Genomic DNA, 56951 nt, shown 5'->3' with positions numbered 1-56951 from the left:
GGCCGGGCATCCGCCGCGGTGGTCGCCATCAGAACTCCAGCAGGTTCTGCCGCAGACCCCCACCGCAGAAGCCGGTGCGGATGAGACCGCGGCGGCGCAGGGCCGGCACCAGGGCATCCAGAGTGCGATGCACGTGCGCCGGATGCACCTGGCCGGTAAACAGGAAGCCGTCGCCCCCCACGGCCCCGCCCAGCTCGCCCAGGTGGTCGGCGACCTCGTCGGCCGTGCCGACGATGGCGAGGCCGTCCTTGCGGGCGCGCGCCTGCAGGATCTCGCGGAGCGTCGAGCCGGCCGGCGCCGACTTCACGAAGTTGTCGAGCGTTCCCTGGTTGCTGTTCGTGGTCAGCTCGGGCAAGGGCTCATCGAGGTCGAACGTCTTGAAATCGACGCCGCTGAGGTAGGAGATGGACTGCAACTGCTCGTCGATCGCCGCCTGCGTCAGCTCGGCCCGCGCCGCTCTGACGCTCGCGGTCTCCTCGGCGTTCGCGGTGATCACCGGATTGACGACGAACAGCACCTTCACCGAATCGGGGTCGCGGCCGTTCGCGAGCGCGACCTGACGGATGGAGTCGCGGTACTCGCGCATCCGCTCGGCCGTCGAAGCCAGGGCGAGGACGACATCCGAGTTCTTGCCCGCGAAATCACGCCCGCGACCGGAGGCGCCGGCCTGCACCATGACCGGCTCATCGGCTGCCGGCACGGTGTTCAGCGGACCCCGCACCCGGAAGAACCGGCCATCGTGGTCGATCGTGTGCACCTTGGTGAAGTCGGCGTAGACGCCCCGCTCGACATCTTCGAGCACCGCATCCTGGTCCCAGCTGCGCCAGAGCTTGCGCACCACGTCGACCCACTCGTCCGCGCGGTCATAGCGGAGATCGTGGTCCACCTGCTTGTCGAGACCGTAGTTCTGGGCGGCGAGGTCGGAACCGCTGGTCACCACGTTGAAGCCGAGCCGTCCGTTCGCGAAGTGCTGAAGCGTGGAGAGGAGTCGCGCAGCCGTGAACGGCTCGTAGAAGCTCGCGCTCAGGGTGGGCACGATACCGAGGTTGCTGGTCGCACCGAGCAGGTACGGCACCAACGGCAGCGGGTCGTGCTTCGGCACGAAACGCGCGGCCGAGAGGTTGACCTCCGCGGTACCGCCGTAGGTGTCGGGAACCGCTACACCGTCCTCGATGATGAAGAGGTCGAGTCCGCTCGCCTCGAACAGGCGGGCGGCATCCTGGTACACCGGTGGCTGCTTCCAGTCGTAGCCGATGCCATAGCTGGGGTCGCCCCAGCCCTGCACGCCGAAGCCGGCGCCGAGGAACCATCCGAAATGGAGAAGAGGCATATGCGCTTTCCGACTACTCGTCTTCAGAGTGCGTGGCGCCCGTAAGGCCGGACGTGGCCAGCCAGTCCGCGTCGAACGCCTTGGTGAGATAGTTGATGCCGCCGTCCGGCGCGATCGCCACGACGACCGAACCCGCGGGTGCGCTGCGGGCGGTGCGCAGCGCGACGGCGACCGCGAGGCCCGAAGACGGGCCGAGCAGCAAAGCCTCCTCGGCGGCCAGACGGTGGACGGTCGAGTAGACCTCACGGTCGTCGACCGTGTGCACCTCGTCGACCACGGCGTGGTCGAAGGTCTCGGGCCAGTAGTCGCGCGGCCAGGCGGTGCCGACCCCGTCGACAAGGATCGTCCCTGCAGGACCGCCGTCGTAGGTCGAGCCGACAGGGTTGGCGCCGATGACGCGCACACCGCCACCGCTCACATCCTTCAGGTAGCGACCGGTGCCGCTGACCGTGCCGCCTGTGCCGATGGCGGCGACGAAATGAGTGACCTGCGCGGCCGTCTGCCGCCAGATCTCCGGACCGGTGCCGAGGTAGTGTGCGGCGGGGTTCGCGGCGTTCGAGAACTGGGTGGGACGCCAGGCGCCCGCGGCCTCGGCGGCGATACGGTCGGCGACGGCGCGCGGGTTGGCCGGGTCGCTCGGTGCGGCCTCCCAATCGGCCTCGACGAGTCGGGCTCCGTACGCCGACAGCACCTTGCGCTTCTCAGCGGAGATGTCGGCGCTGTGCACGATGATCACCGGATGCCCGGTCAGCCGGCCGATCAGAGCCAGGCCGATCCCGGTGTTGCCCGAGGTCGCCTCGACGATCGTTCCGCCCGGCGCGAGAGCCCCCGACGCCTCGGCCGTGCGGATCATGTTCAGCGCGATGCGGTCCTTCGACGACCCGCCGGGGTTGCGGCCCTCGAGCTTCACCAGCACCCGGGACTCGAGGCCGCGCGTGAGTGCGCGCAGTTCGACGACCGGTGTGTTCCCGATCAGGGATGCGACCGAGTCGAACACCTCGTCGGCGGGCGCGGGAAGCGCCTCGCTCGGGCGCACATGAACGGCGGTCATGCAGAGACCCTAAACTCCGCGCCCCCTGCCTCGTACCGCTGTTGCCCACTGTTACGCATGCTCGTCGGGCCGACTCGTGCGAAAAGTGCGCTCCTGAGTCCTTCGACCGCACTTTTCGCACGAATCGGTGGGCGATCGGATCAGCTACCGGTGGCGGCAGGGCGGGACGGGTCGTTCGACCAGGCGGACCAGGAGCCGGGGTAGAGTGCGGGCGCGAAACCGGCGACCTCCAGCGCGAGCGCCACGTGGGCGGCGGTCACGCCTGAGCCGCAATACACGCCCACGGGCGCATCCGCCGTCACGCCGAGGGCGGCGAACCGGTCGGCGAGAACGGCCGCGGGCAGCATCCTGCCGTCGGCGTCGAGGTTGTCCGTGGCGGGGGCGCTCACCGCGCCGGGTATGTGTCCGGCGCGCGGATCGACGGGCTCGACCTCGCCACGGAAGCGTTCGGCGGCTCGCGCGTCGAGGAGGGCACCGCGCAGCGCCAGCTCGGCCGACGCATCCGCGTCGAGGGTGCGGAGCGAACCGTAGGAGAGGTGCACGTCACCCGCGCTCGGGATGTTCGATCCGGTCTCGAGGTCGCCGTCGGCGGCGCGCCAGGCGGCCAGCCCGCCGTCGAGCACCCGCACATCGGCGAACCCGGCATGGCGCAGCAGCCACCAGGCTCGGGCCGCGGAGAGGCCGGAGAGATCGTCGTAGACGACCACCGCATCCCCCGCGTTCAGGCCCCAGCCGCGCGCCGCGGACTCGAAGTCGGCGATCTGGGGCAGCGGGTGCCGCCCGTCCGTCGGTTCGCCGTGGCCGGCCAGCTCGGTGTCGAGGTCGACGTATACCGCTCCGGGAATGTGCCCGCGCTCGTATTCGGGCCGGCCGGGAGGCCCGCCCAGCTTCCAGCGCACATCGAGCACTCGTGGAGGTCGGGATGCGGTCAGAGCCTGGGCCAGCTCACGGGCGTCGATCAGGGGTCGCGCGTTCGGAGGAGTCACTCCACCATCCTCACAGACCCGTGCGCGAGCCGACGAAACGAGGGGTCACGACGTGCCGTGCGATCGGATGCGCACACGGCGAGTCGTGACCCCTCGTTCTTGTCGAAGCGGCTCAGTGGCCGGTGGACGCCTTCGCATTCGACTCGTAGGAGGTGTTCGTGGACTCGAAGAAGTTCACGAGCTCCAGCGTGTCGTTTGCCGTCGCCATCCACTTGGCCGGGTTCGCGACCTTGTATTCCGGCTCGAAGCCGAGCTCTTCGAGACGACGGTCGGCCAGATACTTCACGTACTGGTTGATGTAGTTGGCGTTGAGGCCGAGGATGCCGCCGGGCAGCAGATCCCGGTTGTACTGCTCTTCCATCTCGACCGCGTCGAGGATCATCTGGCGGATCTCGTTCGCGAACTCCTCGGTCTGCAGGTCGGGGTTCTCCTCCAGCACGGTGAGGATGAGGTTGATCCCGAACTTGAGGTGCAGCGACTCGTCGCGCACCACCCAGTCGATCAGCGAGCCGAAGTTGCGCAGCAGGTTGCGCTGACGGAACGACAGCGCAACCATGAAGCCCGAATAGAACCAGATGCCCTCGAGGATCACGTTGTACGCCACGAGGTTCCGGATGAAGTCCTGCTTGCCCTGCGTCGTGGTGATGTCGAGGGTCTGTTCGGTCATCCGCTTGATGAACTTGACCTCGAACTCTTCCTTGCGGGCCATCGACGGCACGTCGACGTGGGAGTTGTACGCCTGCTCGCGGTCGATCGGGAACGTCTCGAGGACGTACTCGAACGACATGCAGTGGTTGGCTTCCTCCCACATCTGCTTGGCGAGGTAGAGGTGCGCCTCGGCCGCCTGCAGGTAGGGGTAGACGCCGAACGCCAGCGCCTTGTTCACGAGGAGCTCGTTCGGGTTGAAGTAGCTCATCAGGAAGGTGATGGCGTGCCGCTCTTCGTCGGTCATCCTCTTGAAGTCGGCGATGTCCTCGCCGAGCTGGATCTCGTTCGGGAACCACGTGTTCGCCACGGCCTGGTCGTACAGGTCCATCGCCCACTTGTACTTGACCGGCTTCAGCAGCAGGCCCTCTTCGATTCCCGTTCCCAGAATCCCCATGGTGTCTCTCTTCTCCTCAAAGTCTCGCGGCGCGGCGCGCTGCAGGTGTCGGTCCTACTGGCAGGACTCGCACTGCAGGTCGTCCATCGGGTCGACAGGCACGTAGTACTCCTCGATCTTGGTGTTCATTACTTCTCACCACCCGTCGAGAGTCCTCCGAAGCCGCGGCGAGCCGGGGCGGCGGGAGCGGGAGCGGCATCCGGGGATGCAGCCGACGTGGCGCCGACCGACGCGAAGCCCTTGCGGGCCGCGTCGATCTCGTCGGCCTTGTTGACCTTGACGGTCGACTGCTCGGCCTGGTGGCGCGGCTTCATGTGCAGGTAGTAGGTGGTCTTGACGCCACGCTCCCACGCTGCGTAGTAGATGTCCATCATGTCGCCGATGTCGCGGGTCTCCAGGTACATGTTGCGGCTGATGGCCTGGTCGATCCACTTCTGGGCACGGGCCGCGACCTCGATGAACGAGTACGGCGAGAGCTGGAAGCTCGTCTTGTAGGTCGCCTTGATCTCGTCGGGGATCGCGGCGATGCCCTGGATGTCGCCCTGCGAGCGCAGGATCGCCTCGCGGGTCGACTCCCACAGACCGCGTTCCTGCAGCGCCGAGACCAGGTTGCGGTTCACCTCGAGGAACTTGCCCGACGAGGTGGAGCGGCTGAAGATCTGCGAGAACTGCGGGTCGAAGCCGGGCGTGGTGCCGGCGACGAGGCCGATGGATGCGGTGGGCGCGATGGCCATGAGGGTCGCGTTGCGCATGCCGCCCTTGACCTTGGCGCGCAGCGCATCCCAGTCGAGACGGGTCGTGCGGTTGACCTTGATCGGGAGGCCGCGGTCCTGCTCGGTCAATGCGATCGAGTCGAACGGAACGAGACCCTGCGACCAGCGCGAGCCCTCGAAGTTGTTGTACGCACCGCGCTCCTGGGCCAGGTCGGCGCTCTCGTCGATGGCCGCGTACGAGACGTGCTCCATGATCTCGTCGATCAGGTCGTACGCCTCTTCGCTCTCGTAGCTGAGACCGAGCTTCTCGACGATGTCGGTGAAGCCCATGACGCCGAGGCCGATGGCCCGGTTCTGCTGGTTGGAGAAGTCGGCCTCGTCGACGCTCGACACCGTGATGTCGATCAGGTTGTCGAGCTGGCGGACCGCGAGGCGGGCGCTCTGCTCGATGCGAGCCCAGTCCATCGCGCCGTCGACCAGGTGGCGCGACAGGTTGATCGACGCCAGGTTGCAGACGGAGACGTTGTCGCGGTCCTGCGGGAGCGTGATCTCGGTGCACAGGTTCGACAGGTGGATGGTGCCGGTGTTGTTGTTGAGCGCACGGTTGTTGATCGTGTCCTTCCAGGTCAGCCACGGGTGGCTGGTTGTCTGGAGGCTCATCAGGATGTCCTTGAACTGCGAGCGGGCGCTGATGCGCTTGAACATCGCGATGCGTCCCGCCTCGGCCTCGGCCACGTAGAACGCGTAGCGCTCCGAGAACTCCTTGCCGTACAGCTCGTTGAGGTCGGCGACCTCCAGCGGGTCGAACAGGTACCAGTCCTGGTCGTTCTGAACGCGCTTCATGAACTCGTCGCTGATCCACACGGCGGTGTTCGCGGTGCGGGTGCGGCGGTAGGGGTCTCCCGAGTTCTGGCGGAGGTCGAGGAACTCCGGGAAGTCCATGTGCCAGTTCTCCATGTAGAAGCAGAGGGCACCGAACTTCTTGCCGCCGCGGCTCACCGCGCGCAGCACCGAGTCGATGGTGTGCATGAACGGGATCGGGCCCGTCGATGTGGTGTTGTTGGAGCGGATGGGCGAGCCCTGCGCGCGCAGCTTGGTGACCGCGAGGCCGATTCCGCCGGTTCCCTTGGTGAGCCACATGACGTCGCGAACGCTCTTGGCGATGTGCTCGATGTCGTCTTGCATCTCCATGACGAAGCAGTTGGAGAGCTGCGGGTACGCGGTGCCTGCGTTGACGAGGGTGGAGCCCGCGGCCAGGTACTCGAGGTTCGACATCTTGGCGTAGAACTCGAGAGCGTGGCTGGTCGGGTCGGCCTCGTTGAGCGACAGGCCCATCGCGATGCGCATCCAGAAGTACTGCGGGACCTCGAGCGTCTCGCCGTTGCGGGCCTTGATGCCGTAGCGGTTGTTCAGGGTGACGACGCCGATGTACTTGAGCAGCTCATCCTTCGACGGGTCGAGGTGGCCGGCCAGACGGTCGAGGTCGAAGAGCTGGGTGAAGCGGGAGTCGAGCAGGGTTTCGGAGACGCCGCGCTCGATGTACGCACGGAAGTGGCTCGCGTGCAGCGAGACGAGCTCGTCGGCGGTGGTGTAGTCGCCGAGCACGCGCTTGTAGATGGTCTTGAGGAGGAGCCGGGCGGCGACGGTGTCGAACGCCGGGTCGTCCTTGACGTTCTGGAGGGCGACCTGGATGACGGCCTCGTCGAGCTGCTGCGTCGTGATGCCGTCGAACAGGGTCAACTCGAGCTCACTCGCGATCTGGGTGACCCAGGTGATGTTCTCGTCGAGGCCTTCGGCGGCGTGCTCGATCGCCAAGTTGATCTTGTTCGCGTCGTACGGCTCCCGCTCGCCGTTCCGCTTCACAACAGTGATGGCCACTTTCTCTCCCTCTCAATGTGCCACTCCCGTGAGTGGCGATGCCTAACGTCCGTCAAGCGGACGGCGGGTCGTCCCCGCCGGGTCGGTGCCCGCCCCTTGCTTCAAAAACCCCTTGTCACGGCCGAAAACTGGGGGACCGAGCCCTCGCTGCTTTTCGGCGTGTGACCACTATATAGCGGGGTCCCGACATTTTCCGAACCCCACATCTAGTGGGCGTGTCATCCACAGATGTGTATAAGTTGTCCACTTTTCCACAGGCTGTTCGCTCCCCGGCCGCGCGCCGCTCACCCGATAGACTGAGCATCCCGTGAGCACCTATTCCAGCCTTCTGAAGACGCCGGGCGTCGCGAGGATCATCGCTGCCCAGCTCACGGCGCGCTTCCCGTTCGGCATGCTCTCACTGGCGTTCCTGCTGCACATCGAGCACGTGCACCACTCCTACGGCGCGGCCGGCCTCGTGCTCGGAGCGATGAGCATCGGCCAGGCGATCGCCGGCCCGATGACGAGCCGGCTGATGGGCGTGCTCGGGATGCGCACGGTCCTGTGGACGACACTCGGTCTCTGCACCGTCGCGGTCGCGGCGATCGGCGTGTTCGTCATGCCCATCCCGTTGACGATGGCGGTCGCGTTCTTCGCCGGACTGAGCATGCCGCCCATCCAGCCGGCCGTGCGCACCATCTACCCCAAGATGGTCAACTCGCGTCAGCTCACCCCGCTCTTCTCGCTGGACGCGTCCGCGCAGGAGATCATCTGGATCGCCGGCCCCGTCGCGATCACGTTCGTCTCGACTCAGATCGGCACCGTGGAGGGCATCCTCATGTCGGTGGCGATCATGCTGCTCGGCGGCCTCTGGTTCATCTCCTCGCCCGAGGTCGGGCGGGTGCGCATCCCCCGAAGCAAGCGTCGCTTCGGCGTCGTGCTCGCCCGGCCGCCGGTGCTTCTCGCGACGGTCGTCGGCTTCCTCCTCATCGGGTCCTGCGCGGCGATCGAGGCGGGCGTCGTCGCCAACTTCGGCGAGGGATCGCCCTACGCCGGCATCGTGCTCGCCATCTGGTCGCTCGGCTCCCTCATCGGCGGCCTCGCCTTCGGGCACATTCCGATCGGGCCGTGGGCTACCGCCCGCCGCATGTTCATCGTGTTCGTCGGCGTCACCATCTCCACCTTCATGCTCGGTTCGTGGTGGGGCCTCTCGCTCACCCTCATCGTCGCCGGGCTCGGCATCGCCCCCGCCCTCGCCGTGCTTTTCGCGATCGTCTCCGCCAGCGTCAAGTTCAGCGACACCGCCGAGGCCTACGGCTGGGTCGGCACGGGCCAGCTCATCGGCGCCGCCCTCGGCTCGGCCCTCGCCGGCTTCCTGATCGACGGCTCCGGTCCGGTCGGCGCTTTCTACGCCGCCGGAGCCTTCGCCCTGGTCGGATTCATCGTCCCAGCGCTGGCCTGGCGCATCCACCCCGATCTCCGAGGCCGCGACGCCAGCCCCATCCCCGACACCGAACCGGTCCCGGTCCAGCCGTCGTGAGCCGGGGGGTCAGGGTCGGCAGCTCCGCGTGGCTGCCCGCCGCCGCGCCGTGGTTCGTTCCGCAGGTCGTTCCGCGGGAGAGATCGTGCGCCCCGCGCCCCGATCTCCGTTCTGACGGAGGACACGCCCGGTCGGCCGACGATTCCTCCGACATTCGGGATGCGCGCGCGGGACATTCGGGATGCACGCTCGGGACATTCGAGACGCGCTCGGGAGGCCGGCGTGCACAACGAAGGAGGAAACGCGCGACACTCCGATGAGAACTCCGTCCCGACGGAGAATCGGCTCGATCCGGCCGATTTCACCGACCGTCGGGGGCGGTGGTGTGGCGCGTCGGGGAGCACTGCCACGGTATGCCGGCACCGGCCACCGGCCACCGGCCACCGGCCGCGGGCTACCAGCGGGTGTGGACGGCGGTGCGGAAGTACGTGTCGTAGAGCGCGGGGACGGCCGCGATGAGGGATGCGGGCAGCGTTACCGAACCCGCGGCGGCATTCGCACGCGCCTGGGCCACCGACCGTGCCCCGGGGATGACGCTGCTCACGCCGTCGAGCTGCGCCACCCAGGCGATGGCCGCCTGAGCGGGAGTCAGGTCGTCCGGCACCAGGGCCGCGAACTCCTGTGCGGCGGCCACGCCCGTCTCGAAGTCCACGCCCGAGAAGGTCTCTCCCACGTCGAACGCTTCGCCGTGGCGGTTGTAGTTGCGGTGGTCGTCGGGCGCGAACGTCGTGTCGGTCGTGTACTTTCCGCTGAGCAGTCCAGAAGCGAGCGGCACGCGCGCGATGATTCCGACGCCGGCTTCGCGAGCGGCCGGGAGCACACGGTCGAGCGGCTTCAGCCGGAACGCGTTCAGGATGATCTGCACCGTCGCGGTGCCGGGCCGGGCGATCGCCGCGAGGGCCTCATCCGCGGTCTCCACGCTCACGCCGTAGTTCGCGATCGCGCCCTCGGACACGAGCGTGTCGAGGGCGTCGTAGACGGCATCCGACGAGAACACCGGAGTCGGCGGGCAGTGGAGCTGAACGAGGTCGAGCGTTTCGACGCCGAGATTGCGGCGCGAGCTGTCCGTCCACTCGCGGAACTTCGCGAGCGTGAAGTTGGCCGGGTCCTGCGCCTCCCGGCGGCCCATCTTCGTGGCGACCGTGACACCCGCATCCGGGTTGGCCGCGAGGAAACGACCGATCAGCTGCTCGCTGCGGCCGCCTCCGTAGACGTCGGCCGTGTCGAAGAAGGTGACCCCCGCATCCCGGGACGCCTCGAGCACCGCAAGCGCGTCGCCTTCGCTGACGTCACCCCAGTCCCCTCCGAGCTGCCAGGTTCCGAGACCGACGACTGAGACGTCACGGCCCGTTCGGCCGAGTGTGCGCTGCTGCATCTCTCCAGCGTAACGGCCGGGCCGCCCTACACCGGCTGCGTGACCCGGCCGGACTCGCCCGCCGGCTCACCAGCGGGCTCGCCGGCGCCCTCCGCCGCACCCCGATCGCCGGCACGCTCGGCTTCGTGCCCGGCGGCCCGGACCAGCACCTGGTCGCGGAAATGGCCTGCGAACATCGCAATCACCCCCACCATCGCCCAACCCGCCAGCACCAGCCACGCGAACGTGGCGTTCGCATCCGGGAAGTACGAGAGATCGCGAACGAGGGTTCCGGATGCGCCGGGCACGAACCACTGCCCGATCGCGCCCCACGGCGCGACGGTGAACTGCAACGGCTGGGCTGCCGACGACAGAGGATTGCCGATGAGGATCGTCACGATGGCGCCGACCGCGATTCCCACCCTGCCGAGGACCGCGCTCATCCCGACGATGAATGCGGCGGTGGCGAACATTGCGAGGCTGACGGCGAGACCGTTGATCCAGAAGTCGCCCTGGAGCACCCCGAACCAGCCCTGCATGATGCCGACGACCGCGAATCCGCCGGCCAGGCCGTAGACGGTGACGCTCATGAGCCGGCGCCAGACCCCGGCGACGAGAAGGGAGATGAGGATGCCGCCGACCATCCCCCCGAGCACCAGCGGGAAGGAGGCCGCGGTGAGCCCGAGGCCGCGCGCGTCGGTCGAGGCGAGCGGAACGACATCGGTCACCGTGACCTCGATCGCGGGAGGAGCCGTGCCTGCGGGCAGCTCTCCCCCCGCGACGGCCTGCTGCACCGCCGCAGCTGCGTGGGTGTTCGCCTGAGCCTGCAACCGACCGGCGATCTGCCCGAGGATCTGACTGACCGCCGCACCGTTGGCCGACGCCGTGAGCACCTCGGGACGGTCGCCGAGCACGATCGCGCCGTAGACGTCCCGGGCACGGATGAGCTCGACGGCCTTGTCGCGCGAGGCCACCCCGGTCACGGCGAACGTTCCGCTCCCCTCGGCGTCGAGCGTCTTCGCGACCTGCGCGACCTGCTGGCTCGATCCCGCGATCGCGAGCGGAACGTCTTTCACGGAGGAGGTGATCGTCGGCCAGAGGAAGGCGAGCAGCACCACGACCACGACCGCAGAGGCCGCCAGGGCGAGCCCGATGGCGCGCGGCCACGGCGTGCGCGGCGTATGCGACGGAGTGCTGGCCGGCGGGAGTGCGGCTGCGGACATGATGGCCTCCTAAAAGGAATGTTCGTTCTTTATCGTCCGCGCCCGCGCATCCCTTGTCAAGAACGAACATTCTTTTTTATTGTTGACCTATGCCCAAAGTCAGCGAAGAGCACCGCACCGCCCGCCGCACCGAGATCGCGGGAGCCGCGCTGCGGTGTTTCGCCCGCAAAGGCTTCCAGGCCACCTCCATGGCCGACATCATCGCGGAGTCCGGCCTCTCGGCCGGAGCGATCTACGGCCACTACAAGAGCAAGGAGCAATTGATCGAGCTCGCGATCGCCGACGTTCTCGACGGCCGTTTCCTCGATCTGGCCGACGCACGGCGTCACCAACCGATCCCCGATCCGGGTGCGGTCGTCGGAATGCTCGTCCACGGCATCGAGGGACAGATCGGCACTCTCTCCCTGCTGGTGCAGGTCTGGGGCCAGGTCGTGGTCGACCCCAAGCTCCATCCCCTGATGAGCTCCATCGGCACGCGGGTGCGCACCATGCTCACCGCCTACCTCACCGACTGGTACGCGACGGCGCTCGGTCACGACCCGGAGAAGGCGGCGGAACTCGCCGCCCGGTACGCGCCGCTCTACGTCGGGATCGTGCAGGGTTACGTCGTGCAGTCGACGATCTTCGCCGACTTCGACCGGTCCGCGTACCTCGCGGCCGCCTCGGGCATCCGGCCGAGCTGACCGACTAGCCGATCGCGGCAGAGACGACCCTCGCCAGCCGCTTGCGGATGATGTGGTCGTTCGCCTCCACCCGGTGCATCGAGACGTGGCGCATCGTCTCGATGACGGCGAGACTGCCCGGCGCGATGAAGGCGTCGAGCGATCCGTAGACCACTTCGATCGGCACGCGCACGCGGGCGAGATCGCTCACCACCGTCTGATGCTCGATGCAGTTCTCCAGCGACTTGACGAAAGGGTCCCAGTTCTTCTCGGTGATCTCGAACACGCCCTTGATCGGCAGCAGCCGGGCGAGCACTCTGGCGTTCAGGATCGTGAAGTCCTTGTTCGCCCGCAGGAATTCGTAGGCACGCAGGTAGGCGCTCACCCGGCTGCGCACCCGCCGGTCGCCGATCTCGTCGGGCGATCCGTAGATCGGTGGCCCCACGAGCACGAGCGTCGAGAGCTGTGACGGATGCACGGCGGCGTACCGCGCGACGATCAGGCTCCCGAGGGAGTGCCCCACCAGCACGAACGGTTCCCGCAGCCGGAGCGAGCGGATGGTCGCGTGCAGCGCGGCCACATGCTCCTCCAGGCTGTAGGTCGCATCCTCCGGGGCAGGCGAGCGGCCGAAACCGAGGATGTCGATCGAGATGACCCGGTGCCGTGGCTCGAGCAGGGGAACGAGGTTCTTGAAGGTTACCGACGACGACGCGATCCCGTGCACGAGGACGACGACCGGACCTTCGCCGACGTCGCCGGCGATGTGCAGGACCGGCGCGCCCCAGCCGAACAGCGTGCGGGTTCTGTCGGAAAGCCAGCCCATCTGCCCATTATCGACGAGATCGGATCGTGACCGGATCGTCGCCGGACCGTGACCCGCCGGGGATTCCCCCGACTTTAGGGTGATGCCATGAAGCGCATCCTGTCCGCAGAGGGCACACGAGCGAAACGCCGGGCAGGCGCGGTGGTCGCCGTTCTCGCCGCGGCGATCCTGCTGGCGGGATGCACGAGCTCGGGTAGCGGCAGCAGCGGCGGCAGCGCGGGCAGCGTGGCCGAGAATCCGACGAAACAGGGCGCGGCCGATTCGGCCGCCGATCCGGCGACGAGCGAAACGGTGCTCTCGTCGAACCGCGACATCGTGACGACCGGAACGGTCTCACTGACCGTGGCCGACCCTATTGCCGCTGCCGACGCCGCGACCGGGGCGGTCGAACGGGCAGGCGGACGTGTCGACAGCAGCACCGAACAGCCGGGCACGGCGGGCGAGAAGGCGGGCGCGACCCTCGTGCTGCGCATCCCGGCGGAACGGCTGTCGACAACGCTCAGCACCATCAAGCGCCTGGGAACCGTGAACAGCGTGTCGCTGAAGTCGGACGACGTGACGACCCGGTCGAGGGATGTCGACGCACGCATCACCGCCCTCCAGACCTCCGTCGATCGCCTGCTCGCTCTGATGAGCTCGGCGACGACGACCGCCGACCTGATCACGATCGAGTCGACCCTGTCTGCTCGGCAGGCCGAACTCGACAGCCTCACGGCGCAGAAGGCCGCGCTCGACGATCAGGTGGACATGTCGACCATCACCCTCGAGTTGCACGCGAAGGGCACCGTGGCTGCACCCGCACCGGCGAGCTTCTGGAGCGGTCTCGGAACGGGATGGGACGCGCTCGTCGCCACGCTGGGCGGCGTACTGGTCGCGCTCGGCGTGCTGCTCCCCTGGCTGGCGGTGGTCGGCGTGGTCGGAGGCGCGGTCTGGTTCATCGTGCACCGGATGCGGGCCACAAAGCGGGCGCGACCCCTGCCCGGCGAGACGCCGCTCCCATAGGCTGGGGGCGTGACCGAGGCACGCTTGATCCCGCACGAGGGTCCGCTCCTGACCGACGCCCTGCTGGAGCGCATCCGCTCCCGGGCCGCCGGGTACGACGCAGAGAACGCGTTCTTCCTCGAAGACTTCGAAGAGCTCACTCAGCTCGGCTACCTGAAGGCGCTCGTGCCGGCCGAATACGGCGGCCTGGGCCTCAGCCTCGAACGGGTCGCGCGTGAGCAGGTGAGGCTGGCCGGGGCCGCCCCCGCGACAGCGCTCGCGGTCAACATGCACCTGGTCTGGACCGGAGTCGCCAAGGTGCTGCGCGACCGCGGCGACGATTCCCTCGACTTCCTCCTGCGCGAGGCGGGTGCCGGCGAGGTTTTCGCGTTCGGGCTGAGCGAGGCCGGCAACGACCTCGTGCTGTTCGGCTCGACGACGGATGCGCGACCCGAGCCCGACGGCTCGTACCGGTTCTTCGGCACCAAGATCTTCACCTCCCTCTCGCCGGGCTGGACGCGGCTCGGCACGATGGGACTCGACACGGTCAGCGCCGATGCGCCCAAGATCGTCTACGGGTTCATCAGCCGCGACGGCGATGGGTTCGAGATCCGCGAGGACTGGGACACGATCGGGATGCGCGCCAGTCAGAGCAACACGACCGTGCTCGACGGTGCGTGGTCGCCGGCCGAACAGATCGTGCGCAGGCTCGATCCCGGACCCAACCCCGATCCACTCGTGTTCGCGATCTTCGCCAGCTTCGAGATCCTGCTCGCCGCGGTCTACACCGGGATCGGCGCCCGAGCGCTCGACCTCGCCGTCGCCGCCGCCCACCGGCGTACGAGCCTCAAGAACGACGGCCGCAGCTATGCGAGCGACCCCGACATCCGGTGGCGAGTGGCCGACGCTGCGATCGCTCAGGATGCGCTGCTCCCCCAGCTCGACGCCGTCGCCCGCGACGTGGACACGCTCGTCGATCGGGGCGCCCAGTGGTTCCCGACGCTCGTCGGCCTGAAGGTGCGGGCCACCGAGACGGCCCGTCAGGTGGTCGACCAGGCCATCCGCGTCGCCGGAGGATCGACCTACTTCGCCGGTAATGAGCTGGGGCGGCTCTACCGCGACGTGCTCGCCGGGATCTTCCACCCCTCCGACGACGAATCGGCTCACTCCACGGTCGCGAACGCGTGGCTCGGTGCGCCGGAAGACTGAACCCCCAGCCCTCAGCGATAAGGAGCACGCATGAAGACGATCACGTCGGAGCATTTCGACGAACGACTCGGGCGCGGTGCCGAGCAGGCCAGGGCGGCGGGCTTCGACGGGCTGCTGATCGCCCCGGGTGCCGACCTCGCCTACTTCGCCGACTACCTCCCCATCGCGACGACCGAGCGCATCACGCTCCTCGTCGTCCCTGCCGAGGGCGATCCGACCATGATCGTTCCGATCCTCGAGCACGACAGTGCCGTCGAGACCCGCGCTGCCGGGGCCATCCGCTTCGTCGACTGGTCCGATGGCACCGACGAGTACGTGCCGACAGCGGCTCTGCTGAAGCCATCGGGCCGGTACGCGGTGTCCGACGCCCTGTGGGCCATGCATCTGCTCGGCCTGCAGCAGAGGCTTCCGGATGCGCGCTTCGAGTCGATCTCGCGCGCCCTCCCCATGCTGCGTGCGGTCAAGGGCGACGACGAGATCGACCGGCTCGCCGCGGCGGGAGCTGCGGCGGACGCCACCTTCGAGGACATCCTCGGCGTGCGCTTCGCCGGCCGAACGGAGAACGAGGTCGCGGCCGACCTGGCCAGGCTGCTCCGTGAGCACGGGCACTCGCAGGTCGACTTCACAGTCGTCGGCAGCGGCCCGAACGGCGCGAATCCGCATCACGAGGCGGGTGACCGCACGATCGAACAGGGCGACATGGTCGTGCTCGACTTCGGCGGGATCATGGACGGCTACGGGTCCGACACCACCCGCACGGTGCACGTGGGCGAACCGACCGACGAGGAGCACGAAGTGTTCGAGGTCGTCAAACGCGCCCAGCAGACGGCGTTCGATGCTGTGCGCGTCGGAGTCGCCTGCCAGGAGATCGACCGCGCCGCCCGCGCCGTCATCGACGACGCCGGCTACGGCGAGTACTTCATCCACCGTGTCGGCCACGGCATCGGCATGACCACCCACGAGCCGCCGTACATGGTCGAAGGCGAGCAGCGGCCGATCGAGGCCGGGATGTGCTTCTCCATCGAACCCGGCATCTACCTCCCCGGGCGGTTCGGCGTGCGCATCGAAGACATCGTGGTCGCCACCGACGACGGCGCGCACCGGCTCAACAACAGCAGCCGCGAACTGCACATCGTTCAGTGACCGTCGCCGCCTCGCTCCTCTCGCCCGCCGACCTCGATCGGCGGCGGGCGCTGCGCCGCATGAAGACCCTCGCGGTCGCGTTGCTCGTGTTCATGGCTGCGGTGTTCGCCGTCTCGTTCGCCCTGCAGGACACGTATCCGTGGCTCGGCTACGTGCGGGCGGCGAGCGAGGGCGGAATGGTGGGTGCGCTCGCGGACTGGTTCGCGGTGACGGCTCTGTTCCGGTATCCGCTGGGGTTGCGCATCCCGCACACCGCGATCATCCCGAACCGCAAAGACGAGATCGGCGAGAGCCTCGGCGAATTCGTGGAGACCAACTTCCTGTCGGACGAGGTCGTGTCGAACAGGCTCGCCTCGATCGACATCGCCGGTGCGGTGGGCACGTGGGTCGCGCGACCCGAGAACGCGCGGCGGGTCGTGGCCGAGGCGTCGACCGCGCTGCGAGGCGTCGCATCCCTGCTCGACGACGACGACATGCGTGACGCGATCGAGGCGATCGCGCGCCGGCATCTGATCGAGCCCGAGTGGGCGCCGCCGATCGGCCGGCTCGGCGAACGCATCCTCGCCTCCGGCGGTCACCACGAGGCTGTCGACCTGGCTCTCGACCGGCTCGCCGAGTGGCTCGACGCGCATCCGGATACGTTCCACGCGCTCGTCTCGGCCCGGCTCCCGTCGTGGGTCCCCTCGTTCGTGGACAAGCTGGTGGACGAGCGCGCGTACCTCGAGGTGCGGCGCTTCCTCGCGGACGTGCGTGCGAATCCGCACCACACGCTACGGAGGGCGCTCGACAGCTACCTCGCCGAGCTCGCCGATCGCCTGCAGCACGATCCGGAGACGATCGCCAAGCTGGAGTCGGCGAAGGGGCACGCATTCGACGATCCCCGCGTGCGCGAACTCGCCGGGACGGTCTGGCAGGCAGCACGCACGGCCGCCGTCGCTGCGCTCTCCGATCCGGACAGCGAGTTGCGGCGCCGGGCCGAGGCCGCGCTGTCCGATGCGGGTGCGAGGCTCGCCGCCGACCCCGCACTCGGTGCGAAGGTGAACGGCTGGCTCCAGGATGCGGCGGCCCACCTGGTCACGACCTACCGCCACGACATCGCCGGCGTCATCAGCGACACCGTGAAGGGCTGGGATGCGAGCGAGACCACCGAGAAGATCGAACTGCAGGTGGGCAAAGACCTGCAGTTCATCCGCATCAACGGCACGGTGGTGGGCGCTCTCGCCGGTCTCGCGATCTACACCGTCGCGACGCTGCTCATCCGCTGACCGTCGGTCGCCGGGTCAGGATGCGCGGCGCACGACACGGCGGCGCGTGATCGGCAGCGCGATCAGCCGCCAGCCGATGAGGAAAACACCGAGCACGATCGTCGCGACCACGATGAAGCTCGCTGCGGTGCCCTCTCCGGCGGCGAAGCGCAGAAGCATCCCCACGGCGACGGTCATCAGCCAGATCGGGATGCCGGGCCAGAGGACTGCGAGGGGCCGGCGCCAGGCGAACGTGACGAGCCAGCCCAGCAGCAGCCCGACGAAGAATGGCCACATCGTGTCGAAAACACCCGCGACGGTCTCCGCTTCGCCGTGGCTGCGGCGGCCGATGAGCACGAAGACCAGAACGAGCACGACATCGATCACGAACGCGATCAGCGGTGCCCTCCAGGTCTTCACGGTCCGATGCTACGCGGCGCCAGCCGTGCATTGGCTGGCAGCGATGCGAGCGGGATTCCGCACCTGAGCGCGTGGTCGACTGCTCAGTAGACTGACGCCACCGACCGAGCCACAGGAGTCTTGCGTGCCGAATTCCGACTTCCTCGCCCAGCCGTCGCTCCCACGACCCCTGGTGACGATGGCGGATGCGCAGACGATCGCCGCCGAACGGTACGGACTGACCGGCAGGCTCACCGAACTCGGCAGCCAGCAGGAGCGCAATTTCCGCATCGACACCGGCCACGACCGCTACGTTCTGAAGCTCGCGAACCCCGTCTTCTCGCTGGACGAGCTGAGTGCGCAGAACGCTGCGCTCGCAGCTCTGGCCGGGTCGGGCGTGCGCATCCCCGCCGTCGTTCCGGCCCGCGACGGCAGCGAGATCGTCGCCGTGGACGTACGCGGCCAGACCCTGCACGCCCGCGTCCTGAGCTACCTCGACGGTGAGCCGCTGACCGGCGTCGCCGAGTTGTCGAGCGACCAGCTCGGCACCCTCGGAACACTGGCCGGACGCGTGGCAGCCGGCCTCTCCGGCCTCGCGCACCCTGGGCTGTCGCGCACGACGCAGTGGGATGCGCGCATCGGCGGCGAGGTCGTCGACCTCCTGCTCGCCCACGTCACGAACCCCGCCAAGCGGCGGATCGTGCGCGAGGCGACGGACGCGGCACTCCTCCGGCTCGCACCGCTCCGTTCCCGGCTGCGCACCCAGGCCGTGCACGGCGACGTCACCGACGACAACATCGTGCTGGGCACCGCGACGGATGCGACTCCCGGCGTGATCGACTTCGGCGACGTGGCCACCGGCTGGCTCGTCGCCGAGCTGGCCGCCACCGTCGCCTCGGCGCTGCATCACGTGCCGGCCACGCCGTTGGCGGTGCTGGAGACGATCGTCGCCTTCGCCGGAGAGTGTCCGCTCGACGATGCCGACCTCGCCGCCCTCTGGCCGCTCGTCGTGCTGCGGGGTGCGGTGCTCGTCGTGAGCGGCGAGCACCAGGTGACCATCGACGCCGAGAACGAGTACGCCGACGAGAACCGCGCCCACGAGTGGCTCGCCTTCGATGTCGCCCGGCGTCTCGACGCGGATGAGCTGGAAGCGCTCATCCGGTGGCGCCTAGCCGGGGACGGCACAGCGCAGAGCGCGGAGGACACCGCCGACGCCACCAGCCGTACCGACCGCGTGGTCCACCTCGCCTCCACGCGAGAGCACCTGGCCGACCTCTCCACGACGAGCCACGCCCTCGACGAGGGCCGCTGGCTCGATCCCGAGACCGAGCGCGCAGTGCTCGCCGGAATCGCCGCCACCGCAGGCCATGCGCTGACGCGGTTCGGCGAGTACCGGCTGACGCGTGCATCCGTCGACCGGGCCGACGCATCCGCGACCCTTGCTCTCGGGGTGACGCTGCACGCACCCGCGGGTGTCGAAGTGGTAGCGCCGTTCGCGGGCGGCCTGCGCCCGATCGGCGGCTCGTGGTTGCTCAGCGGACCGGAGGCCGACCTGTGGCTGGACGGCCTCGAGGATGCGGTCGCGGCCTCGTCGGTCACCGCCGGCGAGCGTCTCGGCACGGCGACCACGCTCACTGTCCAGCTCTCGCTCCTGCGCGGCCACCGTCCTCCCGCGTTCGTGACCCCGACGATCGATCGGGAACTCTGGCTGCGACTGTGCCCCGACCCGTCCGCCCTCTTCGGCATCGACCTGGTCGCCCCCGACGTCGACCCCGCCGCCGTGCTCGATCGCCGGGACGGTGCGTTCGCGCACGTGCAGGAGCACTACTTCGCGCATCCGCCGCTCATCGAACGAGGCTGGCGCCATCACCTCGTCGACACGCGCGCTCAGAGCTACCTCGATGTCGTCAACAATGTGACGCAGGTCGGGCACGCCCACCCACGGCTGGTGTCGGCCGTGCGTGACCAATGGGCGCTGCTGAACACCAACTCACGGTTCCACTACGAGGAGCTCGTGCGGTTCACCGAGCGGTTGGCCGGGCTGGCGCCCGATCCGCTCGACACGGTCTTTCTCGTCAACAGCGGCAGCGAGGCCGTCGACCTGGCGCTCCGGCTCGCTCAGACCCACAGCGGCGAGCGCACCGTCTTCGCCGTCGCGGAGGCGTACCACGGGTGGACGGTCGGCGCCGATGCGGTCTCGTCGTCGATCGGCGACAACCCGCGGGCACTGGAAACGCGACCGGACTGGGTGAGGCTGCTCTCGTCGCCGCACGTCATGCGCGGCCGGTACCGCGGCGCCGACGCGACTCCCCACTATCTCGCCGAGCTGGATGCGGAACTCGCCCGCCTCGACGGGTCCGGCACCGGAGTGGCCGGCTTCATAGCGGAGCCGGTCTTCGGAAACGCGGGCGGGGTCCTCCTGCCCGACGGCTACCTGCAGGGGGTGTACGAGCGCATCCGGGCGCGTGGCGGCGTCTGCATCGCCGACGAGGTGCAGGTCGGCTACGGCCGGCTGGGCGACTACTTCTGGGGTTTCGAGCAGCAGGGCGTCGTGCCCGATGTCATCACGATCGCGAAGGCGATGGGCAACGGCCACCCGCTCGGTGCGGTCATCACGACCAGGGCGATCGCGGACTCGTTCGCCGCCGAGGGCAGCTTCTTCTCGTCGGCGGGCGGCAGTCCGGTCAGCTCTCGGGTCGGCCTGACCGTGCTCGACATCATGCGCGACGAGGGGCTGCAGCAGAACGCCGTCGACGTGGGCGGTCACCTGGCCGGCCGGCTGCGCGAACTCGGTGAGCGGCATCCACTGATCGGGGCGGTGCACGGGCTCGGCCTGTACCTGGGCGTCGAGCTGGTGCTGGACCGTGACACCCTCGAACCGGCGACCATCGAGGCCGCCCTGGTCTGCGAGCGGATGCTCACCGAGGGCTGCGTCGTCCAGCCAACCGGCGACCACAAGAACATCCTCAAGATCAAGCCGCCGCTGTGCTTGACGAAACAGAGCGCCGACCGCTTCGCCGATGCCCTCGACCTGGTGCTCGCGACTCTCTGACCACCTGCCTGTCGGCGGCGCGGCATAGCCTCGCTGTATGGCCAACTTCACCGCGCCCGAGCCTTTCCATATCGCTGTCCCCGACAGCGAGCTCGACGACCTGCGAGAGCGGCTCGCACGCACGCGTTATCCGGTGCAGACCCCGGCCGAGCCTTGGGAGGCCGGGGTGGACATCCCGTACCTGGCGGGCCTGATGACCGAGTGGCGCGACACCTTCGACTGGCGTGCGGCCGAGGAGCGACTGAACGCCTTCCCGCAGTTCACGGCGACCGTGAACGGGGAACGCATCCACTTCGTGCACCTCGCAGCGACCCGGCGACCGGATGCGCGGGAGCCGATCGCGATCATCCTCAGCCACGGCTGGCCGTACTCCTTCATCGAGCTGCTGCCGTTGGCGCAGCGCCTCGCTACCGACGGATTCGACGTGGTCGTGCCGTCACTGCCGGGATACGGGTTCTCCGACGTGATGGCGGAGCCGTTCACCTCCCCGGCGGTCGCCGAACGCTGGCACGTGCTGATGACCGGGGTGCTCGGCTACGAGAAGTACGCGACCTACGGTGAGGACGTGGGAACGTGGACGAGCGATCGTCTCGCCGCCGTGCATCCGGAAGCCGTCGTCGGCCTGTTCGCGACGCACGCGGCCTTTCCGCCCGCGGAGCGGAGCGCCGACCTCACGACCGAGGAGCAGGCCTTCGTCGACGGGCTGGCCGCGAAGTGGAAGCGCGCAAGCGCGTACTCCGCACAGCAGTCGACCCGGCCCGACACCCTCGCCGTCGGCCTCACCGACTCCCCCGCCGGCCTCGCCGCCTGGCTCGTCGAGAAGTTCCGCGAGTGGAGCGGCACCTCCGAGATCTCCGACTACTGGACCCGCGACGAGTTGCTCACGACGATCTCGCTCTACTGGTTCACGGGCACGATCGGCACGTCGTTCCGCGCGTACTTCGACGACAGGGACGAACCATCGATGCCGATGATCGATGTGCCGGTCGGGGTGTCCATCCAGTGGGGCGAGCGGGGCTTCCCGCGTCACTACGCCGAGCGCACGTACACCGATATCCGGTTCTGGAACGATCTGCCGAGCGGCGGGCACTTCACGGCCAAGCAATCGCCCGACGAGGTCGCCGCCGACATGCGCACATTCTTCGACGCACTCCGCTAGCCGAGGTCGGTCAGCGAACCGCCTGTTTCGCGGCCCGTGCCAGGGTCGCCGCGACGGCTGCGAGCGTCGAAGACTCGACCGACCACTGCTGCCAGAAGAGTGGAATGTCCACCGCGCCGGCATCGCGGAGCACCACGAGCCGGCCGTCGGCGAGCAGCGGTTCCGACTGCAGATCGGGCAGCATCCCCCAGCCGAGTCCGAGCTCCGCTGCACGCACGAACTCCGTCGAAGCGGGAACGTAGTGGCGCGGCGGATGCGCATCTGGGGCATGGACGGCGAGATACCGATCCTGGAGCGCATCCTTGCGGTCGAAGACCAGCATCGGCGCCCGTCCCAGTGCCGCCGGCGTCACGCCGTCCGGGAGCCAGCGCTCGACGAACGGGGGCGAGGCGCACGGCCGGTAGCGCATCGACCCGAGGCGGGTGACGACGCAGCCGGGCACGGGCTCCGGATCCGACGTGATCGCGGCCATGACCGTGCCGTCGCGCAGACGGTCGAGCGTATGAGCCTGGTCGTCGAGGGTGATCTCGAAACTCACCTCGGGCAGCGTCGCCAGCGCGGGCAGCGCCCAGGTGGCCAGCGAGTCGGCATTGATCACCAGCGGGATGACGGGACGCGCCTTCGAACCATCGGCCCCGAGCGCTTCGAGGGCCTCGCTCTCGAGCAGCGCGAGCTGCCGGGCCAGCCGGAGCAGGATGCGGCCCGCCTCCGTCGGCTCGATCGGCTTCGTGCGAAGCACGAGCACCCGGCCGGCCTGCTGTTCGAGGCCCTTGATCCGCTGGCTCACGGCCGAGGGCGTGACGCGCAGTGCCTCGGCGGCGCGATCGAAGGTGCCGTGGTCGACGACCGCGGCGAGCGTCCGTAGCTGATCGGCGTCCACATCCATCATTAGGGATGCTAATGCACGGTGAGAAAGTTGAGCTTCATTGATGGAGTGCGCATCCCTAGAGTCGAAGGCGTGACTCCTGCCGCCGCCTTCGCCACCCTGCTCACCGGACTCGGTGCGGGCGCATCCCTGATCGTCGCCATTGGCGCGCAGAACGCGTATGTGCTCCGGCAGGGTCTGCGCCGGGAGCACGTGCTGCCGATCGTGCTGATCTGCATCGTCAGCGACGCGCTCCTCATCGCAGCCGGAGTGGCCGGGATCGGCGCGGTGATCAAGGCTGCTCCCCTCGCCCTCGAGATCGTGCGCTGGGCGGGCTTCGCCTTCCTGCTGCTCTACGCCCTGTTCGCCGCGCGCCGTGCCCTACGCCCGGAGCGGCTGCAGGCGGCGAACGGAGCGGGCGCGACCACCCTCGCGGCCGCGGTCGCCACCTGCCTCGCACTCACCTGGCTCAACCCGCACGTGTATCTCGACACCGTGCTGCTGCTCGGTTCCCTCTCGGCATCGCACGGCGACCCCGGGCGCTGGGTCTTCGGTGCAGGCGCGGTGCTGGCGAGCATCCTGTGGTTCGGGATGCTGGGGTTCGGCGCGCGCTACCTGGCGCCGGTGTTCGCGCGGCCGCTGTCGTGGCGCATCCTCGACGGGGCGATCGCGGTGCTGATGGTCGTGCTGGCCGTGCTCCTGGTCGTGTGAGCGAGCGGGGGCGGAGCGCTACTCGCGTCCACGGTTGCGGCGCCGCACCGTGCGCGGAGCCCGCCCGGCGAGGAAGGACTCGCCGGGATCCACGATGAACCCCTGACGCAGCGCCTCACGGCCGATGAGCATCCGGAACCCCATCTGGTCGCGATTGCTCAGGGTCGTCTCGGCCGTCACCCTGCGCCCGAACAGCTCGAGGTCGAGCAGCACCACGATGCGCTCCTCCGTGTGACCGGACGAGCTGCGCACCGAGCGGCGATCGTGCACAGCGCACTCGACCTCGGTCGCATCCTCCTCGGAACGCTGCCACGGCCGCACCCGGAAACGCACGCGGTCGCCGCCGGCCAGCTCCTCGATGTCGAATGCGTGCAGTGCGGAACTGCGGGCGCCGGTGTCGAGCTTCGCCTTGATCCACGGAACGCCGATTCCCGGGAGGGTCACCCATTCGCGCCAGCCGACGATGGTGCTTGAATGGAGGTCGTCTTTCACCCCACCATCTTGGCAGGAGCACACGATCAAACTCGCCATACTCTCGCGCGCCCCGCAGGCGTACTCGACGCAGCGTCTGCGTGCGGCGGCCCAGCAGCGAGGACACCGGATCAAGGTGCTGGACACGCTCCGCTTCGCGATCGACCTCTCCGGCGACGAGCCCGACCTGCAGTACCGCGGCCGGCTGCTGTCCGACTACGACGCCATCCTGCCCCGCATCGGCAACTCGATCACCTACTTCGGCACCGCCGTCGTGCGGCAGTTCGAGCAGATGGACGTGTACACGCCCAACACCGCGAACGGCATCACCAATTCGCGCGACAAGCTGCGGGCCACGCAGATCCTGTCCCGCCACAACATCGGCATGCCGGCGACCGCGTTCGTGCACAGCCGCGCGGATGTGCGCCTCGCGATCGAGCGCGTCGGCGGCGCACCCGTGGTCATCAAGCTGCTCGAGGGCACCCAGGGCATCGGCGTGATCCTCGCGCCCGAGGTCAAGATCGCCGAGGCGATCATCGAGACGCTGCACTCGACCAAGCAGAATGTGCTCATCCAGAGTTTCATCTCCGAGAGCCGCGGCCGCGACATCCGCGCCCTCGTCGTCGGCGACCGCGTCGTGGCGGCCATGCGGAGGGTGGCGATCGGCGACGAGTTCCGGTCGAACGTGCACCGCGGCGGAACGGTCGAGCCGGTCGAGCTGACGCCGGAGTTCGAGCTGGCCGCCGTGCGGTCCGCGCAGATCATGGGGCTGCGGGTCGCGGGCGTCGACATGCTCGAGGGCAATGACGGCCCGCTCGTCATGGAGGTCAACTCCTCGCCGGGGCTCGAAGGCATCGAACGTGCGACGGGGCTCGATGTCGCCGGCGCGATCATCGACTTCATCGACAACCAGGTCGCCTTCCCCGAGATCGACGTGCGCCAGCGGCTCAGCGTCTCCACCGGCTACGGCGTCGCCGAGCTCGTCGTGCACGCCAACGCCGATCTGGTGGGCAAACGGATGCGCGACTCCGGCCTCGGCGACCGCGATATCACCGTGCTCACCCTGCACCGCGGCACCTCCGTCATCCCGAACCCTCGCGGCGGCGTCGAGCTGGAGGCGGGCGACCGGCTCCTCTGCTTCGGCAAACTGGAGGAGATGCGCTCGATGATCCCCGAGCGACGCCGGCGGAGGGCGAAGGTGCGCAAGCTCCCGAAGGAGCCGATCCCCGAAGGGTGACCGTCAGCGCAGCGCGGAGATACTTGCCACGAGGCTGCGTGCGTTCTGGATGCGTCGCTCGTAGCGGGCCGCGAGCGCGATGAGGATCGCGCCGCCGATGCCGAGCCAGAGCCACCACGGCACGGCCTCGTAGAGCGCGCTGATCCACGGCCACAGCTGGGCGACCGCGTGCCAGAGCAGCACGACGCTGCCGAACACGAACGGCGCCTGCCAGCGCAGCACGAGTCCGGCGATCAGCACCCCGAGTGCCACGACCCCGAGCGCGACGGCCCGCCAGAGCTCGGTCGGACCGTAGTCGGCCAGGAGCGGCGGGATGAGCAGCACCGCGAGCCCAGGCCCGAGCGCCGGCCAGCTGCGCACGTCGCTGCGGCGCATCCGGAACCAGCCGTGCACGAGCATCCCGAGCGCGAGTGGAACGGTGACGAGCTCGAACGGGTCGACCCGGCCGATCGTGAGCGAGCAGATCGCGACGAGCGCGGCCACCGCGTAGCCCGTCCAGCCGACGACGGGCGAGAGCGGAAGCGTGCGCACCGTGAAGCCCAGCACCGCCACGGTGGTCGCGATCGTCACCAGCACGAGCGCGCGCACCTCCCCTCCCGGCGCGATCGTCACCAGTGAGACGAGGCCGCTGAAGCCGACATCCACTGCGAGCGCGGCGACGGCCGCCTGCCCGAGCTGCGGCAGTCGGGCGTCGCGCGCGAGTCGCGCCAGCCCCCACGCGCCGATGGCCAGCACCGCGAACCCGGCCGCCAGCCAGACATCGACCCCCGGGGAGTCGGCGTGCCGCGCCACCGTCGCGATGATGCCGACTGCTCCGGCGAGAGCCGCGGCGGTGCGCTCGGCGACTGCTCGCGCGCCGAGCGGGACGAAGAGTGCGCCGACGACGAGGAGCGCCGAGACGATCCCGACGACCACCGAGCGCACGGTCACCCCGGGGTCGGCGAGCGCGAGCGGCACCAGGGATGCGGTGAGCCCGGCGAGCACGAGGGCGGCGACCCCCAGACGGTACCGCGCCGTCGACGGGCGGAAACTCCAGAGGAGCACGGCGACGACCAGCAGCGCGGCCGAGAGCGGCAGCACGTACGGTTCGAGTGCGCTGACGTCCGACCGCCCGAGCTGCACCCACAGGGCAGCGAGTCCGAGTGCGAGCGACAGCCAGCCCAGGTGGCGGCGCCAGGATGCCGAAGCCAGCAGCCCGTCAACATCGATCGCCGCGACCAGAGCCGCCAGTGCTCCGAAGACGAGGACCAGCGGAAGATTCGCAGCCGAAGCGGCGACCGACGCTCCGACCAGCAGGAGGGCGGCCCCTGCATCCGTCCATCCGCGGCCGATGTCGACGTTCAGCAGAGCCGAGACGAACCCGGCGGCCGCGATGAGCAGCACGACGGCGCCCGGCACGACCGCAGCCAGTACCGGGTCGATCGTGATCCCGATCAGCATCAGGATCCTCACCGCCTCGACGATGGCCACCCACAGAGTCACGGCGGCGAGCACCGCCGCAGCGGTCCGCCCGACGATCACGGTCCGGTTGCCGGATGCGGTGAGCCAGGTCGCGATGGCGGCGACGGCCAGCACTCCGGCGGCGAACGCGACCACATCCGGAAGCTCGATACCCGTTCCGGGCACGGGCGGACGGAACACGAGCTGCCACGCGAATGCGCCCACTCCCGCGACCGCGGCGATGAGGAACCCGAACGAGCGTTCGAGGTCGCTGACGAACCGGCGCGCCGGAACGGCGAAGACGAGGGCGAGTGCAGCCGCGGCCGCGGCCACCCACTCCGCGACACCCTCGACGCCGCTGTCGACGGTGCCGACGGATGCGGGGAACGCCAGATGCACGGCGATCGGTGCGAGGGCGACCGTGACGAGCGCGAAGACCTCTCCGGTGAGGAGGAGGAGCATCCGGGCCTCGGGCACCGATGAGCGGCGGAAGGCGAGGATCACCCCGATCACCCCGACGGATGCCAGTGCCCAGCTCCAGAGTTCGGCATAGGACACGACGTAGGCGAGAGCGGGGAGCAGGATCGCCGCGGTGCGCAGCGGCGCACGCAGCGGGACACCCGCGCCCGCGAACCGTTCCAGCGCCCAGAGTCCGGCGGCGGTGACGACCAGGCTCGCGACGACGATGACGAGCGGCGCTGCGAGGAACGCCACGCCGACGACGACACCGGCGACCGCCACCCACGCTAGGCCGACCGCACGCGGTCCGCGCAGCGTGCGCGCGGCGAACCAGACCACGGCCGCCACGACCACGGCCATCGCCAGTGCGAGCACGGCGGCGATCGATTCGGCCGAGGGAACGGTGAGCGCGGTGAACGGATCGCTCGTCCACGCGGCGCGCCGCGCGGACAGGATGCGCACCAGTGGCTGGGCCGCGACCACCGTCACCGCCACGAGCGCGATGGCCGCGCTCAGCCCGGCTCCGACAGCCGCGCCGGCAGCCGCAGAGCGAGCCCAGACGGATGCCCGGCGAGCGAGAACGTCGCACCCGACCGCCGCGACCGTACCGAGCAGCAGGGGCCACCAGAGGGCTGCGACCGGCGCATCCGCACGCACGCAGACCATCGCGGCTGCCGCCGCGGGAAGCACGGCGACGGCGCCGCACACCGCCACCCCGAAACCGCGGAGAAGCGCTGAGTCCGCGCGCCGGGCGAGAGGGATGCCGTGCGCCAGGCCGACGATCACGAGCGCCCCGAGCGTGACCGCGGGGGCCCACTCCGCGTCGGGCACCGCGAAGATCGCGCTGAGCGCGGCGCCGACGGCGGCAATCGTTCCGATGCCGAGAAGGATGAACCGTTCAGCCGCGAGCGGGGTGGGGTAGCGCATCCGCGTACCGAGATCGTCGGCGAACATCCATGCCACTGCGGCGATGGCGGCGCCGAGGAACCCGGCGTACAGGTCGAGGAACGGCGCGGTGTCGGCCGTCAGACCGGCCGCGAGGAGCCCGGCGCCGATCGGCAGGGTCGAGAACGCGGCGACGCTCGCGACCCGGAGCCGCGACACGCGGAACCAGATCACGAACAGCAGGGACGCCGACAGCAAAGTCGTGCCCCAGTAGACGGTGACCGACCCGCCACCCGCTCCGAAGAGGTCGTTCGCGCGCACCAGCCAGACGTCGAGATAGACGAACGCCACGGCGAGCGCCCCGATGCCCTCCGCCGTCGCCGGAAGCCGCGGGCGGAGCCACGACGCCAGGGCGATCGCGAGCGCGGTGAGCAGGCCGATGACCACGGACCGGAAGATCAGTCCGTTGGCGATGAACGCCACGATCAGGAAGAACACCGCGGCGACCGAGACGAGCACGACGCCGGTGGCGAGCAGGAGCAGCTGAACGCTCGACCGGCGACGCGGATGCGCATCCTGCGCCGGGCCGGCGGCGGGCGGCGTCGGCGGCGTGGTCGGCACGGTCACCACCGGCGTCCGTCGAACCGGCGCCGGCATGGGCGGCTGCGCGGGAACGTCGGCGATCCCGGCCAGCCAGGCGGCTTCACCGGCTTGGACGGCCGCTGCTCGGGCGGCCGTGGCTCGAGCGGACTCCTCCTTCTCGAATCGCAGCCTGCCGATGAGCTCGGCCCGTCTCCCCATCGCGCGGGCGGCGACCTGGGACGTCTCGAGGAGCTGAGCGCTCGTCTCCCCCGCCAGCCGCAGTCCGCAGACCGGGCAGTCGATCCCGGTCAGCGGCGAAAAGCAGGCCGGGCACAGCGTCGCATCGGTCAGGTACCCGGGCCCGGATGGCCAGTCGATCCGTTGCGCAGGGTGCGCGAAAGCACCCTCGTCAGACTCCGTCGTCACAGTCACTCCCCCGTGCGGTTTCGGGTTCCCCCCGGCGACGGAACCCCCGCACTGGCCCGTCGCTGCACCAGTATGTCGTATCGGCGAATCCGCAGGCAGGAGTGGCGCGCTCTACGGCGACTCGGGCCTGTCCGGACCGGTCGGCGCGGCCGGCGCTGTGGGCGCAGCATCCAGGTGCATCGTGTTCGTGTCGGCCGGGTCGTGCTGCCGGCGGCTCGCGTACAGGATCGGCACCCCGACGAGCTCCACCGCAGCCCCGATGACGAGCGACGTGCCGTACCCCCAGAGGTCCGCTGAACGGCCGAGGGCCGGCTGGATGAACACTCCACCGAGACTGCCGAAGAGCGAGTCGAACGACAGGACGGTCGCACGCTGCTTCGACGGGATCATGTCATTGAGGTAGGCCTGACGCACCGGCCCGGCGACCGCGAACACGAAGCCCCACACGATCAGCAGGAGGATCGCGAGCCAGAAGATGCTGTTGAGGCCGAGGAGCACGAGGGCCGCGACGCTGAGGAGCGACGCCCCGATGACGGTCGTGGTGCGCTTGGCGAAGAGCCCGCGGATCTTCGGCGCCAGCAGGCCGCCGGCGACCTGCGCGAGCGAGAGGATGGCCGCGGCCAGACCGGCGATCGAGTACGCGGTCTCGTCCCCGTAGAGTTCGAGCAGGTAGGGCTGCAGAGCGTAGAACGCGTAGATCCCGACGCCGCCCGCGAACGGCGCGGAGAGGATCACGTAACGCACCGACGGCTTCTTGAGCCCGTGCTCGATCGACTGCACCAGCACCTCGCGGGTCGCCTTCAACGGGCCCCGCGAGCGATCCGGGGTGAAGCCCATGTCCTTCATGACGAAGGCGGCATAGACCAGCATGAGCAGGAGTATCCCGGCTCTCAGCAGGAACGGGACCCCGAGGTTCGTCGCCTGGGCGATCACACCGCCGAGCACGGAGCCGGCGAACATCGCGACGCCGGTCACCATGAGTCCCCGGCCGAAAATGGACTCCAGGCTGCCGGTGTAACCGGTCGACGTCAGCGCGTCGACCAGCCACGCCTCCACAGCACCGGAGAAGAAGGTGAAGCCCAGGCCGAGCAGGATGGACACGATCGCCCACCAGACGAAGGGCGCCTGCCACAGCCAGAGCAGCCAGTAGAGCCCCGTGCTGACGGACAGGGTGACCGTGCCCAGCAGATAGGACGCCTTCCTGCCCACGGTGTCGGCGACCACCCCGGTCGGGATCTCGAACAGCACCATGCCCACGGTGAAGAACGCATTGGCGGCGAAGGCCTCGAAGTTCGACAGCCCGGCGTCGAGCAGGAACAGGGTGTTGATGCCCCAGATGAACGACGCCGCCAGGGTGTTGCCGAGCATCAGGATGAGGTAGACGCGCTGGACCCGCCGCGATGCCGGGTTCATGACCCGCGACCGATCGGAACGCCCCGTCGAAGCACACAGCCATCATCGACCCGATCGCCACGGATAGCTAGGACCCGGCTGCAGCGGGCCCCGCGTTATGCGCCGTCGGCGGGGAAGTCGACCGGGTACGGCTCGGCGAAGTCGGCGGAGCGGCTGACCCGCTCCCACGCGCCGGCTTCGTCGAGCTGTCTCCGCGAATAGTCGAGAGCCATCTCGGCCGCGTTCACGCCGAGCAGCAGGTGGGTGGGCGGGTTCGCCCTCTTCACCGTCTGCACGATGATCTCGGCGGCACGATCCGGGTCACCGGCTGGTCCCGCCGGGTTGGTGCGCATGCGTGCGTGCATGGCGCCGACGGTGCTCTCATACGGTTCCGGGATGTCGCCCACGGTCATCGAGGATCCGGCCCAGTCGGTCTTGAACCCGCTCGGCTCGACGACGATCACGCGGACGCCGAACGGCGCAGTCTCGACCGCGAGCACGCGGCTGAAACCGTCGACGGCGAACTTCGCGGCTTGGTAGGAGGCGATCCCCGGGGATCCGCCCACTCGGCCGCCGACGGACGAGAACTGCACGATGGTGCCGCCGCCCTGCCCCCGTAGAACCGGGATCGCCGCCTTCGAGACGTTGTAGACGCCCCAGAAGTTGGTCTCGAACTGGGTGCGGAAGTCGCCTTCGTCCGTTGTCTCGATCGGCGAGACGTTGGAGTAGCCGGCGTTGTTGACGATCACGTCGAGGCGGCCGAAGCGAGCGTTCGCCTCGGCGATCGCGGCGCGCGCCGCCGCCGCATCCGTCACGTCGAGCGCGAAGGGCAGCACGCGGTCGCCGTATTCGGCGACCAGATCGTCGAGCTGCCCGGGTGCGCGAGCCGTGGCGGCGACCCGATCGCCCGCCTCGAGAGCGGCGCGAACGAGGGATCGGCCGAAGCCGCGCGAAGAACCTGTGATGAACCATGTCTGTTGCATGTCTTTAGTACAACACTGTTCTCTTATTTACGCAACCCTGTTGCGCTACACTGGTGGAGTGACCACCACCGACTTCCAGCGGGCCCGCAGTCCCGAGGCGAAACAGCAGCGCGAGGACGCGATCCTCGAGGCCGCGCGCGTCCTCGGTGCGCAGCACGGCATCCGGCGGGTCACCCTCACCGACATCGCCGAGGCCGTGGGCATGCACAAGTCCGCGCTCCTGCGCTACTTCGAGACGCGCGAGCAGATCTTCCTGCGGCTGACAGCGGCCGGCTGGCGGGACTGGTCGCTCGCCGTGCGCGCAGAACTGGCCGCGCTGAGCGAGACCTCCCCGGCCGGGGTCGCCCGCGCGCTGGCCGCCACGCTCGCCGCCCGCCCGATGTTCTGCGACCTGCTTGCTCAGGCGCCGCTGAACCTCGAACGCAACGTCTCCCTGGAGGCGGTGCGCGCCTTCAAGCTCGTGACCCTGGACGAGGTCGGGGCCATCGGCGCCGCCCTCCGAAGCGCGCTCCCCAGGCTGACCGAGCGCGACGCCGTCGACATCATCGCCGCGGCGACCTCTCTCTCCGGAGCGCTCTGGCAGATGGCCACCCCGGGTCCCGCGGTCGAAGCCCTCTACCGCAGCGACCCGCGACTCGCACACGCGGTCGTCGACGTGGAACCCCGCGTCACCCGGATGCTCACCGGCATGATCGCGGGATTCCTCGCCTGAACCGAGACGGTCGGTTCGCCGACCCAGAACGAAGAAGCCCCGCCCCGATCACGGGGCAGGGCTGGAACTTCGGAGCTTGAACCTCCGAGCTGGAAGTTCCGAGCAAAGGGTGGAGCTAAGGAGATTCGAACTCCTGACCTCTTCGATGCGAACGAAGCGCGCTACCAACTGCGCCATAGCCCCTTGTACTGCTGAAAAACCTTATCACCCGCGCCGGGTGGATATCGAATCGATCAGCTGGCCGCGCGGCGACGCCGCAGGACCGCGTCGAGATCGATCGCTCCCTCGCCGAGTCCGTCGACGACCCCCATTGCCGCGTAACGGCTGGGCGCAGAAGCCGGAGCCGTCGCGACCGGCGCCTCGCGCCGCTCGGGCAGTGCCGGCACCGTCGGGATCAGGGGAACGGCCGGGCGCAACGGCGCGATGTCCGGGGCGAGCTCGGCCGCCTTGCGGTCGATCTCTGCGCGGGCGGCGGCGCGGCGCAGCTCGGTGGCCGCATCCATCGATGCCATGGTGCTCGCCGCGATGGTCCCTCGGGAGAGGTGGAGCGGCTTGGGGAGCGGTTGGGGCGTCCACGTCGGGCGCACCGGCTGCTGGCGTGCGGGTGCGACGTGCTCGGCGTGGTCGTAGAGGCTCGGCGCACGCGGGGTCGCGACGACGGGCCGGACGACGGATGCGGTGCGCTGCGGGCGGGCGAGCCGGGCGAGCATCCCGACGGCTCCGACCCCGACCACCGCGCAGGCGGCCAGAAGGAGCCAGGAACCCGTGGCGGCGAGAGAGGCGACCCCGATCCCGCCACCGATGAAGGCGAGAACGAGGACGACCGTGCTGAGCACCCGGGAGCGGCGCAGCCTGCGACGGCGGTGCGGCGAGAGCAATGCGACGGCGGATTCGCTGGCCGCCAGCACGCGCGCTCGCTGAGCGGCGGCCGCCCGAGCCGCGCGCTCGACGTTGATCGCCTGGTTGGCGGCGCGTTCGGCCTCCTCGGCGGCGAGCCTCAGCTCTTCCGCGATCGCCTGCTCGCGGCGGGCTTCTGCAGCCGCTGTCGCTCGAGCCTCGGCGAGCGTCTTCTGCTGCACACGCTTCAGGATGCGCTGCTGCTCGGCGACCGCACGTGCGTTCGCTTCGAGGCGCACCTCCTCCGGAATCTCGCTCGTCTCGGCGAGGATCCGCAGGGTCTGCTGCAGCCGCACGGCGTTCCGTTCGGTCGCGAGATACTCACGCCGGCGCGACCACACGGGGATCAGGTAGGCCAGCCACAGCACAGCCGCGATCGCGACCACCACCCCGCCGCCCATCACATCCCCAGTCATGTCTCTACGGTAGGGGGCGCAGTGTGCGCAGACCGGTCAGTCGGCCGGGTGTGTTCCGACCCTGCGACGATCTTCAGCTCGGGTCGGCCGGCGGGCGGTCAGCGATCGCGGGCGATGGGGATGGGGGTGGCGGCGGCCGCTCTGTCCTCGGCGGTGATGGTCGCCGCGTCCGTCGGAGCCTGGCCGTCGAGCCAACGCCGGAGCACGCCCTGCGTGAGTTCCTCGGTGACGAGGCCGAAGCAGTAGTGGTCGCGCCAGTCGCCGTTGATGTGGATGTAGCGCCGCCGCAGTCCCTCGTACCGGAAGCCGAGCTTCTCGACCACGCGCAGACTGGGCGCGTTCTCCGGCCGGATGCAGATCTCCATGCGGTGCAGGCCCAGCTGGTAGAAGCAGTAGTCGGTGGCGAGCGCGACGGCGGTCGGGGTGATGTTGCGGCCGGCGAACTGCTCCGAGATCCAGTAGCCGATGGTCGCCGACGACAGCGATCCGTACGTGATCGACGACACGTTCAGCTGACCGGCGAGTTCGCCGTCGTACTCCACGATGAAAGGCAGTCCGTGGCCGGCGCGGGCATTGGCGAGCAGCGACCGGATGCTGGAGCGCGTGTCGAAGGACATCGGCGCGTACGGGCTGGTGGCCTCCCACTGACGCAGCCAACTGCGGTTGTCGAGCAGCGAGCGCTCGAGCGGGCGCGCATCCCGGAGCCGGATGGGTCGCAAGGTCACCCTGCCCTCACTCAGAGTGGGAACAACGATCGCCACTGACCTTCCCTTCGTGGTGTCGGCGCTGCGGTGGGCGCTAGTTGTGAGGAATGGTCAGTGAGCCCGTGGGCGTGGCGGTCATCTCTTCGACGATCTCGCGCGAGTCGGGCGTATCGTCGAGGCCCGCGGCGAAGTCCCGCAGCCACGGGCGCAGGTCGGGGCCGAGGTCGGCCCGGTCGACGGCGAGCTGCACGATGGCCTTGATGTAGTCGAGGCGGTCACCGGTGTCGTAGCGGCGGCCGCGGAACACGACACCGTAAACGCCACCGGCGATGCTCTCGTCGGTGGCGAGAGTCTGCAGCGCGTCGGTGAGCTGGATCTCGCCGCCCTTGCCTGGCTCGGTGTGCTCCAGCACGCCGAACACCTCGGGGCGCAGCACGTAGCGGCCGATGATGGCGTAGTTCGAGGGGGCGTTCTCGCGGTCGGGCTTCTCGACGAGGCCGGTGATGCGCACCACATCGTCTTCGCCGGTCGTCTCGACGGCGGCGGCGCCGTAGAGGTGGATCTGGCTGGGGTCGACCTCGAGCAGCGCGACGACGGTCGCATCCTTCTGCTGCTGCACCTCGAGCATCCGGCTGAGCAGCGGGTCGCGGCTGTCGATGATGTCGTCGCCGAGCAGCACCGCGAAGGCCTGGTCTCCCACGTGCATCTTGGCGCGGAGCACGGCGTGGCCGAGACCCATGGGGTCGCCCTGACGCACGTAGTGCATGTCGGCCAGACTCGTCGAGTAATTGACCTTCTCGAGTCGGTCGGTGTCGCCCTTCTTGGCCAGCGACGCCTCGAGCTCGGTCGCGCGATCGAAGTGGTTCTCGAGCGCGTTCTTGTTGCGGCCGGTGATCATGAGCACGTCGTGGAGCCCCGCATCCACGGCCTCTTCGACGACGTACTGGATGGCCGGCTTGTCGACGACCGGGAGCATCTCCTTCGGCATCGCCTTCGTCGCCGGGAGGAATCGGGTGCCCAGACCGGCGGCGGGGATGACGGCCTTCGTTACGCGGTTTGCCATTTGATCAGGTTATCGGCATTTGCCGGACCCTCCCGGCGCAATATCCTAGGATTGCGTCATGGATTCGGATACTGCCGCCCATCGCAAGCGCGCATTGCGAGCCGAACTCCGCGAACGACGACACAACCTCACGAGCACCGAACGCAGCTCCGCGTCGGAGGGACTGACCCGCAATCTGGTCGACCTCGCCACCGACCTCTCGATCCGCTCCGTCGCCGCCTACCTCTCCACCTCGAACGAGCCGGACACCCGACCGTTCCTCAACTGGGCGCACGCGCAGGGTCTGCGCGTGCTGCTGCCGGTCTCCCGCGAAGACGGACTGCTCGACTGGACCACCGGTGACGGCGAGAGCGAGACCGAGGGGCTTTACGGGATGCCCGAGGCCGTGGGCGAGCTGCTCGGCCCGATCGCCATCAACGACGTCGACCTGATCGTCGTTCCCGCTGCCGCCGTCGACCAGACCGGAATGCGGATGGGCTGGGGTCGCGGCTATTTCGACAAGACCATCGGCAGCATGGAAAAATGTCCCCCGGTGTATGCGGTCCTCTACGACGGCGAACTCGTGGACGAAGTGCCGCGCGAACGGCACGACCAGCCCGTGGACGGCGCGGTCACCCCGACCAGGATCGTCCAGTTCTCCTGACGATCCGCGCCATCCGACACCCCTGATCCACCTGGAGCCCGATTTGCCCACCTACTCGTATTCGTGCCGTGACTGCGGAACCGCCTTCGACACCCAGCAGGCGTTCACGGACGACGCGCTCACCGTCTGCCCGACCTGCGGCGGCAGCCTGCGAAAGATGTTCGGGACGGTCGGCGTGACCTTTAACGGATCCGGGTTCTACCGCACCGACTCGCGCGCTGCGAAGACCGGCGGCTCGAAGGAGTCCGGCTCGGGCTCGGGCTCGGGCTCGGGCTCGGATACCGGCTCCGGCGCGAGCAAGCCGAGCACCCCCGCACCGAGCGCGCCCGCCGCCAGCACGTCTTCCTCCTCCACCTCCACTTCCTCCTGATCGTCCTGATCCTCATCGAAAGGAACGACCTTTGCTCAAGGGATTCAAGGAGTTCATCCTCCGCGGCAATGTCATCGACCTCGCGGTCGCGGTGGTCATCGGCGCGGCCTTCACAGCGGTCGTCAACTCGATCGTCACCAACGTCTTCAACCCGCTGATCGGCGCCGCCTTCAAGGCACAGAGTCTCGACAACTCGATGGTCGTGACCATCGGCGATGCGCAGATCAAGTTCGGAGCAGTGGTCGGCGCGGTCATCCAGTTCCTGATCGTCGCGGTCGTCGTCTACTTCGTGTTCGTGTATCCGATCAATCTCGCGAAGAATCACGCCCAGAAGCTGCGCAACCAGGGCGTCGTGGAGCCGGAGGCCCCGGTCACCGAGCTCGACCTGCTCACCGAGATCCGCGACCTGCTGCAGACGCAGCGCACCGCACCGGCCGCCGGCACCCCTGACATCGCACCCGGCACCGGCAAGCACGCCGAGTAGAGTCGCCGACTCGCGCCGGATCGACCTCCCCGGGCGCCGCGAAGGTCGATCTGCCGCGACTCACCAGTGCGGCGGAACGTCTCGCTTGAGGCGGTCGTCGTTGCTGTCGGCGCCGCGGTCGCCCCAGGCACGGTCGGTGTCCTCGGTGGCGCGCGTCGGCGCATCCGTCGCCTGCGGTGTCGGGTCGGTGCCCGGCACGGCCGGCAGGTGCGCACGCCGATGCCGGCGCACGGGTCGCTGCTCGTTCGCGGGGCTGTCACTCACCGGTCAAGCGTAACCGCCTGCGACGAGCGCGAACCGCGAGTGCCTGGGCGAGCGGTCGCCGCTACAGAGCGACCGGAACTCCGGGCAGCGTGATCGGGGCCGTCTCGGTGCTGACGTCGGTGACGCCGATGAGCCGGGCGATGCGCGCGGCGACCGCATCCGGGTCGGCGAAGAGCTCGAAGCTGTGCACGCGCAGGTAGTGCCAGCCGAGGCGGCGGAGCACATCGGGGCGCAGCCGCAGCGACTCGCGCAGGCTGCCGCGGTTGACGTCGTCGTCCGTCTCGACGGCGACGGCACGGCCGGCGTTCGAGGCGACGAGCGCGAGCTTGCCGCGATAGCCGAGCTGCACGTCGAGCCCGCGGCGGGCGAGACGCCTGGCCAGGTCGAGCAGCATCGGTTCGGTGTCGTGGCTCAGATACTGCGGTGCGGATGCGGCGATCTGGTCGGCCTCGCCGAGAACCTGGGCGAGAGCGGCGATCCCGTGGCGCATCCGCGACTCGTCGATGTCTTCCGGCTTGAAGCAGGAGACGATGTCCATCGACCGGCGGGCCCGCGTCATCCCGACCGCGAGAAGGCGTTCTCCTCCCGGCTCGGCGAGCGCGCCGAAGTTGGAGAGCAGGCGGCCGTGCGGTGTGCGCCCGTACCCGATCGAGAAGATGACGCGGTCGCGGCTCTGCGCCACCGACTGCTCCAGCGTGACGACCGTGAACGGTTCGGCGCGGTCCTTCAGGATGAAGTCCGCCAGTTCGGTGCGCTTGGCGAACGCCGCGAGCACCGCCTGGTTGACGCGCACAGCATGCCGTTCGCTGGCGGTGATGACCATGAGGGACTCACGGGGGCGCGCGGTGGCGTGCTCGAGCACGAGCTCCACGACCTTCGAGACCTCGGCGTCGGTGCTCTCGACCGCACCGGTGTCGGAGTCGGGCATCCCCTGGCCGCCGCTGACGTAGTTGAGAGTGAGGCTGCCATGGCCCAGGTAGGTTCCCGCCCAGGGCAGCGAATCGATCATGCCGCCGTAGAAGCGGCGGTTGACCAGGTCGGCGAGGTCCTCACCACCGGCACGATAGCTGCGGGTGAGCGTGTAGACCGGGAAGAGCTCGGAGAGCTGGGCGAGCGCGGAGTCGGCGTGGGCCGAGTCCACGTCAACGGCGTCGACCGTCTTGGCGTACTCGTGCACGCCGATATCGAAGTGCGAGGGGGTCTGCGTCACCGGGTCGCCGAACGCGACGACCTGACGGGCACGACGGATGACCGGGACGTTCTCGGCGAGACTCGAGGCTCCGGCGTCCACCAGGAAGACGGCGTCGAAGCTCAGTTCGCTGCTGATCGAGGTGATCTCGTACGGCGACACGAGCCAGACCGGCGCCAGCGGCCGAGCCAGGTGCGGCGCCGCGGCGTTGAGGGTCTCGGCCGTGGTCTGGTCGCCCTTCAGCAGCTTCTTGAGCGCGACGGCCTCCTCGGGCCAGTCGACGATGCCGATCTTCCAGGTTTCGGCGAGCATCCAGGCCAGCTGCTGCCCCGTCGCCGAGGCGTGGGCCTCGTCGACGAGCCGGAAGTCCGCTTCGAGCCGGTCGAGCACGCCGGTGTTGGCGCTGAGCAGCGCGCGGTCGGAGGCGAGCAGGCTCTCGAGGACGGATTGCCACCATGCGAGTTCGAGCTCCGCGCTCACCTGCGTGTCGGGAACGTGGCGCTGCGACAGGTCCGCGAGCAGGGGGTCGAGTTTGCGGTCGCGCAGTTCGGCGAGCAGCGCCGTGCGTTCCTGCAGGTTGGCGAGGACTTCGGATTCGGCGGCCAGTCCCGCGATCTGGCGGGTCAGCTCGTCGATCGGCAGCACGGACAGCGAGTTCGGCGATCCGGTGCGGCGCAGCGGGATGTCGAGACGGGCGAGGTCTTCGGCGACGCGCTGGTAGGCGACCTGCACATCCGCCAGTCCCGTCGGCAGCTCGGGCACGACACCTGCCGCTGCGAACCGCTGCCACAGGATGCGCTGCTGCTGGATGCGCCGCAGGCTCTCGTTCAGGTCGGTGACGTGCACGCCCGGGCGCACGTACTCGAGCGCGAGCTTGCGGAGCCGGCGGCGGTTGGCGCCGGACATGTTCGGGGATTCGCGGCGCGTCGACGTCGCCGCGATCAGCTCGGCGAGCGAGCGGTCGTAGACGGCCGGCTGGAACTTGTCGAGCGTCTCCCGCACGTCGAGGAGGAGGCGCAGGTAGACGCCGAGTTCCGCGATGGACTCGAAGGGGCGCATCCGGGTCTGCCCGATGAGGGTCTTCGCGCGCTCGATCAGCCGCGGCAGCTCGGCGCGGTTGAGCTTCTTGGCGAGGTCGTGGGCCGCATTGCCCTCCGCGGTGGTGGCGAAGGATGCGCCGTACCAGGGCGAGTCGTTCGGGCCGTACCGGAACTCTCCGAGCCGGGCCGATTTGATGAGCGAGTCCGCGGCGATCGCCCGGTCGCGCGCGAGCAGCTCGATGGCTTCGCGATCGAGGCGTGCCGTTGTCGACGGCGGGGTCGGCAGCAGGGAGAGCCGCGAGAGCTCGCCGAGCGCCTCGAGAACGGAGACGCCGAGCACGGGGTCTTTGCGGGTCAGCGCGGCGCGGTAGTCGAGCAGCACCTTGCGGAGGCGCACCAGCGCGTCGTCCACATCGTTGACCCGGGGCTGCGTGGCCTTCTCGTTGCGGCCGATCGACTGGATGACGTCCCGGCGCAGCGTGCGCGGGGTCACCGCGAGTCCGGCGAGGCCGACCTGCGTGAGGCGGTGGGAGATGTCGTCGAGGCTCGAGCGCCGCGGGCTCACCACGAGCACGCGCTTGTGCTGGCCGACGAGCGCGCCGATGGCGTTGACGATGGTCTGGGTTCCGCCGGTGCCGGGCAGGGTCTTCACGACGACGGAGTTGCCGGCGGAGATCTGCGCGACGACGTTCTCCTGCTCCTCATCGGCGTCGAGCAGCAGCGTGTCCGTGGTCGGCGGGCGTTCGTCCTGCCGGAGGGCGGTCACCGGGTTGAACGCGCCCTCCACGGCACGGCGTGCGGACGGGTTGCCCGCCAGCGAGTTCAGCACGGCGTTGTCGAGGTCGGTCGCCTCGGCGCTCAGCGCTGTGGCCACATCGGCGAACGACGACACCACAAGCCGGGGCTGCACGTTGAACCAGGCGAGGTGCGAGGTGAGGCCGCGCAGGCGGTCGATGACCGGCTGCGGCTTGAAGACGCCGTTGGTGAGAGCGAGGGCGACGAACGCATCCGCGTCGAGGGTGATCTGGAACTGCTCGACCAGGGCTCGGGCGAGTTCCGGGTTGAGGAACGGCTTGCCCTTCAGCTTCAGCTCGAAATCGCGACCGTAGCGGCGGATGGCGAGCGGGCGCAGCAGGATCGGAGCGGTGAACTCATCGCCGCCGTGCCGCCACTGGGCCAGGCCGATCGCGAGGTGCACAGATTCGATGCCGCGAACCGAGCGCAGCTCGATGCCCTTCGCCGTGATCGCGTTGGCGGCGGCGCGCGCCGTGCGCAGCGCAAGCTCGTCGCGGATCAGGCTGGACAGCAACGTGCTCTGCCCGGTGATGAACGGCGGCAGGCCTCCCGGGTGCGTCGAGCTCAACTCGATGCGGGTGCGCGGGCTGTCCTCGAAGTGCAGCAACGGCGAGGCACCGCCGAGGCCGGAGATCTCTTCTCTCCAGCGCTGCCAGACCGGCTCAGCGATGTTTCCGGCGACGAGCCCCGGGTCGCCGAGGCTGAGCGCATGCGGCGACGTCGTGTTCTGGGGGTTCAGGGCGTCGTCGTCTGGAATGACCGACGCTACGTCGTCATCCTCGTTTTTCCTGTCGAGTCGCCACACACGGCCACCCTACGGGCACATCCGTGCATTCCCGGGAAATGCGGGCGAGTTTCGCGCTAATGGCGTCACCTCGCGGGCTCGGTGTCGCCCTTGTGGCCGAGGAGTACCAGGCCGAGGACTCCGCACAGGAGATAGACCCCGGCCTGGCCGTTGAGGATCGCCACCACATCGAACCGCTCGGCGAGCAGACCGGCCACGAGCAGGCCGGCACCCTGGGCCGCACCGCCGAAGGTGGTGACGCTGGCGAAGACGCGACCGAGCGCATCCGGTGGCGTGACACGCTGCACGATGGTGATCATTCCGGTCATCGTGGCGACGCCGGGGATGCCCACGATGATGAACAGCCCGACGTACACCCACACCACCGTGGTGACCCCCGAGAGGTTCCAGGTGATCAACGAGATCGCACCGAACACGAGGTAGCCCCAGCCGACGAGCGTGCGTGGCGCGAATCGCCGGATGAGCACCCCGGTGAGCAGACCGCCGATCACACCGCCGATCGCCTGCACCCCGCGCAGGAGACCGACCTCGGCGTCGCTCGCCCCGAGGTTCTGCAGCACGTAGACGATGAACAGCACGAGGAAGATCCCCTGGGCGAACTGCGCCAGCGTGGTGATGCCGGTGACGGCGGCCAGCGGGCGCACCCGCCGGATGGTCGAGAGCCCGTCGAGCCACTGCCGGAAGAAATGGAGTCGCGGTATCGGTTCGTCCGACGGGTGCGGTTCCCGCTCGCCCGGGCGGCTGAGCGCGACGAGGCCCGCACTCAGCAGGTAGCTGGCCGCATCGATCACGACCACGCCCGGGAGGCCGACGAGGGTGAACGCGAGACCGCCGAGGGGCGACCCAATCAGGCGCGCCAGGTTCTCGCTCACCGCCATCAGGGCGTTTCCGGTTCCGAGCTGCTCGGGATCGACGAGCCGCGGCACGAGCGCCTGCTTGGCGGGATTGACCATGGCGCCGAGGCAGGCCTCGATCGCCGCGACGGCGTAGACGATCCACATACGGTCGGCGGATGCCCAGAGCAGCGGGATCAGCATGGCGCCCTGCACGAGATTGGTCACGATCATCGTGCGGCGGTGGTCCCACCGGTCGACCAGCACGCCCAGGAAGCTGCCGAGCACGAGCATCGGGATGAGCTCGGCGAGGAACACGGTCGAGGCCCCGAGCGCCGAGCCGGTCGCCGCGAACGCGAAAAGGGGCAGCGCGATCATCAGCAGCCAGTCCCCCGTGTCGGAGACGAAGCTGCTCGCCCAGACGAGGGCGAAGTCGCGCCGCAGGAGCGGCGAGCGCGTCGCGGGGCGCGGGGCCGTGGCGGTGTCCGGGCCGGCGTCGCCGCTGCCGGGGTCTGTGCCGGTCACGGTCGCACCGCATCCGGGTGCAGGTAGGCGTTGAGGTGCAAGGCGACCACGTCGGCTCCTTCGGGTGGGTCGGTGCGGGTGAGGCCGATGTACGGCCGGATGAGCGCGTCGAGTCTTTCGCCGAGGTCGCGCAGTTCTTGTGGAGTGAGCCGCAGCGCGTATCCACTGAGCATCGTCGCGTCCTGCCACTGCTCGGGGAGTTCGTCCCGCTGGGCGACGGCCCGGCGCGTGAGTGCGGCCTCGTCGTCGATCTGCTTCTCCACGAGCATCCGTTGGGCGGAGTCGACGCCGAGCGAGAGCGCGGGGTCGTCGGTGTGCCCGAACTGGAGGCCGGTGGCGGTCGAGCGCCAGGGCCGTTCGCGACCGTCAACCGGGTCGACCGACTCGACCAGCCCGAAGCGCGCGAGCGACCGCAGGTGGTAGCTGCAGTTGGACGCCGTCGATCCGACCACCTCGGCGCACTGACTCGCGGTCTGCGGCCCGAACGCCATCAGATGGTTCAGCAGCGCGAGGCGAAGCGGATGCGCGAGCGCACGCAGCGCGCGCGCGTCGCTCACCTGGCGGCGATCCTCCGGTCTGGCCGATGTGAAAGACATGTTTCACATTCTCTCCTCTGTGATCACCCGCGTCAAGCACCGTCTGCAGAAGCCGAGGTCGGAATCGGCGGGAATGCGGCGCAACAGCCCGCGTTGTTGTAGAACGTTAAGTACCCGGAACCCCCAGGAGCTCATGACCATCCCCACCACCGCCGGCGTCGGATTCCGATCCGAGCGCGGCCCCGTTCTCATCAGCCTGATGCTCACCACCGGGCTGGTGGCGATCGACTCGACCATCCTGGCCACGGCCGTGCCGTCGATCGTCAACGACCTCGGCGGCTTCACGCAGTTCCCGTGGCTGTTCTCGGTGTACCTGCTCGCGCAGGCGGCATCCGTGCCCGTCTACGCCAAGCTCTCCGACACCATCGGGCGCAAGCCGATCGTCCTCATCGGGATCGGACTCTTCCTGATCGGTTCGGTGCTGTGCGGATTCGCGTGGAGCATGCCCGCGCTCATCGCGTTCCGCGCCCTCCAGGGACTGGGCGCGGGCGCCGTTCAGCCGATGGCGGTGACGATCGCCGGAGACATCTACACCGTCGCCGAGCGCGCCAAGGTGCAGGGCTACCTCGCGAGCGTCTGGGCGATCTCGTCGGTGGTCGGCCCGACCCTCGGCGGGGTCTTCTCGCAGTTCACCTCGTGGCGGTGGATCTTCTTCGTCAACGTGCCGCTCTGCATCCTGGCGGGGTGGATGCTCATCCGCAATTTCCACGAGAAGGTGGAGCCGCGCAAGCACCGCATCGACTACGCGGGCGCGACCCTGCTGACCTTCGGGATGAGTCTGCTGATCCTCGCCGTGCTCGAGGGCGGTCAGGCGTGGGCGTGGAACTCCGTGTGGAGCATCGGCGCCTTCGTGATCGGCGCCCTGCTGCTCGTGGCGTTCGTGCTCGTCGAGCGCAAAGCCGCCGAGCCGATCCTGCCGCTGTGGATGTTCTCCCGTCGGCTGCTCGTGACCACCACCCTCATCTCGCTCGGCGTCGGCGCCGTGCTCATCGGGCTGACGTCGTACGTGCCCACCTACCTGGAGGGCACGATCCACGTCGAGCCGATCATCGCCGGGCTCGCGGTCGCAGCGCTGACGATCGGCTGGCCGATCGCGGCAGCCCTCTCCGGGCGGTTCTACCTGCGCATCGGCTTCCGCAACACAGCCCTGCTCGGAACCGGGATCGCGATCGTCGGCGCTGTCGTCCTGGCTCTGACGGCGTCGCATCCGAGCGTGCTGTTCGTCGCGGTCAGCTGTTTCATCGTCGGACTCGGGATGGGCCTCATCGCGACCCCGACGCTGATCGCCGCCCAGTCGAGCGTCGGCTGGAACGAGCGCGGCGTCGTGACGGGCACGAACCTGTTCGCCCGATCGATCGGCAGCTCGGTCGGCGTCGCCGTCTTCGGCGCCATCGCCAACTCGATCATCGCCGCCTCGGTCGGCGGCGAACAGGATCCCGCGACCGTGCAGGCGGCCTCGCAGGCCGTGTTCGTCGCGGTCGCCGTTGTCGCCGTGCTCACGATCATCGCCGGGCTCGCCATGCCCCGTGCGCGGGTCGAGGATGTGGAGATCAGCCGGCAGGCGTCGCCGGCCGAGTAGGCGCGCATCCTGAGAGAACGTCTATGCAGACGGCCCCGAAACGCCGGTGGGACTCGGGAGACACCCATGCTCCCGCTCCTAGGCTGGGCGACTATATGCACAACGAGACACGAGGCGACGACGCCGAACGAGGACGACACAGGGCCGCGCCGCCGACGCGGGCCGTTCGGAGACGTCGACCCCCTCGTGCCCGCGTGTCGTCCCCGTCGAGGACATCGAGGCCGTCGGGCGCCCGGGCCACAGCGATGACCGCGTCCGCCGCTGCCATCGCCCTCGTCAGCAGCGTCATGTTCGCGCTCCCGGCCGAGGCCGCCACGACGACGGCACCGCTCGACTACGTGACCGCCGCCGCCGAGGGCCACCAGCACCTTCAGGCCATGACGGTCGCGAACTTCGAGAGCGCAGCCCTGACCGATCGCAACGACCCCGTCGCCGCAGCGCTCGCCGGCGTGATCGCCGGGCAGGGCGGGGCCGCGGGCAAGCAGGCCGCCTCGGCGATCAGCGCGGCCCTCTCGGGGAGCGGTCCGCGGCAGAAGATCGTCGCCACCGCGCTCACCTACCTCGGCGACCCGTACGTGATGGACGGCACGAGCCACTCGGGAATCGACTGCTCGGGACTCGTCATGGTGTCGTACGCCACCGTCGGCATCCAGCTCGGCCACCTCGTGCACCTGCAGGACGACGCCGGCACACGCATCGACGCGAGCGAGGCGCAGCCCGGCGACCTCGTGGTGTTCGACGACGAGGAGCACATCGGCCTCTACCTGGGCGGCGGCGTGCTCATCCAGGCACCCGCACCCGGTCGTCCGGTCGAGGTCACCACGGTCTGGGCGGGCGTCCCCCACCACTTCACGCGCATCCTCCCCGCCTCCTGAGAGCGGGATGCGCTCGGGCTCGCGGGCGTGCGGCTACGGTTTGCGCGCCAGCGCCACGAACTCGTTGTAGGTGAACGCCTTCCCGGCGACTCTCGGGAACGGGAACGAGTAGTGCCGCACCGGCATCAGGCCGAGTCTGCGGCTCAGGGTCTCGAGTCCGTCGAAGTCGACGAACGTCACGTGCGTCGCATCCGACCGGTACCCGCGCTCCTGCGGAGTGATGAAGCAGACCACCCCGCCCGGTTTGACATACGGCAGGTAGCTCGCCATCAGCTCGACGGCGAAATCGCGATCGAGGTGCTCGGCGACATGGGCCATCAGCGCCGAGTCGAACAGGCCCGGCACCGCATACGGCGAGCTGGGGAACTCGTCGCTGGTGAACGCCGTCAACCCGCGCGCCCGGGCGATGGCGATCGCTTCGGCATTGTGGTCGACGCCGACACTCTCGGTGCCGAGGTGCGCGAGGTTACGCCCGAGGCCGCATCCGATGTCGAGCACACGGCCGAGGTGGAGCCTGCGGACGTTCCACCGGTACGGCGCCTGCACGTTGAGTGTGCGGCGCCACCAGGAGTTGTCGAGGCGGCGGAGGCGCTCCGCGTACTCAGCGCCAGCCGTGGCCTTTCCCGAACCATCGTCGTCGTGGTCCGTCATCGCGATATCCGTTGGGAGAACACGAAGCAACCGTACGACACGCCTCAGCGCTCGCAAAGCATGGGCGCCCGAGGATTTCACGGGCAACCGTACGACCCGCCTCAGCGGTCTCAAAGCATTCACCCAATAGCATCGATGGGGAAGTGTTCACCGTCGATGGGAAGAAAGCCGAATGGCAACAGGTAGGGGCGCCTCCGGGCCCAACAAACGGGACCGTCGCGAAGAAGCTCGCGAGCACGCCCGCCAGATGCGCGAGGAGGCGGCCAAGAAGGCCAAGCGCCGCAAGTTCGTCGTGCAGGGCTCGGTCATCGTCGGCATCCTCGCCGTGCTCGCCATCGTCGGCGTCTTCATCTTCAACGGCGTCAGCGCCTCGAACAACGTCGCCAACCCCAAGAACATGCTCAGTGGCGGAATCCTGCTCAACTCCCCCACGGAGGCGGTGACGACTCCGGCCATCGCCAAGGGTGAGGATGCGACCCCGACGACGCCGAAGCTCGACGGCCAGACGGCGCACATCGTCATGTACGTCGACTACCAGTGCCCGATCTGTCTCGAATTCGAGCAGGCGAACACCCAGCAGATGGAACAGTGGATGTCCGACGGTCAGGCGACCGTCGAGATCCACCCCGTGTCCATCCTCGACAGCGTGAGCAACAAGAACTACTCCACCCGGGCCGCGGCTGCGGCAGCCTGTGTCGCCAACTACGACCCGAACAACTATTTCGCCATCAACACGGCGTTCTACGCGAACCAGCCCGATGAGCAGACCGGCGGCGGCCTGTCCAACTCCAAGATCCTCGGAATCTTCAAGGACGCCGGCGTGAGTTCGCAGCAGATCACCGATTGCGTCAACGATCAGAGGTTCGCGCCGTTCATCACCAACCAGACGAAGGCGGTCGTGAGCGACCCCGACCTCGTCAACCCGTCCAGCGGCGGCTTCGGCACCCCCACCGTGCTCGTCAACGGCCAGCGCTACTCGGGCAGCGTCAGCGACGCCAGCGCGTTCGCGACCTTCGTCGGCACCGCGGTGCAGCAGGCGGGCACCGGTTCGACCGCGACGCCCACTCCGACGCCCACCCCGTAGCACCAGCAACGCTGCAATCCGCGAAGGCGGCCGGTCTCGGACCGGCCGCCTTCGTCGTCGGTCCGTGCGCGGGCGCCGGCCCGATCAGGCGTCGACCGTGATGTGCAGGGTCGAGAACCGGAACGGTCCGGGGCAGTCGCCGAACCGGGAACCCACCGGTTCGGTCGGGATCTCGTGCACGGCGTCGCTGAGCACGCCCGCATCCTCGCCGGTCACGACCACCCGGAGACTCCTCACCGTCCCGGCGGGAGCCGCCGCCGAGTCGAGGTACGGAGCCTCCTGCGGGATCTCCCACGTCGTGCCGTCGCTGCGCTCCACCACAGCAGGCTCGCACTCGTCGCCGAAGCACGCCGCCAGGGTGGCGCCCCCGGCGGGCGGCCCCGACAGTTCCACGACGGCCGGCCCTCGGTAGAGGTAGCCGATGGCCGGGCACACGCTCGGCTGACTGCACCCCACCAGCGTGAGACCGGCGATCAGGACGGGGACCCCGAGCACGGCCTTGCGCATCCGTCGACCGCTCATCGCGTCTCCCCCACCGACTCGGCGACCGCCCTGGCGCTCCGTTCCAGGAACGAGACGATCTCCTCCGACGGCAGCTCGGTGCCCAGCGCGCTCTCGACGAGCGCCTCTTCGGCGAACGCGACCCACGAGCGCAGGGCGATGCGAAGGAGCTCCGTGTCCGGCACGCCGAGCTCGAGGAACACCGCGATCACCCTCTCCGCCTGGAGCGTGCGAGCCTCTTCGACCACCGCGCGCACCTCGGTGTCGCCGCTCGCCACACCGCGCACCAGCGAGTAGAACGTGCCGCGGTGGTCCCGCACGAACTGCACGATCCGGGTGAGCGTGTCGCGCAGCCGTTCGGAGGGCGGCAGGTCGGGCGACGGCTCGGTCGCGCGCAGCATGCTGTCGCGCGCGGTCCTGACCACCTCACGGCGCAACCCGTTCTTCGAGCCGAAGTAGTGGAAGAGCAGCCCGCGGGAGACGCCCGCCTGCGTGGACAGGTACTCGATCGTGACGGATTCCAGGGGATTCTCGGCGAGCGACTCCACGCCGATCGCGACCAGCTGGGCACGGCGTTCCTCCGGGGTCAACCGGGTGCGCCGATCCTCCTGCATGCTGCGAGCCTATCCGGCGCACCTCTATTGACATTCGGTCAATAGACATTAGGCTCGCAAACGAAACGAGCGTGTCACCCGGATGGGGGCCGCTCCGCCCCAGTTCGGTCTCGCTCTGGATCAAGGAGGATCTGTGAAGTCCCGCAAGCTCACCGGCACGCACGGCGGACGCCTCGTGCTCGCCGCCATCCCCGTCGCCCTCGTCTCGACGTTTCTGATGGCCGGCGTGGCCAACGGTGCGGTGCCCGTCTCGTTCTCCGTCTCCGGCAGCCAGTTCCAGATCAGCGCCTCGCAGCTCGACGGAACCGGCTTCTCCCAGTACGCGGGCGTCGCCCCCGACACCGCCGGGAAAGACCACCAGGTCGCCATCGCGAACATCAACTCCGCGACCCTCGCCGACCTGTGCCAGTCGGTGGTCACCGACACCCCGATGGGCAAGGTGGGCCTGCTCATCACCGCGGGTGGCGGCGGCAAGCCGGCCAGCGCATCCGACCTCCAGATCGGCATGACCGACCTCAAGGGCGACTCGACCTTCGGCAACATCCGGATCGGCGTCGACGCCTCCACCGTGAAGACCAGCGCGAAGGGCTCCGCCGGCGACTTCGCACAGGATGCCGACACGGTGAAGATCACGAACCTCCAGCAGACGGCGTGGAGCACGCAGGCTTCGGTCTTCACCCTCACCGGCATGCACGTGCAGCTCACCGACGGCTCCAAGGGATGCTTCTAGCCCATGACCATCGTGACCCACTCCGGCCGCTGGTCGCGCTTCCGGGCGTGGCGCAGTGAGCGCCCGTTCGTCGGCGGACTCCTGACCGTGCTCGCCGGCGTGGAGCTGTTCTTCTCCGGCCAGCTCGACTTCGGGAAGATCCACGTGCAGCTCGGCATCGAGGGGCTGCAGGCGACGATCATCCCGCTGGTGCTGGTTCTGCTCGGCGTGCTCGCCGTCGTCATGCCCGTGCATCGCATCTTCTACGGCGTCATCGCTCTGGCCGTGTCGGTCTACTCGCTCATCGGCGTGAACTTGGGCGGGTTCTTCATCGGGATGCTCCTCGGAGCGGTGGGCGGCATCCTCACTGTCGCGTGGATGCCGAAGGCCGAGACCTCGACGACCGGGAGCCCCTCCTGACCGCCCGCCAGGGTCGCGCGCGCCGCCGCGGAGCGGTCGCGCTCTGCGTCGCGCTCGCCGCCACCGGACTCGGGGCCGTGCGGACGTCTGCACCGACCGAGTTCTGCATCCCCCTGCTCATGCAGTGCGGTGCACCCACGCCGGCGCCCGGCCCAACGTCGCCACTCCCGCTGCCGACCCTGCCGGTCTCCCCCGGCTCGCCGTCCGCCTCTCCCGCGCCGACCCCCTCGGCACTGCCGACCCCGGCGGTTCCGGATGCGGGAGCCCCCACCTTCACGCAGCCCCCGGCCCAGCTCGGCGGCTCCTCGATCTCCTTCACGGGACTCCAGTCCGTCACCGTGGTCGAGGTCCCCCTCGCCGACGGGTCGAAGACCCCCGTGCTCAAGCTCGTCGCCGACACCATCACGATCGACGACTTCACCCTGACCGTGCGGCACGAGACGGGCCCGGTGCTGCTCACGACGGCCGACCGGATGGAGCTGCGCGGTCACGTGCAGGTCTACGTCGACTCGGTGACCGCGACCCTGCTCGACGGCGACCCGATCACCCTCGGAGCGTCGACCCCTCCACCCGCCGACGGACTGCCGCCGCAACTGCTGAAGGTCAACCTGGGCCTGGTGGGCGTCACGGCCGACGCGATCGCGTTCACGGCGTCACATCAGAACCTGAAGTGACGCCGCGACGCGGTCGCCGGCGGCCGACCTACGCCGGACCTCCCGTTGCGTACGTGGCGGCGAACATGGCCGACACGTCGAGGTACGGCTGACCCGCCGACAGCTGCGCGAAGCGGGCCATCGACGAGATCGGATGCTTCTGGCCGCCGTTGAGGTAGTAGATCGAGCCATCCGGCGTGCGGATGAACGCCGTGGCGTTCACCCCCTTGCTCAGCAGCGTGCAGGTGAAGTCGTCGAGCTGCACGTAGCTGAGCGGATAGAGCCCGCTCACCGCCGACGACACGACGTGGATGCTCCCGCCCGCGCTCAGGTACTTCTGCGAGCCGCAGAGCACGCCGTAACCCAGCAGCGAGCTCGACGTGGGGTACGCGGCGAGTCGATCATCCGTCGTGAACGTGAACGAGTCGATTCCCGCTGACGCCGGGTAGTCGAAATTGGAGAATGCGATCTTGTTCGTCACGCCGTTGACCAGGTAGACCGTTGCGTTGTTCGGACTGCGCACCAGGGTTCCCGCAGTAAGGGCCACCGGACCGTTGGGCAGCGAACTGATCAGCGCCTGCGGAACCACGGTGATCACGGGATCCTTGCCGCCCGAGAGCGCGATGAGCGAATCCCACGAGCTGATCGGCCGGATGTCGTTCGGCATCACCAGATACACGGTGCCGTTCGCCGTCGACATGACCGCCGTGCCCGCCGCGACGGGCGTCTTGCTGGCGTACGACGTGAGGAACGATGCCGGGACCGTCACCGGCGCGAACTGAGCCCCGCCGACCCCTGCCGCCCAGGGGGAGAGTCCTCCCTGGCCGAGCACCTGGATCGTCGAACTCCCCGCAGCCTGGAACGCCCCCGTGAACCGGTTCGTCGCCGGGAGCTGAGCGATGCTCGCGGCCTGAAGGCTGCCGACCGCTCGTCCGGGCAGACCAAGGAGGGCCGCGGCGCTCGGATCGATGGCCGAGACCTTTCCTCCGGTCAGCAGCGCGAACGTCGAGGTCCCTGCGACCGACGCGTACACGTCATCCCTCACCACCGGGGTGCCCAAGGGCAGATAGGAGACCGCGGTCGGCGACAGGAAGTGGGTGTTCTGACCGAGTCCCGCCTGGGTCAGCGACGCTGTATCCAGAACCTCGTGCCGCGCGCCGTCCTTGATGTCGTAGCGCGGACCGCCGCTCGACGTGACGAGTGGGAGCATCGCCGGACCCGTGGCGTACTGGGCGCTCTGGGCGGCCGTCAGCTGCACGTATCCGGACGGGTCGCAGGAGCCGCCGAAGTCTTCCACCATGGCGCAGGAGCCGAACGACAGCTTGATGCCCGAGTCGAAGTACCAGATCGTGCCATCGGGTGACCGGATGACCCTGCCGACCGCCTGTCTGGTCGTGAACTGGTCGAGATAGGCCTGTGGCACGTACGCGATCTGTCCGAGTGGACTGAGCGAGCCCAGCGAGACGAGGCCCGTCACGGGGTATTTGTCCGTGCCCGACACCAGGTAGACGGATGCGTTGGCGATCGTCCTGACCAGGCTCGAGCCGAGTCCGTAGGTCTGGAGCTGGGTCAGGTTGCCGTTGAACACATCCTGATCGCCCGGGAAGATCCCCGAGCTCGCATACTGCCACAGCGTGTACGACGGCCATCCGGCCGGAAGCGTTCCCGCTCCGTCCGCGATGTTGTTCGGATACCGGGCGATGAAGAGCGGGTTGGCCGAGAACGCCGGGCTGTTGCCGGTGCACTGGATCCACCAGTTCGTCGTCGAGTAGATCGCGGGCAACCGGCCGATACGAGCCTGGACGGTGTTGGAGAAGTCGCGGATCCAGCCCACCATCTGCGCCGCGTTCAGACCGTAACAGGTCGCGCCGTACGGGTTGTACTCGATGTCGAGCAGCGGCGGCATCGTGCGGCCGTCCGCTGATCCCGCACCGCCGTGGTCGAGGAACCAGTTGGCTTGTGCGGCACCGTTCGACGTGTTCGGGGTCGCGAAGTGGTAAGCGCCGTGCAGCATCCCGACGTTGTAGGAGTCGGTGTACTGCTCGTTGAACTGGCTGCTCACGTAATTGGTGTTCTCGGTGGCCTTCACGTAGGCGAACCGCGCACCGTTCGCCCAGATCGACGCCCAGCTGGACGCGTTCAGCACCTGCCAGCCGCTGACGTCAAGACCGGGGATTCCCGGCGGGGACGCCGCCGCCGCGAGCGAACGGAACCTGCTCGGCGGGGCCACGGCGGCCGGGTCGTTGGCCGCGACGGTCGACCCCATGCTGTGGTTCCCCGCAGCGTTCATCGTCTCCAGCGACGGATCACCCGGGATGCCGCTGATCGGCGCATCCGGAGACACGGCGGGCGGCGTGATCGACGGCGTTGGCGCCTGGCTCGGTGTCGGCGTGGGACTCGGCGCCGGACTCGAGGGAACCGGTGACGCGGGTGCCGTGGGAGCCGCAGTGGCGGCGTCCGACGGGTCGGCTGACGGAACGACCGGAGCCGCAGCGGTGAGGGCACCCACCACCAGTGCAAAACCACTCAGACTCGAGAGAACGAGCCGCGGCAAAGAATGCATGGAATTATCCCATCTGTTGCCTGTATGAGTTGCAGACTAATACGCGCTCGGCGACACGGCTGGTCTGCCGCGCCCGGAAGACGGGATCTGCGCGGCGGCGCGGACGCACCTTCCGCCGAGCTACGAAGCGGCCCCGAACCAGGCGGGCAGGTGGCCGAGCAGGTCGCTCTGGTCGTCGCCGATCCATGCCACATGGCCGTCGGGGCGGAGAAGCACCGCGGGTGCGTCCAGTTGCGCGCCGGCGTCCACGACGTAGTCGACCCGATCCGCCCATCCTGCCACCGAGAGCCCGCCGGTCCGGTCGAGCAGGAGCCCGCGGCCGGCGTGGGTGAGCTCGTAGAGCCGGCCCCGGGTCAGCGGGAGGTCGCGCAGCCGTCTGCCGAGCAGCTCGGGTCCGTCGCCGAAGTCGTAGCGGATCCCGATCCCGGCGACCTTCTCGGCCAGAAAACTGCTGACGTCGTCGAAGTCCATCAGCTCGGTCAGCAGCCGGCGCACGGCCTGGGGGCCCGGATCCGGAGAGATGAGCTCGCTCTGGGCGCGGGTGATCGTGAGCACGTCGTCGGCGACCGGGTGACGCTCGGCGAAATAGCTGTCCAGCAGGCCGTCCGGCGCCCATCCGTCGACCGTGGCCGCGAGCTTCCACCCGAGGTTGAACGCATCCTGGATGCCCAGGTTCAGACCCTGCCCGCCCAGCGGTGGATGCACGTGGGCCGCATCGCCCGCGAGCAGCACCCGCCCCGCCCGATAGCGTTCGGCGAGCCGCGTGGCGTCGGTGAACCGGGTCAGCGAGCGCGGTGAGTGCACGCCGAAGTCGGTGCCCGCGTACGCGACCAGCTGCGTCCGGAACTCCTCCAGCGTCGGCGGCACCGAGCGGTCTTCGGCCACGGTCGCCGCCGGTACGACCGCTCGGCACAGGCCGTCACCGGCGGGGCCGATACCGAAGCCCCGGTGCGTCTTGCGCACCTCCTCCCCCACCGCGGCCACCTCGTCCGCCGGCGCGGTCACCTCCACCTCGCCGAGCAGCCACTCGGTCTTGGCGGGCTCGCCCGGGAAGCCGATGCCGAGCATCCGGCGCACGAGGCTGCGTCCGCCGTCGCAGCCGACCAGCCAGCGCGAGCGCACCCGGGTGCCGTCGGCGAGCTCGACGCCGACGCCCTCGTCGTCCTGTTCGATGCCCGTCACCTCGGAGCCGCGGCGGATCTCCGCGCCGAGCTCGGCGGCGCGCTCGGCCAGCAGACGATCGGTGACCGGCTGCGGAATGCCGAGAACATAGGCGTGGGCGGTGTCGAGGTGCACCGGATGCGGGTTGGCGATCCCGGCGAACCGGCCGACGCCTTCCGGATATTGCGTCCCGTGAGCGAGGAACCTCTCGAGCAGCCCGCGCTGGTCCATGATCTCGATGCTGCGCGGATGCAGTCCCAACGACCGGACCGCCGTGCTCGGCACCGCATCCCTCTCCAGCACGAGGACGTCGACGTCGTGCAGCCGCAGCTCACTCGCCAGCATCATCCCCGTCGGCCCACCGCCACTGATGATCACGTCGAACACGTGGGACCCCATCCGGTCGCCGTCCTCCCCGTTTACTGCGCTTACTGCGTTTGCTGCGCTCACTGCAGGCAGAACTCGTTGCCCTCCGGATCGCGCAGCTGGTAGTAGTGCTCGGTCGCCGGCCCCCACTTCTGGTCGATCAGCCGCACCACGGTCGCGCCGAGGGCGACGAGGCGATCCTTCTCCGCATCGAGTTCCTCATCCGTCGGCCGCCGTCCGTGCACGGCCTGCACGTCGAGGTGAACGCGATTGCGCCCCGTCTTCGGCCCATCGGCGTGGTGGAAGAACAGCCGCGGCCCGCTGCCGTCGGGGCTCTCCGCCAGCGCCCGCTTGCCGAGGTCGTCTTCGCTCAGGCCGCCGGCGAGCAGCATCTCCCGGAACTCCCCCTCGAACCGCTGGGGCGGATACCCGAACACCCCCGACCAGAAGTCCGACAGCGCCTGTGGATCGTTCGCGTAGAACACGATGTTGCCGAGCGTTGCCATTGGCGGGGTGTCCTCTCAGGAGTGGTTGGCGATGCTCGTCCGATCATCGTCTGCAACCGCCGACGTGTCCATGGGCTGCGTGTCCGTGGGCTGCCACTCGTCGGCGAGGAGCCCGAGAATCACCTCATCCATGAATCCGCCCATCACCCACGCCGAGGACCGGGTCACGCCCTCGCGAACGAAGCCGTTGCGTTCGGCCGCTCGCAGCATCGCATCGTTGTCTGCCAGCGTCTCGATCTGCAGCCGCTGCAGACCGCGCACGACGAAACCGTAGTGACACAGCACCGCGACCACATCGGTGCCGTACCCCCGACCGCGTGCGGATGGCCGCATCCCCAACCCGATGTGCGCGAACCGGTTGTGCGTGTCGATGCCCCATAGCGTCGCAGCGCCGACGAGCGTCGAGCCCTCCAACTCGATGATGGAGAACTGGACGAGCCCCTCCCTCGTGTCGTCCACGACCAGCCGAGGGTCCTTCGACCCCGGCGTGATCGGTCGCCACGGCCTGCTCTCGGCACGGGACGTATTGACCACATCGTCGTACAGCTCCGTCCGGAGGATCGGGATGTCGTCGTCGTGCCGGGCCCGGAGCCCGACCTTGCTGCCGGTTAGCATGGGACCTTCCTAGCGGGGCGGGTGGGGTGATGTGCGGGGGCGCGCCGAAAGGGGCTGATGAAGCCTCAGACCGGGAAGCGCGTAGCATCCGTTGCGGGAATTGATCGCCGACGGAGACGAGTCAGACATGGAAACGCACAGCATCGCAACGGCCGGCGCCGAGGTCGTCTACGACGTCGCAGACGCTCAGAACGGTGAGGCCGGGCATCCCCCGCTCGTCATGATCGGCCAGCCGATGGATGCGAGCGGGTTTCGGGCCCTGGCGTCGTACCTGCCGGACCGCGTGGTCGTCACGTACGACCCGCGCGGCCTGGGGCGGAGCACACGCAGCGACGGCGAGGTCACCAACACGCCGACCGTGCAGGCCGAGGATGTGCACGCGATCATCACGGCGCTCGGCGCCGGACCGGTCGACCTGTTCGCGAGCAGCGGCGGCGCAGTGACCGCGCTGGCGCTGGTGGCCGCTCACCCTGGTGACGTACGAACTCTCGTCGCCCATGAGCCGCCGCTGCCGGGAGTCCTTCCCGATGCTGAGCGCGCCGAGCGTGCTCTTGCCGCGGTCCACCAGGCCTACGACTCCCACGGTTTCGGGTCGGGCATGGCCGCGTTCATTGCGATGACGTCGTGGCGCGGAGAGTTCACCGACGACTACTTCGCCCAGCCTGCACCTGATCCTGCGATGTTCGGGATGCCAGCAGACGACAACGGTTCACGCGACGATCCCCTGCTCTCAGAACGCTCCAGCGCGATCACCGGCTACCAGCCGGATGTCGACGCCCTCAAGGCCGCGCCGACGCGCATCGTGATCGGAGTCGGCGAAGAATCCGAAGGCATCTTCACCGGTCGCACCTCTCTCGCCGTCGCACAGCTGCTCGAAACCGAGGCGGTGGTGTTCCCGAGCCACCATGGCGGCTTCGCCGCTGAAGACTCCGGATATCCGGGGCAGCCCGAAGCGTTCGCCAACCGACTCCGCGAGGTACTTGACGAGCGCCGGTAGGCCGGGGCGCCAGGATCGAGCACGCGACGGGATGCGAAAATGCTGGCATGCCGTCCACCCAGTCGCTGAGCGAAACTGATCGCCGCCTGGTCGCTGCCTGGGCGGCCGACTGTGCTGAGCGAGTCCTGGTCTTGTTCGAGAACGAGGCACCGACAGACGGTCGACCACGTGATGCCATCGTTCGTACGCGGGCGTTTGCTCGCGGTGAACTCGATGCCGCCGGTGAGATTCGACGGCGCTTCGTCGCTGGTCGGGCCGCTCATGCCGTGAGCTCCCCCGCAGCCGTGGCGGCCGCACGGTCTGCGGCACAGGCCTCCGGTGTCGCTCATATGGGCGCGCACGCTCTCGGCGCAGCCGCCTACGCCGCGAAAGCGGTCGGGCTGGCCGCTCCAGACGAGCCCCCAGCTGTCTCCGACGAGGTCGCCTGGCAACTCGAACAGATGAACGCTCGAGTGAAGGCCGCGCTTCAGCAGTTGCCGCCACTCGGCGAGGACTCCGCCGGCCCGCTCGGTCCCGGGCTACTCGCGTCAGGCATCCTCGGGTCGACCATTCGCACGATTCAGGCCGCCATCGGCACGAGCCCACCACTGGAGAACATCCGGTAGTCGCCAAGCGAACGCGTCCAGCCCGGTGTCCGCGGTCCATGCGACCATCTCTCTTAACGAGGCGATCGATCGGAGGGCGGGATGCGGGGCGAGGCGACCGTGTTGCACGCGGATCTCGACGCGTTCTATGCCTCGGTCGAGCAGCGCGACACACCTACTCTGCGCGGCCGTCCCGTCATCGTCGGGGGTGGCGTCGTGCTGGCGGCCAGCTACGAGGCGAAGGCGCGCGGGGTACGCACCGCGATGGGCGGACGGCAGGCGCGCGACCTGTGCCCGGATGCCGTGGTCGTCCCGCCGCGCATGGATGCGTATTCCACGGCAAGCAAAGACGTCTTCGCGATCTTCCGCGATACGACCCCGCTCGTCGAGGGACTTTCGATCGACGAGGCGTTCCTGGAGGTCGGAGGGCTCAGGCGCATCGCGGGCACACCCGAGCA

Annotated in this window: 52 protein-coding genes, 1 tRNA gene and 1 pseudogene (2 of these 54 running past the window's edge); 23 read left to right on the top strand and 31 right to left on the bottom strand. The window is 69.1% G+C overall.

The features are described from left to right. The 6 genes from ACFVV0_RS11695 to ACFVV0_RS11670 all read right to left on the bottom strand — a co-directional run. Positions 1-29, bottom strand: partial view of an aromatic amino acid ammonia-lyase gene (locus ACFVV0_RS11695; protein ID WP_387062813.1) — the start only. The gene continues 1459 nt to the left of window position 1, outside the view; only the first 29 of its 1488 coding nucleotides appear in the window; the start codon lies at positions 27-29; its stop codon lies off the left edge, out of view. After that, positions 29-1330 carry an NtaA/DmoA family FMN-dependent monooxygenase gene (locus ACFVV0_RS11690; RefSeq protein WP_387062810.1) on the bottom strand — a complete coding sequence of 434 codons (1302 nt, stop codon included), beginning with the start codon at positions 1328-1330 and terminating at the stop codon, positions 29-31. Before ACFVV0_RS11690 ends, ACFVV0_RS11695 begins: the two co-directional genes overlap by 1 nt. A gap of 13 nt (positions 1331-1343) precedes the next feature. Further along, entirely contained in the window at positions 1344-2381 is a 1038-nt protein-coding gene (locus ACFVV0_RS11685) for a PLP-dependent cysteine synthase family protein (protein ID WP_387062807.1), read from the bottom strand. A 140-nt stretch (positions 2382-2521) separates the two neighbouring features. Next, the gene (locus ACFVV0_RS11680) at positions 2522-3367 is read right to left on the bottom strand and encodes a sulfurtransferase (RefSeq protein WP_387062804.1); all 846 of its coding nucleotides are present in this window, start codon (positions 3365-3367) and stop codon (positions 2522-2524) included. Positions 3368-3479: 112 nt separating this feature from the next. Continuing rightward, positions 3480-4469: a ribonucleotide-diphosphate reductase subunit beta gene (locus ACFVV0_RS11675; protein WP_387062801.1), complete on the bottom strand. Its 990-nt coding sequence runs from the start codon at positions 4467-4469 to the stop codon at positions 3480-3482. Between the two features lie 128 nt (positions 4470-4597). Next, positions 4598-7060 carry a ribonucleoside-diphosphate reductase subunit alpha gene (locus ACFVV0_RS11670; RefSeq protein ID WP_387062799.1) on the bottom strand — a complete coding sequence of 821 codons (2463 nt, stop codon included), beginning with the start codon at positions 7058-7060 and terminating at the stop codon, positions 4598-4600. Positions 7061-7367: 307 nt separating this feature from the next. Here ACFVV0_RS11670 and ACFVV0_RS11665 point away from each other — a divergent pair, with 307 nt between their 5' ends. Further along, positions 7368-8579, top strand: a complete 1212-nt coding sequence (locus tag ACFVV0_RS11665) for an MFS transporter (RefSeq protein WP_387062796.1) — start codon at positions 7368-7370, stop codon at positions 8577-8579. Between the two features lie 394 nt (positions 8580-8973). On the opposite strand, the gene ACFVV0_RS11660 is transcribed toward ACFVV0_RS11665, so the two are convergent. Together ACFVV0_RS11660 and ACFVV0_RS11655 are read right to left on the bottom strand one after the other, a co-directional pair. Then, positions 8974-9954, bottom strand: a complete 981-nt coding sequence (locus ACFVV0_RS11660; RefSeq protein WP_387062793.1) for an aldo/keto reductase — start codon at positions 9952-9954, stop codon at positions 8974-8976. Positions 9955-9980: 26 nt separating this feature from the next. Beyond that, positions 9981-11156, bottom strand: coding sequence for an ABC transporter permease (locus tag ACFVV0_RS11655; protein WP_387062790.1), 1176 nt, complete (start codon positions 11154-11156; stop codon positions 9981-9983). 89 nt (positions 11157-11245) lie between these two features. On the opposite strand from ACFVV0_RS11655, the gene ACFVV0_RS11650 reads away from it, so the two are divergent. Next, on the top strand, positions 11246-11839 hold the full coding sequence (locus tag ACFVV0_RS11650; protein WP_387062787.1) for a TetR/AcrR family transcriptional regulator: 594 nt from the start codon (positions 11246-11248) through the stop codon (positions 11837-11839). Positions 11840-11843: 4 nt separating this feature from the next. Here ACFVV0_RS11650 and ACFVV0_RS11645 read toward each other — a convergent pair whose 3' ends face one another. Further along, a complete protein-coding gene (locus ACFVV0_RS11645; protein ID WP_387062784.1) occupies positions 11844-12641 on the bottom strand; it encodes an alpha/beta fold hydrolase in 798 nt (265 codons plus the stop codon). Positions 12642-12728: 87 nt separating this feature from the next. On the opposite strand from ACFVV0_RS11645, the gene ACFVV0_RS11640 reads away from it, so the two are divergent. The 4 genes from ACFVV0_RS11640 to ACFVV0_RS11625 are packed head-to-tail and all read left to right on the top strand — an operon-like array spanning position 12729 to position 17239. Further along, on the top strand, positions 12729-13643 hold the full coding sequence (locus ACFVV0_RS11640) for a DUF4349 domain-containing protein (protein WP_387062781.1): 915 nt from the start codon (positions 12729-12731) through the stop codon (positions 13641-13643). Positions 13644-13652: 9 nt separating this feature from the next. Further along, a complete protein-coding gene (locus ACFVV0_RS11635; RefSeq protein ID WP_387062778.1) occupies positions 13653-14831 on the top strand; it encodes an acyl-CoA dehydrogenase family protein in 1179 nt (392 codons plus the stop codon). 30 nt (positions 14832-14861) lie between these two features. Further along, on the top strand, positions 14862-15974 hold the full coding sequence (locus ACFVV0_RS11630; RefSeq protein ID WP_387062775.1) for an aminopeptidase P family protein: 1113 nt from the start codon (positions 14862-14864) through the stop codon (positions 15972-15974). Next, positions 15971-17239 carry a DUF445 domain-containing protein gene (locus ACFVV0_RS11625; protein WP_387062772.1) on the top strand — a complete coding sequence of 423 codons (1269 nt, stop codon included), beginning with the start codon at positions 15971-15973 and terminating at the stop codon, positions 17237-17239. The genes ACFVV0_RS11630 and ACFVV0_RS11625 overlap by 4 nt, the downstream gene beginning before the upstream one ends. A 15-nt stretch (positions 17240-17254) precedes the next feature. Here the strand turns inward: ACFVV0_RS11625 and ACFVV0_RS11620 are convergent, their stop codons facing one another. Continuing rightward, a complete protein-coding gene (locus ACFVV0_RS11620) occupies positions 17255-17638 on the bottom strand; it encodes a DUF3054 domain-containing protein (protein WP_387062769.1) in 384 nt (127 codons plus the stop codon). 124 nt (positions 17639-17762) lie between these two features. Here ACFVV0_RS11620 and ACFVV0_RS11615 point away from each other — a divergent pair, with 124 nt between their 5' ends. Together ACFVV0_RS11615 and ACFVV0_RS11610 are read left to right on the top strand one after the other, a co-directional pair. Further along, positions 17763-20669 (top strand): aminotransferase, encoded by a 2907-nt coding sequence (locus tag ACFVV0_RS11615; RefSeq protein WP_387062766.1) that lies wholly within the window; start codon positions 17763-17765, stop codon positions 20667-20669. A gap of 37 nt (positions 20670-20706) precedes the next feature. Next, positions 20707-21828 carry an epoxide hydrolase family protein gene (locus ACFVV0_RS11610; protein ID WP_387062762.1) on the top strand — a complete coding sequence of 374 codons (1122 nt, stop codon included), beginning with the start codon at positions 20707-20709 and terminating at the stop codon, positions 21826-21828. Between the two features lie 10 nt (positions 21829-21838). Here ACFVV0_RS11610 and ACFVV0_RS11605 read toward each other — a convergent pair whose 3' ends face one another. Next, on the bottom strand, positions 21839-22717 hold the full coding sequence (locus ACFVV0_RS11605) for a LysR family transcriptional regulator ArgP (protein ID WP_387062759.1): 879 nt from the start codon (positions 22715-22717) through the stop codon (positions 21839-21841). Between the two features lie 69 nt (positions 22718-22786). Here ACFVV0_RS11605 and ACFVV0_RS11600 point away from each other — a divergent pair, with 69 nt between their 5' ends. Continuing rightward, complete coding sequence (locus tag ACFVV0_RS11600; RefSeq protein WP_387062756.1) at positions 22787-23404, top strand: LysE/ArgO family amino acid transporter; 618 nt, start codon at positions 22787-22789, stop codon at positions 23402-23404. Positions 23405-23422: 18 nt separating this feature from the next. Here ACFVV0_RS11600 and ACFVV0_RS11595 read toward each other — a convergent pair whose 3' ends face one another. After that, a complete protein-coding gene (locus tag ACFVV0_RS11595) occupies positions 23423-23896 on the bottom strand; it encodes an ATP-dependent zinc protease (RefSeq protein ID WP_387062753.1) in 474 nt (157 codons plus the stop codon). A gap of 25 nt (positions 23897-23921) precedes the next feature. Between ACFVV0_RS11595 and rimK the strand changes: the two genes are divergently transcribed. Next, the gene (gene rimK / locus ACFVV0_RS11590; protein ID WP_387063554.1) at positions 23922-25112 is read left to right on the top strand and encodes a 30S ribosomal protein S6--L-glutamate ligase; all 1191 of its coding nucleotides are present in this window, start codon (positions 23922-23924) and stop codon (positions 25110-25112) included. A gap of 3 nt (positions 25113-25115) precedes the next feature. On the opposite strand, the gene ACFVV0_RS11585 is transcribed toward rimK, so the two are convergent. From ACFVV0_RS11585 to ACFVV0_RS11575, 3 genes are all read right to left on the bottom strand, one after another. Then, positions 25116-28904, bottom strand: coding sequence for an SCO7613 C-terminal domain-containing membrane protein (locus tag ACFVV0_RS11585; RefSeq protein WP_387062750.1), 3789 nt, complete (start codon positions 28902-28904; stop codon positions 25116-25118). 111 nt (positions 28905-29015) lie between these two features. Continuing rightward, positions 29016-30317 (bottom strand): MFS transporter, encoded by a 1302-nt coding sequence (locus tag ACFVV0_RS11580; RefSeq protein WP_387062747.1) that lies wholly within the window; start codon positions 30315-30317, stop codon positions 29016-29018. A gap of 95 nt (positions 30318-30412) precedes the next feature. After that, positions 30413-31279, bottom strand: coding sequence for an SDR family NAD(P)-dependent oxidoreductase (locus ACFVV0_RS11575; protein ID WP_387062744.1), 867 nt, complete (start codon positions 31277-31279; stop codon positions 30413-30415). 58 nt (positions 31280-31337) lie between these two features. Here ACFVV0_RS11575 and ACFVV0_RS11570 point away from each other — a divergent pair, with 58 nt between their 5' ends. Then, positions 31338-31991, top strand: coding sequence for a TetR/AcrR family transcriptional regulator (locus ACFVV0_RS11570; RefSeq protein WP_387062741.1), 654 nt, complete (start codon positions 31338-31340; stop codon positions 31989-31991). Between the two features lie 110 nt (positions 31992-32101). Here the strand turns inward: ACFVV0_RS11570 and ACFVV0_RS11565 are convergent. The 4 genes from ACFVV0_RS11565 to galU form a co-directional block, all read right to left on the bottom strand. Further along, positions 32102-32174, bottom strand: a tRNA-Ala gene (locus tag ACFVV0_RS11565). 50 nt (positions 32175-32224) lie between these two features. After that, positions 32225-33304 carry a hypothetical protein gene (locus ACFVV0_RS11560; protein WP_387062739.1) on the bottom strand — a complete coding sequence of 360 codons (1080 nt, stop codon included), beginning with the start codon at positions 33302-33304 and terminating at the stop codon, positions 32225-32227. Positions 33305-33402: 98 nt separating this feature from the next. Then, positions 33403-34065, bottom strand: coding sequence for a GNAT family N-acetyltransferase (locus ACFVV0_RS11555; protein ID WP_387062736.1), 663 nt, complete (start codon positions 34063-34065; stop codon positions 33403-33405). A 37-nt stretch (positions 34066-34102) separates the two neighbouring features. After that, complete coding sequence (galU, locus tag ACFVV0_RS11550; RefSeq protein ID WP_387062733.1) at positions 34103-35071, bottom strand: UTP--glucose-1-phosphate uridylyltransferase GalU; 969 nt, start codon at positions 35069-35071, stop codon at positions 34103-34105. Positions 35072-35129: 58 nt separating this feature from the next. Here galU and ACFVV0_RS11545 point away from each other — a divergent pair, with 58 nt between their 5' ends. Further along, entirely contained in the window at positions 35130-35714 is a 585-nt protein-coding gene (locus ACFVV0_RS11545; protein WP_387062730.1) for a 5-formyltetrahydrofolate cyclo-ligase, read from the top strand. After that, a pseudogene (locus ACFVV0_RS11540) lies at positions 35608-35898 on the top strand (FmdB family zinc ribbon protein); the annotation flags it as partial. The gene ACFVV0_RS11545 and the pseudogene ACFVV0_RS11540, both read left to right, overlap by 107 nt. A 14-nt stretch (positions 35899-35912) precedes the next feature. On the opposite strand, the gene ACFVV0_RS11535 reads toward ACFVV0_RS11540, so the two are convergent. Further along, a complete protein-coding gene (locus ACFVV0_RS11535) occupies positions 35913-36068 on the bottom strand; it encodes a hypothetical protein (RefSeq protein WP_387063587.1) in 156 nt (51 codons plus the stop codon). Positions 36069-36115: 47 nt separating this feature from the next. On the opposite strand from ACFVV0_RS11535, the gene mscL reads away from it, so the two are divergent. Further along, positions 36116-36568: a large conductance mechanosensitive channel protein MscL gene (gene mscL, locus ACFVV0_RS11530; protein WP_387062727.1), complete on the top strand. Its 453-nt coding sequence runs from the start codon at positions 36116-36118 to the stop codon at positions 36566-36568. A gap of 60 nt (positions 36569-36628) precedes the next feature. On the opposite strand, the gene ACFVV0_RS11525 is transcribed toward mscL, so the two are convergent. The 4 genes from ACFVV0_RS11525 to ACFVV0_RS11510 form a co-directional block, all read right to left on the bottom strand. Further along, a complete protein-coding gene (locus ACFVV0_RS11525) occupies positions 36629-36832 on the bottom strand; it encodes a hypothetical protein (protein WP_387062725.1) in 204 nt (67 codons plus the stop codon). A 61-nt stretch (positions 36833-36893) separates the two neighbouring features. Then, positions 36894-40661, bottom strand: coding sequence for an AAA family ATPase (locus ACFVV0_RS11520; protein WP_387062723.1), 3768 nt, complete (start codon positions 40659-40661; stop codon positions 36894-36896). Positions 40662-40726: 65 nt separating this feature from the next. Then, the gene (locus ACFVV0_RS11515) at positions 40727-42019 is read right to left on the bottom strand and encodes an MFS transporter (RefSeq protein WP_387062721.1); all 1293 of its coding nucleotides are present in this window, start codon (positions 42017-42019) and stop codon (positions 40727-40729) included. Then, entirely contained in the window at positions 42016-42615 is a 600-nt protein-coding gene (locus ACFVV0_RS11510; RefSeq protein ID WP_387062718.1) for an ArsR/SmtB family transcription factor, read from the bottom strand. Before ACFVV0_RS11510 ends, ACFVV0_RS11515 begins: the two co-directional genes overlap by 4 nt. 133 nt (positions 42616-42748) lie before the next feature. Here ACFVV0_RS11510 and ACFVV0_RS11505 point away from each other — a divergent pair, with 133 nt between their 5' ends. Both ACFVV0_RS11505 and ACFVV0_RS11500 read left to right on the top strand, forming a co-directional pair. Then, entirely contained in the window at positions 42749-44194 is a 1446-nt protein-coding gene (locus ACFVV0_RS11505; RefSeq protein WP_387062716.1) for an MDR family MFS transporter, read from the top strand. A gap of 245 nt (positions 44195-44439) precedes the next feature. Next, positions 44440-45069, top strand: coding sequence for a C40 family peptidase (locus ACFVV0_RS11500; protein ID WP_387062713.1), 630 nt, complete (start codon positions 44440-44442; stop codon positions 45067-45069). Positions 45070-45102: 33 nt separating this feature from the next. Here the strand turns inward: ACFVV0_RS11500 and ACFVV0_RS11495 are convergent, their stop codons facing one another. Then, the gene (locus ACFVV0_RS11495; protein WP_387062710.1) at positions 45103-45720 is read right to left on the bottom strand and encodes a class I SAM-dependent methyltransferase; all 618 of its coding nucleotides are present in this window, start codon (positions 45718-45720) and stop codon (positions 45103-45105) included. A 172-nt stretch (positions 45721-45892) separates the two neighbouring features. Here ACFVV0_RS11495 and ACFVV0_RS11490 point away from each other — a divergent pair, with 172 nt between their 5' ends. Further along, positions 45893-46804: a DsbA family protein gene (locus ACFVV0_RS11490; protein WP_387062707.1), complete on the top strand. Its 912-nt coding sequence runs from the start codon at positions 45893-45895 to the stop codon at positions 46802-46804. An 84-nt stretch (positions 46805-46888) separates the two neighbouring features. Here ACFVV0_RS11490 and ACFVV0_RS11485 read toward each other — a convergent pair whose 3' ends face one another. Both ACFVV0_RS11485 and ACFVV0_RS11480 read right to left on the bottom strand, forming a co-directional pair. Then, complete coding sequence (locus ACFVV0_RS11485) at positions 46889-47326, bottom strand: hypothetical protein (protein WP_387062705.1); 438 nt, start codon at positions 47324-47326, stop codon at positions 46889-46891. After that, a complete protein-coding gene (locus ACFVV0_RS11480; RefSeq protein ID WP_387062702.1) occupies positions 47323-47919 on the bottom strand; it encodes a TetR/AcrR family transcriptional regulator in 597 nt (198 codons plus the stop codon). The genes ACFVV0_RS11485 and ACFVV0_RS11480 overlap by 4 nt, the downstream gene beginning before the upstream one ends. 133 nt (positions 47920-48052) lie before the next feature. Here ACFVV0_RS11480 and ACFVV0_RS11475 point away from each other — a divergent pair, with 133 nt between their 5' ends. Genes ACFVV0_RS11475 through ACFVV0_RS11465 form a run of 3 tightly spaced genes read left to right on the top strand, consistent with a single transcriptional unit; the run spans position 48053 to position 49722 of the window. Further along, a complete protein-coding gene (locus ACFVV0_RS11475; protein WP_387062699.1) occupies positions 48053-48649 on the top strand; it encodes a DUF6230 family protein in 597 nt (198 codons plus the stop codon). 3 nt (positions 48650-48652) lie between these two features. Then, entirely contained in the window at positions 48653-49048 is a 396-nt protein-coding gene (locus ACFVV0_RS11470; RefSeq protein ID WP_387062696.1) for a DUF6114 domain-containing protein, read from the top strand. Next, positions 49003-49722 (top strand): hypothetical protein, encoded by a 720-nt coding sequence (locus ACFVV0_RS11465; RefSeq protein ID WP_387062693.1) that lies wholly within the window; start codon positions 49003-49005, stop codon positions 49720-49722. Before ACFVV0_RS11470 ends, ACFVV0_RS11465 begins: the two co-directional genes overlap by 46 nt. A 28-nt stretch (positions 49723-49750) precedes the next feature. On the opposite strand, the gene ACFVV0_RS11460 is transcribed toward ACFVV0_RS11465, so the two are convergent. From ACFVV0_RS11460 to ACFVV0_RS11445, 4 genes are all read right to left on the bottom strand, one after another. Then, positions 49751-52264, bottom strand: coding sequence for a lysozyme (locus tag ACFVV0_RS11460; RefSeq protein ID WP_387062690.1), 2514 nt, complete (start codon positions 52262-52264; stop codon positions 49751-49753). Between the two features lie 120 nt (positions 52265-52384). Next, positions 52385-53812, bottom strand: a complete 1428-nt coding sequence (gene rox / locus ACFVV0_RS11455; protein WP_387062687.1) for a rifampin monooxygenase — start codon at positions 53810-53812, stop codon at positions 52385-52387. A gap of 59 nt (positions 53813-53871) precedes the next feature. Continuing rightward, a complete protein-coding gene (locus tag ACFVV0_RS11450; protein ID WP_387062685.1) occupies positions 53872-54297 on the bottom strand; it encodes a VOC family protein in 426 nt (141 codons plus the stop codon). A gap of 15 nt (positions 54298-54312) precedes the next feature. Beyond that, positions 54313-54912, bottom strand: a complete 600-nt coding sequence (locus tag ACFVV0_RS11445) for a GNAT family N-acetyltransferase (RefSeq protein WP_387062682.1) — start codon at positions 54910-54912, stop codon at positions 54313-54315. A 127-nt stretch (positions 54913-55039) separates the two neighbouring features. Between ACFVV0_RS11445 and ACFVV0_RS11440 the strand changes: the two genes are divergently transcribed. The 3 genes from ACFVV0_RS11440 to dinB all read left to right on the top strand — a co-directional run. Continuing rightward, on the top strand, positions 55040-55909 hold the full coding sequence (locus ACFVV0_RS11440) for an alpha/beta fold hydrolase (protein WP_387062680.1): 870 nt from the start codon (positions 55040-55042) through the stop codon (positions 55907-55909). A gap of 47 nt (positions 55910-55956) precedes the next feature. Beyond that, positions 55957-56514 (top strand): putative immunity protein, encoded by a 558-nt coding sequence (locus tag ACFVV0_RS11435; RefSeq protein ID WP_387062677.1) that lies wholly within the window; start codon positions 55957-55959, stop codon positions 56512-56514. 81 nt (positions 56515-56595) lie between these two features. Continuing rightward, positions 56596-56951 carry the 5' portion of a DNA polymerase IV gene (dinB, locus tag ACFVV0_RS11430; protein WP_387062674.1) on the top strand. It continues 841 nt past the right edge of the window, so 356 of the gene's 1197 nt are visible here — the first part of the coding sequence; the start codon lies at positions 56596-56598; its stop codon lies off the right edge, out of view.

The organism is Leifsonia sp. NPDC058230, assembly GCF_042882245.1.
Taxonomy (GTDB): domain Bacteria; phylum Actinomycetota; class Actinomycetes; order Actinomycetales; family Microbacteriaceae; genus Leifsonia.
The sequence above is the reverse complement of the archived record's forward strand: the minus strand, read 5'-3'. Positions and strand labels throughout refer to the sequence as shown.

What these genes read in the sequence shown, in the direction of transcription:
- ACFVV0_RS11575 (WP_387062744.1), bottom strand. Translation starts at nt 31,279, where the DNA reads ATGCAACAGACATGGTTCATCACAGGTTCTTCGCGCGGCTTCGGCCGA.
- ACFVV0_RS11605 (WP_387062759.1), bottom strand. Translation starts at nt 22,717, where the DNA reads ATGATGGATGTGGACGCCGATCAGCTACGGACGCTCGCCGCGGTCGTC.
- ACFVV0_RS11445 (WP_387062682.1), bottom strand. Translation starts at nt 54,912, where the DNA reads ATGCTAACCGGCAGCAAGGTCGGGCTCCGGGCCCGGCACGACGACGAC.
- ACFVV0_RS11630 (WP_387062775.1), top strand. Translation starts at nt 14,862, where the DNA reads ATGAAGACGATCACGTCGGAGCATTTCGACGAACGACTCGGGCGCGGT.
- ACFVV0_RS11495 (WP_387062710.1), bottom strand. Translation starts at nt 45,720, where the DNA reads ATGACGGACCACGACGACGATGGTTCGGGAAAGGCCACGGCTGGCGCT.
- ACFVV0_RS11650 (WP_387062787.1), top strand. Translation starts at nt 11,246, where the DNA reads ATGCCCAAAGTCAGCGAAGAGCACCGCACCGCCCGCCGCACCGAGATC.
- ACFVV0_RS11645 (WP_387062784.1), bottom strand. Translation starts at nt 12,641, where the DNA reads ATGGGCTGGCTTTCCGACAGAACCCGCACGCTGTTCGGCTGGGGCGCG.
- ACFVV0_RS11480 (WP_387062702.1), bottom strand. Translation starts at nt 47,919, where the DNA reads ATGCAGGAGGATCGGCGCACCCGGTTGACCCCGGAGGAACGCCGTGCC.
- ACFVV0_RS11440 (WP_387062680.1), top strand. Translation starts at nt 55,040, where the DNA reads ATGGAAACGCACAGCATCGCAACGGCCGGCGCCGAGGTCGTCTACGAC.
- ACFVV0_RS11660 (WP_387062793.1), bottom strand. Translation starts at nt 9,954, where the DNA reads ATGCAGCAGCGCACACTCGGCCGAACGGGCCGTGACGTCTCAGTCGTC.
- ACFVV0_RS11580 (WP_387062747.1), bottom strand. Translation starts at nt 30,317, where the DNA reads ATGAACCCGGCATCGCGGCGGGTCCAGCGCGTCTACCTCATCCTGATG.
- ACFVV0_RS11560 (WP_387062739.1), bottom strand. Translation starts at nt 33,304, where the DNA reads ATGACTGGGGATGTGATGGGCGGCGGGGTGGTGGTCGCGATCGCGGCT.
- ACFVV0_RS11685 (WP_387062807.1), bottom strand. Translation starts at nt 2,381, where the DNA reads ATGACCGCCGTTCATGTGCGCCCGAGCGAGGCGCTTCCCGCGCCCGCC.
- ACFVV0_RS11675 (WP_387062801.1), bottom strand. Translation starts at nt 4,469, where the DNA reads ATGGGGATTCTGGGAACGGGAATCGAAGAGGGCCTGCTGCTGAAGCCG.
- ACFVV0_RS11485 (WP_387062705.1), bottom strand. Translation starts at nt 47,326, where the DNA reads ATGAGCGGTCGACGGATGCGCAAGGCCGTGCTCGGGGTCCCCGTCCTG.
- ACFVV0_RS11490 (WP_387062707.1), top strand. Translation starts at nt 45,893, where the DNA reads ATGGCAACAGGTAGGGGCGCCTCCGGGCCCAACAAACGGGACCGTCGC.
- ACFVV0_RS11450 (WP_387062685.1), bottom strand. Translation starts at nt 54,297, where the DNA reads ATGGCAACGCTCGGCAACATCGTGTTCTACGCGAACGATCCACAGGCG.
- ACFVV0_RS11435 (WP_387062677.1), top strand. Translation starts at nt 55,957, where the DNA reads ATGCCGTCCACCCAGTCGCTGAGCGAAACTGATCGCCGCCTGGTCGCT.
- ACFVV0_RS11655 (WP_387062790.1), bottom strand. Translation starts at nt 11,156, where the DNA reads ATGTCCGCAGCCGCACTCCCGCCGGCCAGCACTCCGTCGCATACGCCG.
- ACFVV0_RS11500 (WP_387062713.1), top strand. Translation starts at nt 44,440, where the DNA reads ATGACCGCGTCCGCCGCTGCCATCGCCCTCGTCAGCAGCGTCATGTTC.
- ACFVV0_RS11640 (WP_387062781.1), top strand. Translation starts at nt 12,729, where the DNA reads ATGAAGCGCATCCTGTCCGCAGAGGGCACACGAGCGAAACGCCGGGCA.
- ACFVV0_RS11460 (WP_387062690.1), bottom strand. Translation starts at nt 52,264, where the DNA reads ATGCATTCTTTGCCGCGGCTCGTTCTCTCGAGTCTGAGTGGTTTTGCA.
- ACFVV0_RS11510 (WP_387062718.1), bottom strand. Translation starts at nt 42,615, where the DNA reads ATGTCTTTCACATCGGCCAGACCGGAGGATCGCCGCCAGGTGAGCGAC.
- galU (WP_387062733.1), bottom strand. Translation starts at nt 35,071, where the DNA reads ATGGCAAACCGCGTAACGAAGGCCGTCATCCCCGCCGCCGGTCTGGGC.
- ACFVV0_RS11610 (WP_387062762.1), top strand. Translation starts at nt 20,707, where the DNA reads ATGGCCAACTTCACCGCGCCCGAGCCTTTCCATATCGCTGTCCCCGAC.
- ACFVV0_RS11505 (WP_387062716.1), top strand. Translation starts at nt 42,749, where the DNA reads ATGACCATCCCCACCACCGCCGGCGTCGGATTCCGATCCGAGCGCGGC.
- ACFVV0_RS11470 (WP_387062696.1), top strand. Translation starts at nt 48,653, where the DNA reads ATGACCATCGTGACCCACTCCGGCCGCTGGTCGCGCTTCCGGGCGTGG.
- ACFVV0_RS11545 (WP_387062730.1), top strand. Translation starts at nt 35,130, where the DNA reads ATGGATTCGGATACTGCCGCCCATCGCAAGCGCGCATTGCGAGCCGAA.
- ACFVV0_RS11690 (WP_387062810.1), bottom strand. Translation starts at nt 1,330, where the DNA reads ATGCCTCTTCTCCATTTCGGATGGTTCCTCGGCGCCGGCTTCGGCGTG.